Annotated in this window: 56 protein-coding genes (1 of these 56 only partly in view); 20 read left to right on the top strand and 36 right to left on the bottom strand. The window is 69.8% G+C overall.

What is annotated here, in order from left to right; genetic code table 11:
* The 3 genes from ACFU6I_RS25125 to ACFU6I_RS25115 all read right to left on the bottom strand — a co-directional run.
* A protein-coding gene (locus ACFU6I_RS25125; RefSeq protein ID WP_037689368.1) for a DUF3817 domain-containing protein crosses the window boundary here: on the bottom strand, positions 1-238 show its 5' portion. The gene continues 95 nt to the left of window position 1, outside the view; 238 of the gene's 333 nt are visible here — the first part of the coding sequence; it begins with the start codon at positions 236-238; the stop codon falls past the left edge of the window.
* A 64-nt stretch (positions 239-302) separates the two neighbouring features.
* The gene (locus ACFU6I_RS25120) at positions 303-812 is read right to left on the bottom strand and encodes a MarR family transcriptional regulator (protein WP_345510271.1); all 510 of its coding nucleotides are present in this window, start codon (positions 810-812) and stop codon (positions 303-305) included.
* A 10-nt stretch (positions 813-822) separates the two neighbouring features.
* Positions 823-2,304 carry an MFS transporter gene (locus tag ACFU6I_RS25115; RefSeq protein ID WP_384370737.1) on the bottom strand — a complete coding sequence of 494 codons (1,482 nt, stop codon included), beginning with the start codon at positions 2,302-2,304 and terminating at the stop codon, positions 823-825.
* A 74-nt stretch (positions 2,305-2,378) separates the two neighbouring features.
* Here ACFU6I_RS25115 and ACFU6I_RS25110 point away from each other — a divergent pair, with 74 nt between their 5' ends.
* Positions 2,379-3,377: a DUF5937 family protein gene (locus ACFU6I_RS25110; RefSeq protein WP_384370735.1), complete on the top strand. Its 999-nt coding sequence runs from the start codon at positions 2,379-2,381 to the stop codon at positions 3,375-3,377.
* A gap of 55 nt (positions 3,378-3,432) precedes the next feature.
* Here the strand turns inward: ACFU6I_RS25110 and ACFU6I_RS25105 are convergent, their stop codons facing one another.
* Positions 3,433-3,726 (bottom strand): MTH1187 family thiamine-binding protein, encoded by a 294-nt coding sequence (locus ACFU6I_RS25105; RefSeq protein WP_030916057.1) that lies wholly within the window; start codon positions 3,724-3,726, stop codon positions 3,433-3,435.
* Positions 3,723-4,073, bottom strand: a complete 351-nt coding sequence (locus ACFU6I_RS25100) for a DUF3817 domain-containing protein (protein ID WP_327244297.1) — start codon at positions 4,071-4,073, stop codon at positions 3,723-3,725. Before ACFU6I_RS25100 ends, ACFU6I_RS25105 begins: the two co-directional genes overlap by 4 nt.
* A 210-nt stretch (positions 4,074-4,283) precedes the next feature.
* Here ACFU6I_RS25100 and ACFU6I_RS25095 point away from each other — a divergent pair, with 210 nt between their 5' ends.
* The 4 genes from ACFU6I_RS25095 (at position 4,284) to ACFU6I_RS25080 (ending at position 6,945) form a co-directional block, all read left to right on the top strand.
* Entirely contained in the window at positions 4,284-4,916 is a 633-nt protein-coding gene (locus ACFU6I_RS25095) for an AIM24 family protein (protein WP_384370745.1), read from the top strand.
* Entirely contained in the window at positions 4,916-5,566 is a 651-nt protein-coding gene (locus tag ACFU6I_RS25090) for an AIM24 family protein (RefSeq protein ID WP_384370733.1), read from the top strand. The genes ACFU6I_RS25095 and ACFU6I_RS25090 overlap by 1 nt, the downstream gene beginning before the upstream one ends.
* Positions 5,563-6,330, top strand: coding sequence for an AIM24 family protein (locus ACFU6I_RS25085; RefSeq protein WP_384370731.1), 768 nt, complete (start codon positions 5,563-5,565; stop codon positions 6,328-6,330). The genes ACFU6I_RS25090 and ACFU6I_RS25085 overlap by 4 nt, the downstream gene beginning before the upstream one ends.
* Positions 6,331-6,468: 138 nt before the next feature.
* Positions 6,469-6,945, top strand: coding sequence for a MarR family transcriptional regulator (locus ACFU6I_RS25080; protein WP_327244300.1), 477 nt, complete (start codon positions 6,469-6,471; stop codon positions 6,943-6,945).
* Positions 6,946-7,020: 75 nt separating this feature from the next.
* Here the strand turns inward: ACFU6I_RS25080 and ACFU6I_RS25075 are convergent, their stop codons facing one another.
* Positions 7,021-8,511 (bottom strand): sensor histidine kinase, encoded by a 1,491-nt coding sequence (locus ACFU6I_RS25075; RefSeq protein WP_384370729.1) that lies wholly within the window; start codon positions 8,509-8,511, stop codon positions 7,021-7,023.
* Positions 8,508-9,167, bottom strand: a complete 660-nt coding sequence (locus ACFU6I_RS25070) for a response regulator transcription factor (RefSeq protein ID WP_384370727.1) — start codon at positions 9,165-9,167, stop codon at positions 8,508-8,510. Before ACFU6I_RS25070 ends, ACFU6I_RS25075 begins: the two co-directional genes overlap by 4 nt.
* Before the next feature lie 120 nt (positions 9,168-9,287).
* Between ACFU6I_RS25070 and ACFU6I_RS25065 the strand changes: the two genes are divergently transcribed.
* Positions 9,288-9,944 (top strand): PepSY domain-containing protein, encoded by a 657-nt coding sequence (locus tag ACFU6I_RS25065; protein WP_384370725.1) that lies wholly within the window; start codon positions 9,288-9,290, stop codon positions 9,942-9,944.
* Here the strand turns inward: ACFU6I_RS25065 and ACFU6I_RS25060 are convergent.
* The 3 genes from ACFU6I_RS25060 to ACFU6I_RS25050 all read right to left on the bottom strand — a co-directional run bounded on the left by ACFU6I_RS25060 (position 9,898) and on the right by ACFU6I_RS25050 (position 13,555).
* Positions 9,898-11,193, bottom strand: a complete 1,296-nt coding sequence (locus ACFU6I_RS25060) for a serine/threonine-protein kinase (protein ID WP_384370723.1) — start codon at positions 11,191-11,193, stop codon at positions 9,898-9,900. The genes ACFU6I_RS25065 and ACFU6I_RS25060 overlap by 47 nt on opposite strands.
* A gap of 158 nt (positions 11,194-11,351) precedes the next feature.
* Positions 11,352-12,311, bottom strand: a complete 960-nt coding sequence (gene meaB / locus ACFU6I_RS25055; protein WP_266981398.1) for a methylmalonyl Co-A mutase-associated GTPase MeaB — start codon at positions 12,309-12,311, stop codon at positions 11,352-11,354.
* A gap of 41 nt (positions 12,312-12,352) precedes the next feature.
* A complete protein-coding gene (locus tag ACFU6I_RS25050; protein ID WP_345510280.1) occupies positions 12,353-13,555 on the bottom strand; it encodes an acetyl-CoA C-acetyltransferase in 1,203 nt (400 codons plus the stop codon).
* A 135-nt stretch (positions 13,556-13,690) separates the two neighbouring features.
* Between ACFU6I_RS25050 and mce the strand changes: the two genes are divergently transcribed.
* The 5 genes from mce to ACFU6I_RS25025 all read left to right on the top strand — a co-directional run bounded on the left by mce (position 13,691) and on the right by ACFU6I_RS25025 (position 21,121).
* Complete coding sequence (gene mce, locus ACFU6I_RS25045) at positions 13,691-14,119, top strand: methylmalonyl-CoA epimerase (RefSeq protein WP_384370721.1); 429 nt, start codon at positions 13,691-13,693, stop codon at positions 14,117-14,119.
* A gap of 165 nt (positions 14,120-14,284) precedes the next feature.
* Complete coding sequence (gene scy, locus ACFU6I_RS25040) at positions 14,285-18,112, top strand: polarized growth protein Scy (protein ID WP_384370719.1); 3,828 nt, start codon at positions 14,285-14,287, stop codon at positions 18,110-18,112.
* Between the two features lie 185 nt (positions 18,113-18,297).
* A complete protein-coding gene (locus ACFU6I_RS25035; RefSeq protein ID WP_345510284.1) occupies positions 18,298-19,236 on the top strand; it encodes a cellulose-binding protein in 939 nt (312 codons plus the stop codon).
* An 86-nt stretch (positions 19,237-19,322) separates the two neighbouring features.
* On the top strand, positions 19,323-20,336 hold the full coding sequence (locus ACFU6I_RS25030) for an ABC transporter ATP-binding protein (protein ID WP_384370717.1): 1,014 nt from the start codon (positions 19,323-19,325) through the stop codon (positions 20,334-20,336).
* 5 nt (positions 20,337-20,341) lie between these two features.
* Positions 20,342-21,121, top strand: coding sequence for an ABC transporter permease subunit (locus ACFU6I_RS25025; RefSeq protein ID WP_384370715.1), 780 nt, complete (start codon positions 20,342-20,344; stop codon positions 21,119-21,121).
* Here the strand turns inward: ACFU6I_RS25025 and ACFU6I_RS25020 are convergent.
* On the bottom strand, positions 21,102-22,001 hold the full coding sequence (locus ACFU6I_RS25020) for a hypothetical protein (RefSeq protein WP_384370713.1): 900 nt from the start codon (positions 21,999-22,001) through the stop codon (positions 21,102-21,104). The genes ACFU6I_RS25025 and ACFU6I_RS25020 overlap by 20 nt on opposite strands.
* Before the next feature lie 237 nt (positions 22,002-22,238).
* On the opposite strand from ACFU6I_RS25020, the gene ACFU6I_RS25015 reads away from it, so the two are divergent.
* The 3 genes from ACFU6I_RS25015 to ACFU6I_RS25005 all read left to right on the top strand — a co-directional run bounded on the left by ACFU6I_RS25015 (position 22,239) and on the right by ACFU6I_RS25005 (position 25,225).
* Positions 22,239-23,102 carry a hypothetical protein gene (locus ACFU6I_RS25015; protein ID WP_384370711.1) on the top strand — a complete coding sequence of 288 codons (864 nt, stop codon included), beginning with the start codon at positions 22,239-22,241 and terminating at the stop codon, positions 23,100-23,102.
* A gap of 108 nt (positions 23,103-23,210) precedes the next feature.
* The gene (locus ACFU6I_RS25010; protein ID WP_345510288.1) at positions 23,211-24,353 is read left to right on the top strand and encodes an ABC transporter ATP-binding protein; all 1,143 of its coding nucleotides are present in this window, start codon (positions 23,211-23,213) and stop codon (positions 24,351-24,353) included.
* Positions 24,350-25,225 (top strand): ABC transporter permease subunit, encoded by an 876-nt coding sequence (locus ACFU6I_RS25005; protein ID WP_384370709.1) that lies wholly within the window; start codon positions 24,350-24,352, stop codon positions 25,223-25,225. The genes ACFU6I_RS25010 and ACFU6I_RS25005 overlap by 4 nt, the downstream gene beginning before the upstream one ends.
* Before the next feature lie 21 nt (positions 25,226-25,246).
* Here ACFU6I_RS25005 and ACFU6I_RS25000 read toward each other — a convergent pair whose 3' ends face one another.
* The gene (locus tag ACFU6I_RS25000; RefSeq protein WP_384370707.1) at positions 25,247-25,576 is read right to left on the bottom strand and encodes an ATP/GTP-binding protein; all 330 of its coding nucleotides are present in this window, start codon (positions 25,574-25,576) and stop codon (positions 25,247-25,249) included.
* A 198-nt stretch (positions 25,577-25,774) separates the two neighbouring features.
* Here ACFU6I_RS25000 and ACFU6I_RS24995 point away from each other — a divergent pair, with 198 nt between their 5' ends.
* On the top strand, positions 25,775-26,827 hold the full coding sequence (locus tag ACFU6I_RS24995; RefSeq protein ID WP_384370705.1) for an LLM class flavin-dependent oxidoreductase: 1,053 nt from the start codon (positions 25,775-25,777) through the stop codon (positions 26,825-26,827).
* Between the two features lie 77 nt (positions 26,828-26,904).
* On the opposite strand, the gene ACFU6I_RS24990 is transcribed toward ACFU6I_RS24995, so the two are convergent.
* Positions 26,905-27,297, bottom strand: coding sequence for an SCO5389 family protein (locus ACFU6I_RS24990; RefSeq protein ID WP_345510292.1), 393 nt, complete (start codon positions 27,295-27,297; stop codon positions 26,905-26,907).
* A 271-nt stretch (positions 27,298-27,568) separates the two neighbouring features.
* Between ACFU6I_RS24990 and nucS the strand changes: the two genes are divergently transcribed.
* A complete protein-coding gene (nucS, locus tag ACFU6I_RS24985; protein ID WP_030971518.1) occupies positions 27,569-28,240 on the top strand; it encodes an endonuclease NucS in 672 nt (223 codons plus the stop codon).
* A gap of 77 nt (positions 28,241-28,317) precedes the next feature.
* Here the strand turns inward: nucS and ACFU6I_RS24980 are convergent, their stop codons facing one another.
* The 4 genes from ACFU6I_RS24980 to ACFU6I_RS24965 form a co-directional block, all read right to left on the bottom strand.
* Entirely contained in the window at positions 28,318-30,789 is a 2,472-nt protein-coding gene (locus ACFU6I_RS24980; protein WP_384370703.1) for an ATP-binding protein, read from the bottom strand.
* A gap of 212 nt (positions 30,790-31,001) precedes the next feature.
* Positions 31,002-31,325 carry an STAS domain-containing protein gene (locus tag ACFU6I_RS24975; RefSeq protein WP_327244317.1) on the bottom strand — a complete coding sequence of 108 codons (324 nt, stop codon included), beginning with the start codon at positions 31,323-31,325 and terminating at the stop codon, positions 31,002-31,004.
* A 237-nt stretch (positions 31,326-31,562) separates the two neighbouring features.
* Positions 31,563-32,411 (bottom strand): 3-hydroxyacyl-CoA dehydrogenase family protein, encoded by an 849-nt coding sequence (locus ACFU6I_RS24970; RefSeq protein WP_266981425.1) that lies wholly within the window; start codon positions 32,409-32,411, stop codon positions 31,563-31,565.
* A gap of 173 nt (positions 32,412-32,584) precedes the next feature.
* Positions 32,585-33,226: a TetR/AcrR family transcriptional regulator gene (locus tag ACFU6I_RS24965; protein ID WP_384370701.1), complete on the bottom strand. Its 642-nt coding sequence runs from the start codon at positions 33,224-33,226 to the stop codon at positions 32,585-32,587.
* A 465-nt stretch (positions 33,227-33,691) separates the two neighbouring features.
* Between ACFU6I_RS24965 and ACFU6I_RS24960 the strand changes: the two genes are divergently transcribed.
* Complete coding sequence (locus ACFU6I_RS24960) at positions 33,692-34,264, top strand: cob(I)yrinic acid a,c-diamide adenosyltransferase (protein WP_266981430.1); 573 nt, start codon at positions 33,692-33,694, stop codon at positions 34,262-34,264.
* A 57-nt stretch (positions 34,265-34,321) separates the two neighbouring features.
* Here the strand turns inward: ACFU6I_RS24960 and ACFU6I_RS24955 are convergent, their stop codons facing one another.
* Entirely contained in the window at positions 34,322-34,864 is a 543-nt protein-coding gene (locus ACFU6I_RS24955; RefSeq protein WP_384370699.1) for a hypothetical protein, read from the bottom strand.
* Between the two features lie 151 nt (positions 34,865-35,015).
* Here ACFU6I_RS24955 and ACFU6I_RS24950 point away from each other — a divergent pair, with 151 nt between their 5' ends.
* The 3 genes from ACFU6I_RS24950 (at position 35,016) to ACFU6I_RS24940 (ending at position 38,903) form a co-directional block, all read left to right on the top strand.
* Complete coding sequence (locus ACFU6I_RS24950) at positions 35,016-36,212, top strand: sensor histidine kinase (RefSeq protein ID WP_384370697.1); 1,197 nt, start codon at positions 35,016-35,018, stop codon at positions 36,210-36,212.
* Positions 36,209-36,859, top strand: coding sequence for a response regulator (locus ACFU6I_RS24945; RefSeq protein ID WP_384370695.1), 651 nt, complete (start codon positions 36,209-36,211; stop codon positions 36,857-36,859). The genes ACFU6I_RS24950 and ACFU6I_RS24945 overlap by 4 nt, the downstream gene beginning before the upstream one ends.
* A gap of 169 nt (positions 36,860-37,028) precedes the next feature.
* On the top strand, positions 37,029-38,903 hold the full coding sequence (locus ACFU6I_RS24940; protein ID WP_384370693.1) for a glycosyl hydrolase family 18 protein: 1,875 nt from the start codon (positions 37,029-37,031) through the stop codon (positions 38,901-38,903).
* 213 nt (positions 38,904-39,116) lie between these two features.
* On the opposite strand, the gene ACFU6I_RS24935 is transcribed toward ACFU6I_RS24940, so the two are convergent.
* The 18 genes from ACFU6I_RS24935 to ACFU6I_RS24850 form a co-directional block, all read right to left on the bottom strand.
* Entirely contained in the window at positions 39,117-39,563 is a 447-nt protein-coding gene (locus ACFU6I_RS24935) for a DUF2550 domain-containing protein (protein WP_345510299.1), read from the bottom strand.
* Between the two features lie 143 nt (positions 39,564-39,706).
* Entirely contained in the window at positions 39,707-40,081 is a 375-nt protein-coding gene (locus ACFU6I_RS24930) for a F0F1 ATP synthase subunit epsilon (protein ID WP_366689516.1), read from the bottom strand.
* Between the two features lie 110 nt (positions 40,082-40,191).
* Complete coding sequence (atpD, locus tag ACFU6I_RS24925) at positions 40,192-41,634, bottom strand: F0F1 ATP synthase subunit beta (protein ID WP_384370690.1); 1,443 nt, start codon at positions 41,632-41,634, stop codon at positions 40,192-40,194.
* Positions 41,634-42,548: a F0F1 ATP synthase subunit gamma gene (locus ACFU6I_RS24920; RefSeq protein ID WP_384370688.1), complete on the bottom strand. Its 915-nt coding sequence runs from the start codon at positions 42,546-42,548 to the stop codon at positions 41,634-41,636. Before ACFU6I_RS24920 ends, atpD begins: the two co-directional genes overlap by 1 nt.
* Positions 42,549-42,551: 3 nt before the next feature.
* Positions 42,552-44,123 carry a F0F1 ATP synthase subunit alpha gene (gene atpA, locus ACFU6I_RS24915; RefSeq protein WP_345510304.1) on the bottom strand — a complete coding sequence of 524 codons (1,572 nt, stop codon included), beginning with the start codon at positions 44,121-44,123 and terminating at the stop codon, positions 42,552-42,554.
* Positions 44,124-44,256: 133 nt separating this feature from the next.
* Positions 44,257-45,072 (bottom strand): F0F1 ATP synthase subunit delta, encoded by an 816-nt coding sequence (locus tag ACFU6I_RS24910; protein WP_384370686.1) that lies wholly within the window; start codon positions 45,070-45,072, stop codon positions 44,257-44,259.
* Positions 45,069-45,614: a F0F1 ATP synthase subunit B gene (locus ACFU6I_RS24905; RefSeq protein ID WP_384042427.1), complete on the bottom strand. Its 546-nt coding sequence runs from the start codon at positions 45,612-45,614 to the stop codon at positions 45,069-45,071. Before ACFU6I_RS24905 ends, ACFU6I_RS24910 begins: the two co-directional genes overlap by 4 nt.
* A 38-nt stretch (positions 45,615-45,652) precedes the next feature.
* Entirely contained in the window at positions 45,653-45,880 is a 228-nt protein-coding gene (gene atpE, locus ACFU6I_RS24900; RefSeq protein WP_030386954.1) for an ATP synthase F0 subunit C, read from the bottom strand.
* Positions 45,881-45,952: 72 nt separating this feature from the next.
* On the bottom strand, positions 45,953-46,789 hold the full coding sequence (gene atpB, locus ACFU6I_RS24895; protein WP_384370743.1) for a F0F1 ATP synthase subunit A: 837 nt from the start codon (positions 46,787-46,789) through the stop codon (positions 45,953-45,955).
* Positions 46,790-46,999: 210 nt separating this feature from the next.
* On the bottom strand, positions 47,000-47,437 hold the full coding sequence (locus ACFU6I_RS24890) for a hypothetical protein (protein WP_384370684.1): 438 nt from the start codon (positions 47,435-47,437) through the stop codon (positions 47,000-47,002).
* Positions 47,438-47,699: 262 nt separating this feature from the next.
* On the bottom strand, positions 47,700-49,076 hold the full coding sequence (locus tag ACFU6I_RS24885; protein WP_384370682.1) for an MraY family glycosyltransferase: 1,377 nt from the start codon (positions 49,074-49,076) through the stop codon (positions 47,700-47,702).
* Between the two features lie 92 nt (positions 49,077-49,168).
* Positions 49,169-50,434, bottom strand: coding sequence for a serine hydroxymethyltransferase (glyA, locus tag ACFU6I_RS24880; protein WP_384370680.1), 1,266 nt, complete (start codon positions 50,432-50,434; stop codon positions 49,169-49,171).
* 82 nt (positions 50,435-50,516) lie between these two features.
* Positions 50,517-51,158 (bottom strand): protein-tyrosine-phosphatase, encoded by a 642-nt coding sequence (locus ACFU6I_RS24875; protein WP_266981456.1) that lies wholly within the window; start codon positions 51,156-51,158, stop codon positions 50,517-50,519.
* Positions 51,155-51,802 carry an L-threonylcarbamoyladenylate synthase gene (locus ACFU6I_RS24870; protein WP_384370678.1) on the bottom strand — a complete coding sequence of 216 codons (648 nt, stop codon included), beginning with the start codon at positions 51,800-51,802 and terminating at the stop codon, positions 51,155-51,157. The genes ACFU6I_RS24875 and ACFU6I_RS24870 overlap by 4 nt, the downstream gene beginning before the upstream one ends.
* 64 nt (positions 51,803-51,866) lie before the next feature.
* Positions 51,867-52,712 (bottom strand): peptide chain release factor N(5)-glutamine methyltransferase, encoded by an 846-nt coding sequence (gene prmC / locus ACFU6I_RS24865; protein ID WP_327244333.1) that lies wholly within the window; start codon positions 52,710-52,712, stop codon positions 51,867-51,869.
* A gap of 40 nt (positions 52,713-52,752) precedes the next feature.
* Positions 52,753-53,829: a peptide chain release factor 1 gene (gene prfA / locus ACFU6I_RS24860; RefSeq protein ID WP_384370676.1), complete on the bottom strand. Its 1,077-nt coding sequence runs from the start codon at positions 53,827-53,829 to the stop codon at positions 52,753-52,755.
* Between the two features lie 183 nt (positions 53,830-54,012).
* Positions 54,013-54,237, bottom strand: coding sequence for a 50S ribosomal protein L31 (rpmE, locus tag ACFU6I_RS24855; RefSeq protein ID WP_019764351.1), 225 nt, complete (start codon positions 54,235-54,237; stop codon positions 54,013-54,015).
* Between the two features lie 182 nt (positions 54,238-54,419).
* A complete protein-coding gene (locus ACFU6I_RS24850) occupies positions 54,420-55,523 on the bottom strand; it encodes an LCP family protein (protein ID WP_384370674.1) in 1,104 nt (367 codons plus the stop codon).
* Positions 55,524-55,848: the final 325 nt, after the last annotated feature.

Below are 55,848 nucleotides of genomic sequence, written 5' to 3'. Positions count from 1 at the left end.
TGCCGGAGATCAGCACCCAGAGGAGCTTGCCGAGCGGCCACTTCGCCTTGGAGCCCAGGTCGAAGGCGAAGATCAGATAGATGATGTACAGCACACCGTGGATCTGGGAGACGACGAGCGTCAGCCCCGCACCGGTGTCGAAGCCGTACTTGAAGACCATGCAGGTGCAGAGCACCAGCAACATGACGGCGGTGACGTAGGCCATCACCCGGTACCGGGTCAGCACGCTGCGTTTCATGACGTCGAGCGTAACCGGGCGCCGGGGGCGATCTTGCAGCGGGCCCGGGGGGTCGCGCGCGGCTCTACTTCTCCTCGAAGTCCTTGGCCGCGATCCGCAGGGGGCGCAACAGTGCGAAGATCTCCGCGCACTCCTCGGCGTCGTACACCCCGAGCCCGAACTCCATGTCCACCAGGTCCCGGGTGGCCGCCTCGACGACCTCGCGGCCCTTGTCGGTGATCGAGGCGAGAGTGCCGCGGCCGTCGTTCGGATTGGGGCGCTTGTCGACCAGACCGGACCTGACCAGCCGGTCCACGGTGTTCGTGACGGAGGTGGGGTGGACCATCAGCCGCTCGCCGATCTTGGACATCGGCAGCTCACCCTCCTTGGAGAAGGTGAGCAGCACCAGCGCCTCGTACCGCGCGAAAGTCAACCCGTACGGTTTGACGACCGCGTCGACCTCGGCGAGCAGGATCTGCTGCGCACGCATGATCGAGGTGATCGCCCCCATCGAGGGGACAGGCCCCCAGCGCTGCTGCCAGAGTTCGTCGGCGCGGGCGATGGGGTCGAACGGGAGACTGAGCGGCTTCGGCACGGCATCGACCTTACCCACTGGTCATATGCCGGTCAGCCCCGTCTCGAACTTCGGTCCGAGGACCGTGCGCGGGTTCCGTGCTCCTGACCTCGCGGACGAGGACGAGCGTGCACACCGTACCGATCACGGCGGCCCCGGCGACCACCTGATGCACGGGGACGAATTCGGCGGCGAGCCCGGCGAGTGCCATGCCGATGCCCTGGACCGTCATCAGCCCGGCGGTGAGCAGGGTCATGGCCCGGCCCCGCAGCTCCTCCGGGACGGCGTCGACGAACCACTGGTCGAGGCCGATGACGTACGCCGCCCCCACTCCGGCCAGCGCGAGCGCGACGACGCTCGCAACCATGCCGGGACGGAACCCGTACAGCACGAGGGGCAGCAGCCCCGCGGCGGCGACCGGCAGCACGATCCTGGAGCGCAGACGCGGGGCGAGCACGGCGCCCGCGTACAGCTCGGCACCGATGTGACCGACCGGCATCGCGCACATGAGGAGTCCGAGCGCGGCCGGACCGACACCGATCTCGTCCGCGTACGGTGCGGCGAGCGCCTCCGGCGCCACGACGAACATCGCCGGCAGCCAGAAGAGCAGCATCAGCGCGCGGATCCTGCGGTCGGCGAGGACGGTACGGGCTCCGGCGAGCGAGTCCTTGAGCAGGGCGCCGCCTCCGTCGCGACCGCTCCGGGCGGGCCGGTTGCGGGTGCCGAGACGGAGCAGCGCCGCCGAGCAGAGGAAGGTCCCGACGGTGATCGTGATCGCCCCGCGCGCGGAGACCGCGGCGAGCAGCACACCGCCCACCCCGAAGCCGATCAGCAGTGCGCTCTGCGAGACGATCCGCAGCAGGGAGCGGCCCAGTACATAGAGGTCGCCCTCGCCGAGGATGTCGGTGAGCGCGGCCATACGCGTCCCGGTGAAGACGGGCGACACGGAGGCGACGAGACAGCGCAGCGCGAGGAGCCCGCCGACGGGGGTGCCGGGCAGCACCATGACGGCGACACAGCCCGCGCAGATCAGATCGCAGGCGACCAGGACCCGGCGGGCGGGGTAGCGGTCGGCGACCCCGGCGAAGAGCGTGCCGCCGACGAGGTACGGGAGGAAGCCGAGCGCGAAGGTGAGGGCGCTGAGCAGGGGCGAGCCGGTGAGGTCGTAGACGAGGACGGTGAGCGCGAGCTCGCTGACGACGACGCCGAGGAGGGAGAGCAGGTGCGCGGCGAAGACGGCACGGAACTCCCGTACGGCGAAGACGGCGCGGTAGCCGCGGGGTGTGCCGGGGTCCGGGACGGAAGCCGGAGTCCGGAGCGCGGGCGACGGGTTCGGGTCAATGGGGTCGGCGCGCTCCGGGGACCGGGCCGGGGACGGCGCCGCTCCCGTGGGGTCGGCCTTCGCTGTGCGGCATGCGGCCGACGGTGCCTGGGGTGATGGGCCCGTCGGGCCGCTCGGGGGGTCCACCGCATCGCGGGGGCCGCCGGCAGGGGCGGGGCTGTTGCTCGGCATGGACGCAGCGTGGAGGAGCATGGCCCGCGCTCCATAAACTTTCGGCTGACACCGAATCTTCGTGAGGTGCGCCGATGCCGTTCCATCTGCATTTCGACGAGAGCGATCTGCTGCGCTGCAGGTTCGCCCTCTCCCCGCTCTGGGAGACGCAACAGGCGGTACGCACCCTCCTGCGCCCCGGGAACCACGGCTACCACGAGCCCTGGCTGCGACGCATCCGGAGCGCCGCCACCGGGCTCGAGCTCGGGCCGCTCTGGTCGCTGATGCCGACGGGCGGACACAATCCGGACTTTCTCTGCCCGCCGCCGCTCGGGCCCTATGCCTCGTTCGAGGAGGAGATCGCCGGGGTACGCGCCATCGACCCCGGGCTCGTCCGTGAGGATCTGGCGCTGACGCTCGCGTGTGTGCCGGGGGCACTGGACTCCCCCGCGGGACGGGCGATGCTCGACGACCCCGCCCACGCGCAACGGGAGCTGTCCGCGCTTCTGGAACAGGCGTGGCGGGTCCTGGTCGAGCCGGACTGGCCGCGGCTGCGCGCGTTGCTGGAGGCCGACATCGCGTACCACTCGCGCCGGCTCGCCGCGGTCGGCTTCGCGCGGCTGCTCGGCGAGTTGAGTCCCCAGCTGAGCTGGGCGGACTCGACGCTCACGCTCGTCGGGATGCGGGGCCGGCACTCCCGGGTGCTCGGCGGGCAGGGCCTCGTCCTGATGCCGAGCGTCTTCGCCTGGCCGGACGTGGTCAGCGGGTACGAGCCGCCCTACCAGCCCGCGGTGATCTATCCGGCGCGCGGGATCGGTGGCCTGTGGACGGAACCCGCCGACCGTACGCCGCAGACGCTCGCGCGGCTGGTCGGGCGGGCGCGGGCCGATCTCCTGTGCATGCTCGACGAACCGGCGGGGACGAGCGCCCTCGCCCATAGGCTCGGCCTCGCGCCGTCCTCCGTGTCGGAACACCTGTCGGTGCTGCGGGCGGCGGGGCTGCTGACCTCGCGCCGGTACGGGCACCAGGTGCTGTACGAGCGGACGCCGCTCGGGATCGCACTGGCGGTGGAGCCCGAAACACGCCCCGGTTGACGGAGACCCCCCTCGCCGTGCGGCGAGGGGGGTCTCCGGGTGGTGCCGGGGGACGTCAGCCGGCGAGGTACCGCTCGACCGTCTCGACCTTGGAGGTCAGCCCGTCGGTGACACCGGGCCTGATATCGGCCTTCAGTACGAGGGAGACACGTCCGGCACGGGCCTCGACCGCCGCGACGGCGCGCTTGACGACGTCCATGACCTCGTCCCACTCGCCCTCGATGGAGGTGAACATGGCGTCCGTACGGTTGGGCAGCCCCGACTCGCGGACGACCCGGACGGCGTCGGCGACGTACTCGCCGACGTCCTCGCCGACCCCCAGCGGGCTGACGGAGAAGGCGACGATCATGCGCTGACCACGCCTTCCCGGCGGGCGCGGGCGGCGATCACGCCGTCGGCCTCGTAGCGCTTCAGCACCTTGTCGCCGTACAGCCCGCCGAACGGCAGCAGCGCCAGCAGGAAGAAGAACGCGACGCGCTTGAACGGCCACTTGGTCTTGGACCAGACGTCCAGCAGCAGGACGGCGTAGATCACGAAGAGCACGCCGTGCAGGATGCCGAGCGGCATCATCAGGAAGTCGATGTCCGAGACGCGGCTGAGGATCGAGCCAAAGATGATCAGCGCGGGGAAGGAGAGCGCCTCGGGAATCGAGATGAGGCGCAGCCGGTGCAGGGCGGTAGCGGTCTTGATGTCCACAAGGGCACCTTCGGTGGGAGGGTCGTCACAGCTTGTGAATACAGGCACAAGCGTGTCCCATTGTGGCATCGGCACCCACCGGGCCCGGGGGCGGGGTCCGGTGACACTCCGGGGAACGTATCGGCGCATATCAGGGTGGACTCAGGGTCCGGATAGGCCCAGAGACCCTGTCGGGCCCAGGCCTCCTGCCGTTACCGTCAGTGTGTGGCAATGTTCCGACTGCAAGGCAGCAAGACGCTCGCCGTCGATCTGGCCGGCGACGCCGTCAAGGCGAAGAACGGCTCGATGGTGGCGTACGACGGCCGGATGACGTTCAAGAAGATGTCCGGCGGCGGTGAGGGCATCCGCGGCATGGTGACCCGTCGGCTGACCGGCGAGCAGATGACCGTGATGGAGGTGAGCGGGCAGGGCACCTGCTACTTCGCCGACCGCGCGAGCGAGATCAACCTCGTCTCGCTGCGCGGCGAGAAGCTCTACGTGGAGGCGAGCAACCTGCTCTGCACCGATGCCGGGCTGCGCACCGGGACCACCTTCACCGGGCTGCGCGGCGGGGCGACCGGCAACGGCCTGTTCACCACCACCGTCGAGGGCACCGGGCAGGCGGCGATCATGTCGGACGGTTCGGCCGTGGTGCTGCGGGTGACCGCCCAGTACCCGTTGTTCGTCGACCCCGGCGCGTACATCGCCCACCAGGGCAATCTGCAGCAGCACTTCCAGTCCGGGGTCAACTTCCGGACTCTGATGGGCGAGGGCTCGGGAGAGTCGTTCCAGATCAGGTTCGAGGGCGAGGGGCTCGTCTACGTACAGCCGAGCGAGCGGAACACCATCGGGGGCGATGTCTGATGCCGTTCCGTGAGATCAACTCGAAGATGGTCGAGGCGACGGTGGTCCCCGGCCAGAAGATGTTCAGCCAGCGCGGCGCGATGCTCGCGTACCGCGGCGAGGTGTCGTTCACCCCGAACATCCAGGGCGGCCAGGGCGGCGTGATGTCGATGATCGGCCGCCGGATGGCCAATGAGGCGACGCCGCTGATGACCGTCGAAGGCAACGGCACGGTGATGTTCGGCCACGGCGGCCATCACATCCAGGTCATCAACCTGGCCGGCGACACGCTGTACGTGGAGGCCGACCGGCTGCTCGCCTTCGACGGGACGCTGCAACAGGGCACGATGTTCATGGGGTCGCAGGGCGGCGTCATGGGCATGGTGCGCGGCCAGGTGACCGGGCAGGGCCTGTTCACCACGACGCTGAAGGGTCATGGCGCGGTCGCGGTGATGGCTCACGGCGGGGTGATCGAGCTGCCCATCACGCCGGGCCGCGAGGTGCATGTGGACCCGCAGGCCTATGTCGCCCACCACGGCGACGTGCGCAACAAGCTCTCCACCGCGCTCGGCTGGCGCGACATGGTGGGGCGCGGCTCCGGCGAGGCGTTCCAGCTGGAACTGAGCGGCAGTGGCGCGGTGTACGTCCAGGCGTCGGAGGAGAAGCTGTGAGCACGCCCGTGATCTTTGACCCGATGACGCTGCCGTCGGACGACAACGTCAATGCGTACACCTTCTGTGTGGAACTCAAGGGGAGCCAGTGGTTCCTGCAGAAGGGCAAGATGATCGCCTACTACGGGCGGATCGAGTTCAACGGCATCGGCCACGGACGCTTCGAACGGCTGCTCCGGACGAGCTTCCACTCGCCGCTGCACGCGAGCGACTGGGTGGTGGCCGAGGGCAGTGGCAAGATGCTGCTCGCCGACCGGGCCTTCGACGTCAACTCGTACGACCTGGACGACGGGAACCTGACGATCCGGTCCGGCAACCTCCTCGCGTACCAGCCGACCCTGGCACTCAAGCAGTCGATCGTGCCGGGCTTTCTCACGCTGATCGGTACGGGGAAGTTCGTGGCCGCGTCCAACGGTCCGGTGGTCTTCATGGAGCCGCCGCTGCGGGTCGATCCGCAGGCCCTGGTGGGCTGGGCGGACTGCCCCTCGCCGTGCCACCACTACGACCACGGCTACATGACGGGTGTGATGGGCGGTCTCCGGTCGCTGACCGGGATCGGCGGGGCCTCGGGCGAGGAGCATCAGTTCGAGTTCGTCGGCGCGGGTACGGTGCTGCTCCAGTCGACCGAGGTCCTGATGGCGGAGCAGCCGACGGGGGCGACGCCGCAGCAGGCAGGGGTCCCGGGCGGCGGTGCGGGTCAACCCGGCGCCAACCCCCGTCTGCCCGGCCAGCTGGGGGACCTCCAGCGTCGCTTCGGTTTGTGAACGGTAGTCTACGGAGTGTGACATCGAGCGTCCGCGCCCAGCGCCGGAGCCGTTTTCGGAACCGGAACCCCGGGCCGGTGCCGGGCATCACAGCACTCCACTTCGTCCGGCTTTCAACATCTTAGGTAGAATCCACATATGGAGACCGAGACGGCCACCCAGTGGCTGAGCGACGCGGAGCAGTGCGCCTGGCGCACCCACCTGGACGTCAGCAGGCTGCTGATGCACCAGCTGGAGAAGGACCTCCAGCCGTTCGGCCTGACCAACAACGACTACGAGATCCTGGTGAACCTCTCGGAGTCGGAAGACCAGCGCATGCGGATGAGCGACCTGGCCGCGGCCACCTTGCAGTCCAAGAGCAGGCTCTCGCACCAGATCACCCGCATGGAGACGGCGGGGCTGGTCCGCCGGGAGAACTGCGAATCCGACCGGCGCGGTCTGTTCGCAGTGCTCACGGAGGCGGGCGCGGAGACGATGCAGAAGGTCGCGCCGCACCATGTCGCATCGGTGCGCAAGCACTTCATGGACCTTTTGACGCCGGAGGCACTGGCGGACCTGCATGCGGCGCTGACGCCGGTTGCGGAGCACTTGCGGGGGCGGCGGGGCAAGCCGTAGCACGCCCCGGGCGCGTGTGCGGGGCGCGCCGTTGCACGGGGGTGCGGGGTTGCACGGGGGGCGTGGGCTCCGGCCTCAGCCGCCCGACGGGCTTGATTCCCTTCCGGGCAGGCGCAGTGCGAAGCGGGCGCCGCCCTCTGCGGCTCGGGTCGCTCTCAGGGTGCCCCCGTGTCGGCGGGCCACGTCCCTCGCGATGGGGAGTCCCAGACCCGCGCCGCCCTCGTCCCGGGACCGGGCGTCGTCGAGGCGGACGAAGCGTTCGAAGATGCGCTCGCGTTCGGATTCCGGGACGCCCTCCCCGTCGTCGGTGACCGCGACGACCACGCTGCCGTGATCCCTGAAGACGGACACGGCCACCGAGCTCTCCGCGTGACGCTCCGCGTTGTCCAGCAGGTTGCCGATCACACGTGCCAACTGTCCGCGCGATCCGGAGACTTCGAGGTGCCCCGACTCCGGTACGGACATCGCCACCGGGATCCGGTCGCCGGTGCGCTGCGAGACCTCCTCGTGGACCAGAGCGCCCAGGTCCACCGGGGTGTTCCCCGGCCGCTCCCCCGCGTCCAGCCGGGCCAGCAGCAGCAGATCGGCGGCCAGCGCCTGGAGTCGCACGGTGTCGGCGACGGCTCCGCGCAGGTCCAGCAGCTCCGGATGGGCCGCGCCCACTTCCAGCTGCGTGCGCAGCGAGGCGATCGGGCTGCGCAACTCGTGCGAGGCGTCCGCGACGAAGCGGCGCTGCCGGCCGACGGAGGCTTCCAGCGCGGTCAGGGTTTCGTTGGTGGTACGGGCCAGCCGGGCGATCTCGTCGCGCGAACCGGGCTCCGGCACCCGCCGGGACAGGTCCTCGGACGCCGTGATCGCGGCCATTTCAGCCCGGATGCCCTCGACGGGCCGCAGCGCGCGCCTCGTCACCAGCCAGGTCACCGCGGCGACGACGAGAAGCATGACGGGCAGCCCGATCAGCATCGCCGCGCGCACACTGCCCACCGCCTTCTGTTCGGTGGCGAGCGGGGCGCCCGCGTGGACGGTCAGGGTCACGCCGGTGCTCGTGGTCGCGGAGACGGCGGCGAAGCGGTAGTCGGCCGTGTCGCCGTCGACGGTGGCGGTGCCGTTGGTGAAGTCCGGGTCGTCGGTGGACACCTCACCGCGGGCAGGGGTGCGCGCGTCGTCGTCGCGGTTGTCGTCGCCGCCGTGGCGGTCGCCGCTTCCGTCGTCGTCGCTGCCGCTGCCGCTGCCGGAACTTCCCGGCGCCGGCGACGCGTTGGGCGTGACCCGGTCGGTGCCGGTCCCGGAGACCGCCTCCAGGTCCTCGGACGCGGCGACCAGCCGCCCGTCCTCGTCGGTCACCTGGACGGGGTGCTCCTCCTCGTCGGGCAGGTCCAGCCGCCCGTACGGCACATCGAGGGCCAGCTGCCCGGCAACCTCCCGGGCCGCCACCTCCGCCTGCAGGCCCGCCTGGTCGGTCAGGTTGGCACGCAGCACGAGGAGTACGGCGATCCCCGCACCGATCAGCGCGACGGCGACCACGACCGTGGCGCCGGCCGCGGCCCTGGCCCGTACCGACCTCACAGCGCCTCCAGCCGGTAGCCGGCGCCCCGCACCGTACGGATGGACGCCGCGCCGAGCTTGCGCCGCAGTGCGCTGACGTACACCTCGACGATGTTCGGGTCCCCGTCGTACGCGAAGTCCCAGACGTGTTCCAGGATGTCCGCCTTGCTCACCACCTGGCCCACCCGCAGAGCCAGTTGCTCCAGCACAGCGAACTCCTTGGCCGTGAGCGTGACTTCGTCCTCGCCGAGACGAACGCGGCGGGCGGCGGTGTCCATCCGCAGCGCGCCGACGGCGACCACCGGCGAGGCGGAACCGCCGCGGCGCCGCAGCAGTGCCCGGATCCGGGCGACCAGCACCACGTACGAGAACGGCTTGGTCAGATAGTCGTCGGCGCCGGTGTCGAGACCCTCCGCCTCGTCGTACTCCCCGTCCTTCGCCGTCAGCATCAGGATCGGCACCTCGTGACCGGCGGCGCGCAGGGCGGCGCAGACCCGGTAGCCGTTCATCCCGGGCAGCATGATGTCGAGGATCACGAGGTCGTACACCCCCTCGCTCGCACGGTGCAGCCCTTCGAGGCCGTCGTGCACGACATCCACGGCGAAGCCCTCGGCGGTGAGTCCCCCGGCCAGGGACATCGCCAGCCGTCTCTCGTCCTCCACGATCAACAGGCGCATACGCACAGAGTCGCAAACCGAACCTGAAGACGGCTTCAGGTGGCTTCAGCCTGCGTTCAGCATCGACGCCGCAGTGTGGAGGACATCGCACACCGGCCACCCGACAGGGGAGGAACCCACATGAAGCGCAAGATCGTCGTCGCCGCCGTCACCGCGGCCGTGCTCATCGGCGGCGGGACCGCCACGGCCGTCGCCTTCGCGGACGGCCACGGCCGGGACAGCCATGACGACAGCCGCCGCGCCACCAACGGCGTCGGCCTCGACGACAGCAGCCGCAGTGCCACCGCCCACGTCGGTCATGACGACAGCGGCCGCAGTGCCACCGCACGCGTGGGCCTGGACGACGCCGTAGCGGCAGCCGTCAAGGCGGTCCCCGGCACGGTCACCGAGGCCGAGCGGGACGACGAGGACGGCAAGCCCGTCTGGGAGCTCGACGTGTACGGCTCCGACCGGACCTGGCACGACGTGACGGTCGACGCGCGCAGCGCGAAGGTGCTCGGCACGCATGCCTCCGACGACAACGACGACCGCAGCCGGCACGCCCCCCGCTCGGCGCCGGTCCCGCTCGGCGCGGCGGTGGACGCGGCACTGCGCGCGGTGCCGGGCACGGTCACCTCGATCGAGCTGGACGACACCGTCGGCCGGAGCGGCGCGCTGCGCTGGGAGGTCGACATCACGGGCAGGGACGGCAACCGTCACGAGCTGAACGTGGACGCGAAGACCGCCGCGGTCACCGCGGACCGCCCGGACGACGGCCGCCACGGGGACGACGACTGATCCGGGGCTCCTCCCGTCTGCGCCCCCTGTCGCTCAGGGGGCGTATCCCGACAGGACCGTGCCGTCCTTGAAGGTGAGAAACACGAGGTCCCCGACGGCGAGCAGATCCGGCGCGCCCGGTCCGCGCCAGGAGTCCGCCGGTCGCCGCGCCCCCGATGACGAGCAGAGCCAGGGACACCATCAGGGCGCGGCGGCCTCGTCGGGGTCGTTCCGGCCGGGCAAGGCCGGGGCCCTGGGTCTGCACCATGTGCAGACCCGGCGCGAAGTCGGTTCCTCGCGTGGGCAGTTGAGCAACGGGGGTGCGACTGCCCGTGGCCGCCTCGGTCGGCGTGCAGCCGGGCAGCAGCGGTCCGTCGAGGGCGCGGACCCGGGCCAGTTCCCTGCCGTACTCGGCGATGTGCTGCCGCACCGGCTCGGGCCACTGCAGCGCTGCGCCCGGGGCGAGCCGCTCGGCGAGTCCGGCGGCGGTGGGACGGTCGGCGGGGTCGGCGGGGTCGGCGGCCAGACAGTCAGCGAGTACGGCGCGCAGCGCGTCCGGCACGCCGTCGAGATCGGCCTCGACGTACTTGACCCGGTACAGCACGGCGGCGACCGGCCCGTCGCCGAAGGGATCGCGGCCGGTGGCGGCGAAGCAGAGCACGGATGCGAGACAGAAGACATCGGAGGCGAAGGTGACGCGCCCGCTGCCCGCCACGTGTTCCGGGGACATGAAGGAGGGGCTGCCGACCATCCGGCCGGTGGTGGTCAGTGGGGCGGCGCTTCCGTCCCGTGCGATCCCGAAGTCGATGAGCCGCGGACCGTCCTCGGCGAGCATCACGTTGCCGGGCTTCGCATCCCGGTGCACGACCCCGGCCGCATGGACGGCCGCGAGCGCGCGGGCGAGCCCGGTGCCGAGCATCCGTACCTCGCCCTCGTCCATCGCACCGGCCCGGCGGATCGCGGCGGGCAGGGTCGGCCCGGCCACGTATCCGGTGGCCAGCCAGGGCACTTCGGAGTCTGCGTCCCCGTCGAGCAGCGGAGCGAGGAAGGGGCTGGTGACGGAGCGGGCGACCGCGATCTCGCGGCGGAAACGGTGACGGAGGCCGGGGTCCTGAGCCACGTCGCGGCGCACCGTCTTGACGGCGACGGGATCCCCGCCGTCGCCCGGGTCCCCGAGGAAGACCTCCCCCATGCCACCCGCGCCGAGCCGGGCCCGTATCGCGTACGGTCCGATCCGTTCGGGCGAGTCCTCACGCAGCGGCCCCAGCATGTGTCGCGTCCCCCCGGTGTGCATGACACGTCCGGTACGTCATCCTGCCATGCACCGATCACGGGGCGGCGATGCGGACGAATCACCCGAACGGCTGACGAGGGCGAGCGGGCGAGGGACGGCCCGCACGCCGCCCCTCGCCCGTCGGTACCTTCCTGTCAGGACTCGCCCGTGATCCCGGCCACCAGTTCGTCCGCCGCCGCGTACGGGTCCAGGCGGCCCGCCACGATGCGTTCGGCCAGGGCGCCGAGGCGGCGGTCGCCGTGCAGGTCGCCGATGCGTTCACGGAGTCGGGTGACCGCGATCGTCTCGACCTCGCCGGCCGCGCGCGCCGTGCGGCGCTCGGCCAGGACGCCGTGCTCCTCCATCCACGCCCGGTGCTTCTCCAGGGCCTCGACGACCTCGTCGATGCCCTCGCCCCGGGCAGCGACCGTCTTCACGATCGGCGGCCGCCAGTCGCCGGGGCCGCGGGACTCCCCGAGCCCCAGCATGTGGTTGAGCTCGCGCGCGGTGGCGTCCGCGCCGTCCCGGTCGGCCTTGTTGACGACGTACACGTCGCCGATCTCCAGGATTCCGGCCTTCGCCGCCTGGATGCCGTCGCCCATGCCGGGCGCGAGGAGCACCACCGAGGTGTCGGCCTGGGAGGCGATCTCCACCTCCGACTGGCCGACGCCGACCGTCTCCACCAGGATCACGTCGCAGCCCGCCGCGTCCAGCACCCGGATCGCCTGCGGCGCCGACCAGGCGAGGCCGCCCAGATGTCCGCGGGTGGCCATGGAGCGGATGTAGACGCCGGGGTCGGAGGCGTGCTCCGACATCCGGACCCGGTCGCCGAGGAGCGCGCCGCCGGAGAACGGCGACGACGGGTCGACGGCGAGGACGCCGACCCGCTTTCCGGCCCGCCGGTACGCCGAGACGAGCGCCGACGTCGAGGTCGACTTGCCGACACCCGGTGAACCGGTGAGGCCGACGACGTACGCGTTCCCGGCCAGTGGCGCGAGGGCCGCCATCACCTCGCGCAGCTGCGGTGACGCCCCCTCCACCAGGGAGATCAGCCGGGCCACGGCCCGCGGCCGGCCTTCACGGGCCTGCTCGACCAGGGTGGGGACGTCCACCATCACCGCTCCGTTCGGTTCACTCTGTGCGTACGTTACGAGGACTACTTGCCGGGGACGCGGATGATCAGCGCGTCACCCTGACCGCCGCCACCGCAGAGCGCCGCCGCACCCGTGCCGCCGCCGCGCCGCTTCAGCTCCAGCGCCAGGTGCAGCACCACGCGGGCGCCGGACATCCCGATCGGGTGGCCGAGCGCGATGGCGCCGCCGTTGACGTTCACCTTTTCCGGGGAGACGCCGAGGTCCTTCATCGACTGGACGGCGACGGCCGCGAACGCCTCGTTGATCTCGATGAGGTCGAGGTCCTCGACGCTCAGACCGTCCTTCTTCAGCGCGTGCTTGATCGCGTTGGACGGCTGCGACTGGAGCGAGTTGTCCGGGCCCGCCACGTTGCCGTGGGCGCCGATCTCGGCGATCCAGTCCAGGCCCAGCTCCTCGGCCTTGGCCTTGCTCATCACGACGACCGCTGCGGCGCCGTCGGAGATCTGCGAGGAGGTGCCCGCGGTGATCGTGCCGTCCTTGGTGAAGGCGGGCCGGAGCTTGCCGAGGGACTCGACGGTCGTCTCGGCGCGGATGCCCTCGTCCTTGGAGAAGAGGATCGGGTCGCCCTTGCGCTGCGGGATCTCGACCGGGGTGATCTCGGCCTCGAAGAGACCGTTCTTCTGGGCGGCGGCGGCGCGCTGGTGGGACAGGGCGCCGATCTCGTCCTGGTCGGCGCGGCTCAGGCCGAGGCGGGTGTTGTGCTTCTCGGTGGACTCGCCCATCGGGATGTTCTCGTAGGCGTCGGTCAGACCGTCGTACGCCATCGAGTCGAGCATCTCGATCGCGCCGTACTTGTAGCCCTCGCGGGACTTCGGGAGCAGGTGCGGGGCGTTGGTCATGGACTCCTGGCCGCCGGCGACGACGACGTCGAACTCACCCGCACGGATCAACTGGTCGGCCAGGGCGATCGCGTCGAGACCGGAGAGGCAGACCTTGTTGACAGTGAGCGCGGGAACGTTCATCGGGATACCGGCCTTGACCGCGGCCTGGCGTGCCGGGATCTGCCCCGCCCCGGCCTGGAGCACCTGGCCCATGATCACGTACTCGACCTGGTCGCCGCCGATGCCGGCCCGGTCCAGCGCGGCCTTGATGGCGAAGCCGCCGAGATCGGCTCCGGAGAAGCTCTTCAGGGAGCCGAGAAGACGGCCCATGGGCGTACGGGCGCCCGCGACGATCACTGAGGTGGTACCGGTCGTTCCAGACATGAGGCACGGCCCCTTGGATTAGATGTGAACGAGGGTTTACTCGAATGTACTGAGCGGTACCGCGCCCGTCATCCTGCAGCGGGTGTGATCGCGCGCACGTTGCGTAACCATCGGTGGAGCGCTCCACTGTTGTCCATGCTGACGCGAATCGACCACATCGGAATCGCCTGTTTCGACCTCGACAAAACCGTCGAGTTCTACCGCTCGACCTATGGCTTCGAAGTCTTCCACTCCGAGGTCAACGAGGAGCAGGGCGTACGCGAGGCCATGCTCAAGATCAACGAGACCTCGGACGGCGGTGCCTCGTACCTCCAGCTCCTGGAACCCACCCGCGAGGACTCTGCCGTCGGCAAATGGCTGGCCAAGAACGGCGAAGGGGTCCACCACATCGCCTTCGGCACCGCAGACGTCGACGGGGACGCCGCGGACATCCGTTCCAAGGGGGTCAGGGTGCTCTACGACGAGCCCAGGACCGGGTCGATGGGGTCGCGGATCACCTTCCTGCACCCCAAGGACTGCCACGGCGTTCTCACCGAACTGGTCACGTCGCGAGCGGAGCACTGACCTCCGGATACCGGGCCCGGTAGAGTGGGCGGTTCCGGGCCGGGGCCGGGTCGGGGCCGCGCCGCGTCCCCAGCCGTTGATCTGTCACCATTCCCCGGGGGACCGTTCGCCGGCGAGCGGTACTCGTTTGGAGAGTTGCGACCAGGGGACGGATGGGACCGCGCAGTGCGGGGCTACGAACGCCAGGAGAGCCACCGAGCTGAAGACGACCATCTCTCGCGGTTCGAAGCCGAGATGGACCGGCTGAAGACCGACCGGGAGAAGGCCGTCCAGCACGCCGAGGACCTCGGTTACCAGGTCGAGGTCTTGCGCGCCAAGCTGCACGAGGCTCGGCGCAATCTCGCGACCCGTCCCGCCTACGACAGTGCGGACATCGGCTACCAGGCCGAACAGCTGCTCCGTAATGCCCAGATCCAGGCCGAACAGCTGCGCACCGATGCCGAGCGTGAGCTCCGGGACGCCCGGGCGCAGACGCAGCGGATCCTGCAGGAGCACGCCGAGCACCAGGCGCGGCTGCAGGCCGAGCTGCACAACGAGGCCGTGCAGCGACGGCAGCGCCTCGACCAGGAGCTGGCGGAGCGCCGCCAGACCGTCGAGTCGCATGTCAACGAGAACGTCGCCTGGGCCGAGCAGCTCCGGGCCAGGACCGAGTCCCAGGCCCGCAGGCTGCTCGACGAGTCCCGGGCCGAGGCCGAGCAGTCCCTGGCGGGCGCCCGCGCCGAGGCCGCCCGGCTCGCCGACGAGACCCGGCAGCGGCTCGGCTCCGAGGCGGAGTCCGCCCGTTCCGAGGCCGAAGCGATCCTGCTGCGTGCCCGCAAGGACGCCGAGCGGCTGCTGGGCGCCGCCTCCAGCCAGGCGCAGGAGGCCACCAGCCACGCCGAACAGCTGCGTACGTCCACGACCGCGGAGACCGAACAGACCCGGCAGCAGACGGCCGAGCTGAACCGGGCCGCCGAGCAACGCATGCAGGAGGCCGAGACGCAGCTGCGCGAGGCCCGCCTGGAGGCGGAAAAGATCCTCGCCGAGGCGAAGGAGGCCGCGGTCAAGCGGCTGGCCGGCGCCGAGTCGCAGAACGAGCAGCGCACCCGTACGGCCAAGTCGGAGATCGCCCGGCTGGTCGGCGAGGCCACGAAGGACGCCGAGGCGCTGAAGGCGGAAGCCGAGCAGGCGCTCGCCGACGCCCGCGCCGAGGCGGACCGGATCAAGTCCGAGGCGACCGAGAAGGCCCGCACGGCGGCCGCCGAGGACACCGCGGCCCAGCTCGCCAAGGCGGCCAGGACCGCCGAGGAGGTGCTGACCAAGGCGTCCGAGGACGCACGGTCGACCACGAAGGCGGCGAGCGACGAGGCCGACCGGATCCGCCGCGAGGCCGAGGCCGAGGCGGACCGGCTGCGCGGCGAGGCCGCCGAACAGGCCGACCAGCTCAAGGGCGCGGCCAAGGACGACACCGAGGAGTACCGGGCCAGGACCGTCGAGCTGCAGGAGGAGGCGCGCAGGCTGCGCGGCGAGGCCGAGCAGCTGCGCTCCGAGGCGGTCGCCGAGGGCGAGCGGATCAGGGGCGAGGCCCGCCGCGAGGCCGTCCAGCAGATCGAGGAAGGCGCGAAGACCGCCGAGGAGCTGCTGTCCAAGGCGAAGGCGGACGCCGAGGAACTGCGGACCGCCGCGGGCACGGAGAGCGACCGGGTCCGTTCCGAGGCCATCGAGCGCGCCACGGCCCTGCGCAGCCAGGCCGAGGAGGCGCTGGAGCGGGCCCGTGCCGAGGCCGACCGGCTGCGTACGGAGTCCGAGGAGCAGGCGGAGTCCACCACGGCCGCGGCCGAGGAGACGGCGGCCGCACTCCGGGAGGAGACCGAGCGTGCGGTCGCCGCCCGCCAGGCCGAGGCCGCCGACGAGCTGAACCGGCTGCGGACCGAGGCCGCGGACCGGGTCACCGCCGCCGAGCAGGCGCTGACGGACGCGCGCGGCGAGGCGGAGCGCATCCGCCGCGAGACCAACGAGGAGAACGAGCGACTGCGCGCGGAGGCCGCCGAGCGGCTGCGCGCCCTGCAGACACAGGCGGAGACCGAGGCCGAGCGGCTGCGCGACGAGGCCGCTGCGGATGCCTCGCAGTCGCGTGCCGAGGGCGAGTCCGTCGCCGTACGGCTGCGCAGCGAGGCGGCCGCCGAGGCGGAGCGGCTCAAGTCCGAGGCCCAGGACAGTGCCGACCGGGTACGGGCCGAGGCCGCGGCCGCCGCCGAACGCGTGGGCACCGAGGCCGCCGAGGCGCTGGCCGCCGCGCAGGAGGAGGCGAACCGGCGCCGCCGCGAGGCGGAGGAGACCCTCGACGCGGCGCGCACCGAGGCGAACCAGGAGCGCGAGCGCGCCCGCGAGCAGAGCGAGGAGCTGCTCGCCTCCGCCCGCAAGCGGGTCGAGGAGGCTCAGGCCGAGGCGCACCGCCTGGTCGAGGAGGCGGACGCGCGGGCGACCGAGTTGGTCTCCGCGGCCGAGCAGACCGCCCAGCAGGTACGGGACTCGGTCTCCGGGCTCCAGGAGCAGGCCGAGGCGGAGATCGCCGGGCTGCGTTCCACCGCCGAGCACGTGGCGGAGCGGACGAAGGCCGAGGCGCAGGAGGAGGCGGACCGGGTCCGCGCCGATGCGTACGCGGAGCGGGAGCGGGCGAGCGAGGACGCGAGCCGGATCCGCCGGGAGGCGCAGGAGGAGGCCGAGGCCGCCAAGGCGATGGCCGAACGGACCGTCAGCGACGCGATCACCGAGTCGGATCGGCTGCGCTCGGACACCGCGGAGTACAGCCAGCGGATGCGCACCGAGGCTTCGGATGCGCTGGCCTCGGCCGAGCAGGATGCCTCCCGCAGCCGTGCGGAGGCCCGCGAGGACGCCAACCGGATGCGTTCGGACGCCGCGACTCAGGCCGACCGGCTCGTCGGCGAGGCGACGGGCGAGAGCGAGCGGATCCGTACCGAGGCGACGGAACAGGCGACGACCCTCGTCAGCGACGCCACGGCCCGGGCCGACCAGCTCCTCGGTGAGGCGACCGACGAGGCGGAGCGGCTGCGCGCGGAGGCGGCGGCCACTGTCGGCTCGGCGCAGGAGCACGCGGCGCGCACCCGTGAGGAGTCGGAGCGGGTACGCACCGATGCGGAGGCGGCGGCCGAGCAACTGCGCGGCGAGGCCCGCGCGGAGGCGGACCGGTTGCTCGACGAGGCGCGCGAGGCGGCGGCGAAGCGCCGCGCGGACGCCGCCGAACAGGCGGACCAGCTCATGAACAAGGCCCAGGAGGAGGCGCTGCGCGCCGCCACCGAGGCCGAGGAGCAGGCCGACACGATGGTCGGCGCGGCCCGCAAGGAGGCCGTGCGGATCACGTCCGAGGCGACCGTCGAGGGCAACACCCTGGTGGAGCGGGCGCGTACGGACGCGGACGAGCTGTTGGTCGGTGCGCGCCGGGACGCCACGGCCATTCGGGAGCGGACGGAGGAGCTCCGGACGCGTCTGGAGAGCGAGATCGAGCAGCTGCACGACCGTGCCCGGCGGGAGACCTCCGAGCAGATGAAGACGGCGGGCGAGCGCGTCGACAAGCTGATGAAGGCGGCGACCGAACAGCGCGAGGAGGCCGCGGCGAAGGCGAAGGAGCTGCTGGCGGACGCGAATTCGGAGGCGAGCAAGGTCCGGATCGCCGCGGTCAAGCGGGCGGAGTCGCTGCTGAAGGAGGCCGAGCAGAAGAAGGCCACCATGGTCCGCGAGGCCGAGAAGCTGCGGGCCGACGCCGAACAGGAGGCGAAGCGGACGGTCGACGAGGGACGGCGCGAGCTCGACATCCTGGTGCGCCGGCGCGAGGACATCAACACGGAGATCTCCCGCGTCCAGGACGTACTGGAGGCGTTGGAGTCCTTCGAGGCACCGACGGGCGGTGGAAAGGGTGCGGGTGGCGGGTCCACCGGCGTCAAAGCCGGAGCCTCGGCAGGCACTCGATCGGGTGGCAAGTCGTCCGATGGGTAGTCGACCGACCGTGTCACGTGCTTCGACAAGAACGTTCAACCCTCCGAGTGGCAAGGGTTCCGGGGGTCAGCCACTCAAAAGGGGTGTCATTCTCCAGATCAAACGGGCATCCACTCGATGACACGCCGCCCGGGCCCCTAGGATTCCCTCTATCACCTCACCGGTCTTACTTCGACAGGAACCCCATGAGTGACCCTTCCTCCCCCTTCGGCTTCGAGCTCGTGCGGCGTGGTTACGACCGCGGTCAGGTGGACGACCGCATTACCAAGCTGGTCGCCGACCGTGATAGTGCTCTGACCCGCATCACGTCTCTGGAAAAGCGCATCGAGGAGCTCCACCTCGAAACGCAGAACGCTCAGGCCCAGGTGAACGACGCAGAGCCGTCGTATGCGGGTCTCGGTGCGCGTGTGGAGAAGATTCTCCGGCTCGCCGAGGAGGAGGCGAAGGACCTGCGCGAGGAGGCCCGTCGCGCCGCTGAGCAGCACCGCGAGCTCGCCGAGTCGGCCGCCCAGCAGGTGCGCAACGACGCCGAGTCGTTCGCCGCCGAGCGCAAGGCGAAGGCCGAGGACGAGGGCGTCCGCATCGTCGAGAAGTCCAAGGGTGAGGCCAACGCGCTGCGTACCGAGGCCCAGAAGGACGCGGCGCAGAAGCGCGAGGAGGCCGACGCCCTCTTCGAGGAGACCCGCGCCAAGGCCGCCCAGGCCGCCGCGGACTTCGAGACCAACCTGGCCAAGCGCCGCGACCAGTCGGAGCGCGACCTCGCGTCCCGTCAGGCCAAGGCCGAGAAGCGCCTCGCCGAGATCGAGCACCGCGCCGAGCAGCTCCGCCTGGAGGCCGAGAAGCTCCGTACGGACGCCGAGCGCCGGGCGCGTCAGACCGTGGAGACCGCGCAGCGCCAGTCCGAGGACATCGTGGCCGACGCGAACGCCAAGGCCGACCGGATCCGCAGCGAATCGGAGCGCGAGCTGGCGGCGCTCACCAACCGCCGCGACTCCATCAACGCGCAGCTGACCAACGTCCGCGAGATGCTGGCGACGCTGACCGGTGCCGCGGTGGCCGCCGCGGGTTCGCCGGTGGACGACGAGCCCGTCACCCGTGGTGTCCCGGCTCAGCAGACCCGCTGACGCCTCGGTACCTCAGCTGTACCCTTTGCGCGCCCGGTTCCGCCCTTGTGGTGGCGCCGGGCGCGTGGCCGTTCTAGCGTGAGCGCATGATCGAGCTTGATGGCCTCACCAAGCGCTTCGGTAACAAGGTTGCTGTCGACCACCTTTCATTCCAGGTCAGGCCCGGAATGGTGACGGGTTTTCTGGGCCCGAACGGGGCGGGCAAGTCCACCACGATGCGGATGATGCTCGATCTCGACAACCCGACCAGCGGATCGGTGCGGATCGACGGCAAGCACTACCGTGAGCTGTCGGAGCCCCTGAAACACATCGGTGCGCTGCTCGACGCCAAGTCGATGCACGGAGGACGCAGCGCGTACAACAATCTGCTCTGTCTCGCGCAGAGCAACCGCATCCCGGAGAGCCGCGTCCCGGAAGTCCTCGACACCGTCGGCCTGACCGCGGTGGCGAAGAAGAAGTCCAAGTCGTTCTCCCTCGGAATGGGCCAACGGCTCGGAATCGCGGCCGCGCTGCTCGGTGATCCCGAGATCCTGATGTTCGACGAACCCGTCAATGGCCTGGACCCCGAGGGAATTCACTGGATCCGCAATCTGATGAAGACGCTCGCGGCGGAAGGCCGGACGATCTTCGTCTCCTCGCATCTGATGAGCGAAATGGCGCTCACCGCAGAACACTTGATCGTCATCGGCCAGGGCCGCCTGCTCGCCGACACCTCGATGGCCGATTTCATCCACCAGAACTCGCGCAGTTACGTGCGGATGCGCTCCCCGCAGCAGGAACGGCTGCGGGACGTGCTGCACGAGGCGGGCATCGTCGCGGTCGAATCGGGGAGCGGCGTGCTGGAGATCGATGGCTCCACCAGCGAACAGCTCGGCGAGCTGGCCGCGCAGCACCAGATCGTGCTGCACGAGCTGAGCTCCCAGCGGGCCTCGCTGGAGGAGGCGTTCATGCAGATGACGGCGGACTCCGTGGAGTACCACGCCCATGCGGACCACGCCGGGTGGCCGCCACCGCCCGCGGGCCCTCAGTGGGGCGAGCAGTGGAACCAGCAGCACGACAGTTTCACGTCCGACACCTCCGGCCCCGGAAAGGGGGCGTGACGACGATGGCATCGGTACCCGCGGTCCTGACCTCCGAGTGGACCAAGATCCGTACGGTCTCCTCCACCACCTGGACCCTGATCTCCGCGTTCGCCGTCACCGCGGCGATGAGCGCGGCGCTCTGCGCACTGATGAACTCCCAGTTCGACGAACTCCCCGCGGCGGAGCAGGCCACCTTCGACCCGACCCTCCTCAGTTTCTCCGGGATGGTCCTGGGCCAGCTCGCGATGGTGGTCTTCGGTGTCCTGGTGGTCAGCACGGAGTACAGCTCCGGCATGATCCGTACCTCGCTGGCGGCCGTGCCGCAGCGCGGTTCGTTCCTCTTCAGCAAGATCCTGGTCGCCGGCGTGCTGTCGCTGGTGGTCGGGCTGGCCACCAGCTTCGCCACGTTCTTCCTCGGCCAGGCACTCCTCGGCGACCATCGCACGGACATCGGTGCGGAGAATGTCCTGCGCGCGGTCTTCGGCGGCGGCATCTACATGGGGCTGATCGCGATCTTCTCCATGGGTGTGGCGACGATGCTGCGCAGCTCGATGCTGTCGCTCGGCATCCTGATGCCGTTCTTCTTCCTCGTCTCGCAGATCCTGTCGGCGGTCCCGGGCGCCAAGAACGTGGCCCGCTACTTTCCCGACCAGGCGGGCTCCAAGATCATGCAGGTGGTTCCGGCCGCCATGAACAGCGAACCGGCGCCGTACGGGCCGTGGGGCGGGCTCGGCATTCTGGCCGCGTGGGTGGTGGCCGCGCTGATCGGTGGGTACCTCGTGCTCAAGAAGCGGGACGCGTAGCCGGCAGGTCCGACTCGGACCCGGTCAGTATCGAGTCGGAGTCCTCCCAGCCCTCCCACTGCCAGACGTCCCGCTCGGGGTCCGCCTTGAGCGGGACGAACCGGCCGAGCTCGAAGTCGCCCCGGGCCGCATCCAGGTCGAACCACCGCTCGTCAGCCACCTCGGTGCCGAGGCCCACCGCCCGTGCCGTCAGCCTCACCATGAGTTTGGCGTCCTCCGACGCGGACAGATCCTTGCCCTGAATACTGGCAAGAGGCAGCTGCCCCACGGTGGCGTCCACAGGGATCCATACGGTGAAGGGCGCCCCTCGCTCCACGGCGAGCCACGAACGCTCGTCGGCACGCTGCCCCTTCTCGTCCAGGACCTCGAGCCACTTCTTGTAGATGACACGGCTGCCGTCGAAGGGCGACGTCTCCAGGTAGCGCAGATGCACCCGGGCTCTGAGATCGACGACCGAGAGGTTGTCGAAGCAGTTGTAGAAGCGCACCGCGATGACGGCATGGTCCGCCGCTGCGCCCGCGGGTACGGGAAAGTCGGCGGTACGGGTCGGCGAGACGCTCGCACGCTGCCGCCAGACGAACGGGCGCAGCGCGAACAACTTGATCAGGACGATGCCGAGCACCACGGCGGGTGCCAGCGCGCCCGTCAATGAGGCCACGGTCGCCAGCAGCTGGTGGGCGAGGCTGTCCTGCTCGGGGCTGAGGCTGTCCGTGCCCACGCAGGCCCGCAGTGCCCCCAGGGTCAGGTTCAGCAGCCCCTCTCCGTCGCGGAAGCGGTCGCCGACGCTGCGGGAGGAGTGCTCGGTCAGGGTCCAGACGGCCGCGATGAATACGGCGAGACAGACCAGTGCGCTCAGCGCCATCAGCATCAGCACGTGCACGGAACGGCCCGCGACCCACCAGCGGACGGACGTCCGGTGACGCGGATGCGATCTCTCGCTCCGCCGTCGCGCGGGTATCCACATCGGTTCGCCCCCATTCAGAACCTCGTGCGAAGGGCTCCTTGCCCGCATTCGGCTCCGGCGAATCCCGCGCGCGGGGTGGCCCCGGTGCTCGCCGCGGGTAGACCGGGTGTGGAAGGCTCTGCCCGTGCCCGTGACCTAACGAAGGACGTCCCCATGAAGGACCGAAGCCTCGCCGCGCTGGGCCTGGACGACGTTCCGGCGAAGGAACCGCTGACCTATCCCGGCCGCCCGACCACCGAGCCCTCGTTGCTCGACGGCAACGAACTGCTTCAGCTGGGCGTCCGTCCGATGCGGCTCGGCGACTGGTACGTCGAGGAGAAGCGGCAGCTCGACGAGGAACTGCGGCAACGCGGCCAGGTCGTGACCGGCAGTCGGCATCCGGTCGTCGCGGTCGGCTCCAACGCGTCCCCCGGCCAGGTCAGCCACAAACTCACCCGGCTCGGCATCCCCGTCACCGTACCGATGGTGCCGGTACGGGTGGAGGGCATCGGCGTCGGTTGCTCCGGGCACATCAGTCCGGCCGGCTATGTCGCGGGCACGCCGTACGTGGACCGGGGCGCGAGCACGGTCCTCGTCGTCGCCTGGCTGGACGCCGAGCAGCTGGAAGCAGTCGATGCCACCGAGTTCCCCGACTACCGGCGGGCGATACTGCCCGGCGACGAATTCCCGATGACCATGCCGTCCGGGGAACGGCTCGGCGGCGCGTACATCTACTTCAGCTCGCACGGTGTACTGGCCGGCCCGGACGGCACGCCGCGTCCCGGCGGCGGCGACCAGTCCGAGCTCCTCGCCGCCCTGCTCGCCGCTTCGCCGCGTCTCGGTGAACTGCTCGGCCCCGACCCGTCGTCCTGGGTCAAGAAGGCGGGCATCGATCCCGGCCTGCGCGAGGAGGGCACCCGGATCTTCGGCGAGGAGGGATGGGTGCTCCCGCAGACCGACTTCCTGCCGTACGTCGACGCTTCCGCCGACCTGCGGCTTTACGACGACCTGCCGCCTCTCGGCGACTCGCTCCCCTGAACGGCTTGGCCGGAACCGTCAAGGCCTGGATATCCTCCTAACTCTTACGGGGGGCGTGCGGCCTGACGGCCTGGGCCCCGACGACAGATAAGTCGATGGGGCTGGAGCATGATCGAGGCAGTCGGCCTGACCAAGCGCTACGGCGCGAAGACGGCCGTGTACAACCTTTCCTTCCAGGTGCGGCCCGGCGCCGTCACCGGATTCCTCGGTCCCAACGGGTCGGGCAAGTCCACCACGATGCGCATGATGCTCGGCCTGGACCGGCCGACGTCCGGCCATGTGACGATCGGCGGGCATCCCTTCCGCAGCCTGCCGAACGCGCCGCGCCAGGTGGGTGCGCTGCTGGACGCCAAGGCGGTGCACGGAGGCCGCAGCGCCCGTAACCACCTGCTCTCGCTGGCGCAGCTCTCGGGTATCCCGGCCGCCCGGGTCGACGAGGTGCTCGGTGTCGTGGGCCTCCAGGACGTCGCCAGGAAGCGGTCCAAGGGCTTCTCGCTCGGCATGGGGCAGCGGCTCGGGATCGCGGCGGCGCTGCTGGGCGACCCGCAGGTGCTGCTCTTCGACGAGCCGGTCAACGGCCTCGACCCGGAGGGCATCCTCTGGGTCCGCAATCTGATGCGTTTGCTGGCGTCCGAGGGCCGTACGGTCTTCGTTTCCAGCCATCTGATGAGCGAGATGGCGCTCACCGCCGATCATCTGATCGTGATCGGGCGCGGTCAGCTGCTCTCCGATATGAGCGTCAAGGACTTCATCTCCGCCAACTCGGCCGATTTCGCACGGGTACGGGTCCCGGATACGCAGCCCGAACAGCGGGAGAAGCTGACCGCCGCGCTCACCGAGGCGGGCGGCCAGGTCATGTCGGAGCCGGGCGGGGCCCTGCGGGTCACCGGGCTGCCGCTGCCGCGGATCAGCGACCTGGCGCACGGGGCGGATGTGCGGCTGTGGGAGCTCTCACCGCACCAGGCCTCGCTGGAGGAGGCGTACATGCGGATGACGCAGGGCGCCGTGGACTACCGCTCCACGGTGGACCAGAAGGCCGGGCTGCAGCAGCCCGTGCCGGGCGGCGGATACGCCCCGCCGCTGCCGACCGTCCCGGAGGTGCCGCAGCAGGGCTGGTACGCCCCGCCGCCGCCCGGGCAGAACCCGTACGCGGCACCTCCCGTGGCCGCCCCGGCCGTGCCCGCGCCCGCCGCGCCCGCAGCCGGCCCCGCAGACCTGACCAAGCGCGACACCAGCGAGGACGCCCGATGACAACGCCGCCGACCCCGCAGGCGCCGTACCAGCAGCAGGCGCAGCAGCACCCGCAGCAGAACTGGGCGCCGGCGCCCACCGATCTGTACACCTCGCCCATCCCGCAGCGCCGCGCCACCCTCGCCGACGCGCTCGCCTCCGAGTGGACCAAGATCCGCTCCGTGCGCTCCACGATGTGGACGCTCGGCATCATGATCGTGCTGCTGCTCGGCATCGGACTGCTGTCGGCCGTCGCCGTCAGCGCGTCCGACTCCGAGATCGGCTCCACCAAGGTGCTCAGCTTCGGCTTCTTCGGGGTGCTCCTCGGTTCGATCTGTGTGATCACACTCGGCGTGATGACCATCGCCACCGAGTACGGCACCGGCATGATCCGTACGACGCTGACGGCCTGCCCCAGCCGCGCCCGGGTGCTGAGCGCGAAGGCGATCGTCTTCTTCCTGCTCACCTTCACCATCACGACCGTGATGACCACGCTCGTCGCCGTGCTGCAGACGACCATCCTGGACGGCGGTACCGCGAGCGGGGACGACTGGCTGCGGGCCACGGTCGGTGTCGGTCTCTACATCGCGACCCTGGGACTGCTGTCGCTCGCGGTCGGCGCCCTCATCCGGCACTCCGCCGGCGCGATCACGATCATGATCGCGGTGGTACTGCTGCCGCTGGTGCTGGCCATGTTCATGTTTTCGCAGTCGCTCGCCGATGTGCAGAAGGCCCTCTTCGAGTACTCGATCCCCAGCCAGCTCGGGGGGCTGTACGACGCCTCGGTCTCCACGTCGGGGCCGTCCGGCTGGGAGCCGCTGTGGATCATGATCGGCGTCACGGCCGTGACCATGATCGGTGCCTTCGCGTCACTGGAGAGCCGCGACGTCTGACCGGTTCCCGTCCTGCGGAGCTCAATAGCGCGGCGCGTTCCTGGACCGCTGCACCCTCGTGGTGCGGCGGTCCTTCGCGTTCCAGCACGCCTTGTGCCAGTGCCTGCGGTCGTCGACCCCGCCGTACTCGGGCCAGGCGACGAGGTGCGGTACGCCGGACGGGATCTCCTGGTCGCAGCCGGGGCAGCGATACCGCTTTCCCGCCGCGCTCGCACCGCTGACCGGGCGCACCGACCACTGTTCGCCCTGCCATTCCTCGGCGCGCCCGCCCCCGCCGTAGCGCTCCCCCGACACGCTCGCGCTGTCGGGAGGACTCTCGCCGCCTCGGGGACGGTTACGGCGCGGGGACACGTGACACCTCACGGGGCAGGCTGGGCAGTTCCCGTCAAGCGTAGGGCCATTCGGGCGGGGCAGGCGTCCGGTATCGCCCGGAACAGGACGGGTTACCGGAAAATCGCAACAACTTCGCCCTGGACCGTGCCTTTGGCACGTGTCAGGCGTTGTTGCCGGTAGGGGAGAGCCGCGTCGGCCACAAGGAGGTAATCGGCGATGCGCGTGGGAACGTTCGTACTGGCAGCCCAGTTTCCGGGGCAGGGGCCGGGAGAAGCGCTGCATCGCGCGATCCGGTCCACCGAGGTCGCGGAGCAGTCCGGGCTCGATTCGGTCTGGCTGGCAGAACATCATTTCGTGCCGTACGGGGTCTGCCCGTCCGCCGTCACGCTGGCCGCGCTGCTGCTCGGCCGCACCCACAGGATCCGGGTCGGTACGGCGGTCAGCGTGCTGCCGAACCAGCATCCGGTGGCCCTCGGCGAACAGGCCGCGCTGCTCCATCTCACCAGCGGGGGCAGGTTCTCCCTCGGCGTGGGACGGGGCGGCCCCTGGGTGGACCTGGAGGTGTTCGGAGGGGGCCTGGAGGCGTACGAGAAGGGCTTCCCGGAGTCGCTGGACCTGCTGCTCGACTGGCTGCGCGAACCACGCGTGGCGGGCAAAGGGGAGCGTTTCGGCTTCCGTGAGGTCGCGGTGGTCCCCCGGGCCGACGAGCTGCTCGACGAGAACGACGGGAACGGCGCGCAAGGGCCGGGCGGCCCCGAGGTGATCGTCGCGTGCACGTCGCCGAAGAGCGTGAAACTCGCCGCCGAGAACGGCCTGCCGATGCTCCTCGGAATGCACTGCGGCGACGCGGAGAAGGCCGAGATGGTCGCCCTGTGGCGCTCCACCGCGCTCGCCGCGGGCCGGTCGCCCGAGAGTGTCCGGGAGGCGGGCCATGTCTCCGCGGGCGTCGCCCAGATCGCGGACCGGTCCGAGGAGGCCGTGGAGACACTCGTGAAGGCGATGCCGGGGTGGCTGCGACAGGGACTGGACGCCCATGTGACGGTCGACGGCAGGCACCGTGTGATGCGCGACCCGGTCGCCTATACGGAGTTGCTCTGCGGCCTTCATCCGGTGGGCCCGCCCGGGCTCGCCGCCGACCGGCTCGCCGCAACCGCCGAGCGGACAGGCATCACCAGGTTCGCGCTCCTGGTGGAGGGTTCGGGAGATCTGGCGGCCACGGAGGAGAACGTAGCGCGGCTGGGCACCGAGGTACTGCCACTACTGACATGAACACCCGTAGGTGTACGGGGAACTGCCGCCCCGGAGCCAGTTGCACCTCCCGCGGCCCGGAGCGGCAGCAGAAGCGTTCAGCAGTCCCGTAGTTCGGGCGACTGGTTGAGCAACTGGCCCCTCACCGAAGTGAATCGGGCCAGCCGCTCGTCGACCGAGGCGTCCAGCGGGAACACCGCGACGCGGTGGCAGTTCTGGAATGCCAGACGCACCCCGAAGTGCCGCTGCAGCGCACCGCGTATCGCATCACTCGCGAGCGCACGCAGCAGCTGACCACGTGCCTGCTCGTCCGGCGGGGGCGTCCGGTTGTCGGCGAACTCGCCGCCGTCGACCTTCAGCTGGGCCACCAGAGAGCTGATCATCTCCCATGCGTAGGGCAGGGAGGTCCGGACGCAGTCGACGAAGTCGGCTTCGTCGACCTCGCCTCGCTCGGCCTGTTCCAACAGCGCCGGTGAGACGTCGAGCGACATGGGTTCTCCTCTCGCGACCCCGACGGACGGCCGGGGTCTTACGGGCAGGGAAGGAGGACGGCGACGCAGCGTACACACACGGCGACCTCCTGCTTCCACGGTAAGGGCGCAGTCCGGGCCGCACCAGGAGATTGGGAACACAACCGGCCAATAACGAAGGTGCGCAAAGAGGGGCAAGCCCGAGGTCCTGAAGCGCTGTGGTGGGCGATGGCAGTGGGGCGGCGGAGGGAGAATCGCGCCGGGCACCCGTCGTCGAGTAGCGTTGCGGACCATGCGTCTCGTCATCGCCCGCTGCTCCGTGGACTACGCGGGCCGGCTCACGGCCCACCTGCCCTCCGCTCCCCGTCTCATCCTGGTGAAGGCGGACGGGAGCGTCTCCATCCATGCCGACGACAGGGCGTACAAACCCCTCAACTGGATGTCACCGCCCTGCACGCTGAAGGAGGGCGCCGACGACACCGAGGGCGTCTGGACCGTGGTGAACAAAGCGGGCGAAAAACTGATTATCACGATGGAGGAGATCCTCCACGACTCCTCGCACGAACTGGGCGTCGATCCGGGCCTCATCAAGGACGGCGTGGAAGCGCACCTGCAGGAACTCCTCGCCGACCGGATCGAGATCCTCGGCGAGGGCTACACCCTGATCCGCCGCGAATACCCCACGGCCATCGGCCCGGTCGACATCCTGTGCCGGGACGCGGACGGGAAGACCGTGGCCGTGGAGCTGAAGCGCCGCGGTGACATCGACGGCGTGGAGCAGCTGACCCGCTACCTGGAGCTGCTCAACCGCGATCCCCACCTCGCCCCGGTGAAGGGCATCTTTGCGGCGCAGGAGATCAAGCCGCAGGCACGGGTACTGGCGACGGACCGCGGAATCGGCTGCGTGGTGCTCGACTACGACGCCATGCGCGGCATCGAGGACGACAAGCTCCGCCTGTTCTGACCACGGTCACCGCACCACGGAAGGCCCCGGACCCGCGCTGTGCGGTCCGGGGCCTTCCACGTCTGCGGGACGTGCGCTCAGGCCACGACCGGTTCCGCGGGGGTGCCGGAGGCGCTGGCCGTCGTGGACGGGCCGCTCGCCGAGTCGGAGGTGTCCGGGGAGGTCGGCTCCGTCGGGGTGTCGGTCGGGGTGGGGGTGTCGGTCGGCTCCGTCGGGGTGTCGGTCGGAGTGGCCGTCCTGGTCGGCGTCTTCGTGGGGGTCCTGGTCGGCGACTTGGTGGGCGTGCCCGGGGAACTGGAACTCCCGCTCGTCGGCCGGCCCGAACTCGGACTGTCGCTCGGCCCGCTCGACTCCGAGGACGGTGCACCGCTGCCGCTCGGGGTGACCTGACTGCCGGACGGTCCCGGCGTCGAGGGCGAGCCGCTCGACGAGGCTCCGCCCGGTGTCGAATCGTCCGCCGGCTCGTCGGCAGGGATCCCGTTCTCGCTGTCGTCCTCGCCCGCCGACTCCTCGGTCGAGACACTTCCGCCGTCCCGGGCGTCGCTGCTGGACGTCATGCCGAGCGTCACCACGGTGCCGAGCACCGCGGCCAGCAGGACGCCCGCGCCCGCCGCGACCAGATTGCGCCGGGCGCCGCCCAGCACCGCCTTGCGGCCGTCGAATCCATCGGTGCCGGATGCCGGAACGACCCGGGATATCAGCGCGGTGTCGTCCTCGGACATCCGCGGCAGCACCATCGGCCCGGCCGCGGGTATGCCGCCGGGCGGCGACACGGACGCGTCGTACCGCGCGGCCGGTATCTCCTCGCCTGCCGGTGTGCGGCCGCCGGGCAACATGCCGGCGCGGTCCGCGACCAGGGCGAGTGCCCGGCGTCCGGCCACAGCCCCGGGCTTGTCGGCGAGCGCGCCGCGCATGCCGATCGAGGTCTCCAGTTCGGCCCTGGCCCGGTCCGGATTCCCGTTGCAGAGCGCGAGGACGCCCAACTCGTGGTGGAAGTAGGCCTCCTCCGCGACCTCACCGGCAATCCTGGCGGCCTCCTGCCCCAGCCGCAGGGTCTTCTCCCAGCCGCTCCAGTGCAGCCCGGCCGCGAAGGCGGGGGCGGCGCTGCGGGCCAGCAGCACGGCGGCGCTGGCCTGTCCGGCCCCGTCACCGGGGACCAGCCGGGTCATGACCGAGACGATCGCGTCGGCCTCGGCGACGGCACGGGCGGCCGAGACCGACGGGTGTCCGGCCCACCAGGCGTAGTGCTGGGCGGCGGTGCGGGCCCGGTCGTCCGCGTCCTCGCCGTATCCGGCGGCCTCCAGCTGGGCGACGACTCCGGGGGCCAGCCGGTAGCGGGAACCGGCCGGGGAGAGCAGTCCGCAGCCGGCCAGCTCACCGAGCGCGGCATCGGCGTGGGTGTCCCCCACGAGCGCCGGCAGATGCGCCTGGTGCGGGACCTCGCCACCGAGTGCGACCGCGAAGTGAAGAGTGTCGCGTGCCGGACCGCTCAGCCGGGAGGCGAGCAGCGCGGCGGGTGCCGCGCCCTCACCGAGGCTGGGCAGCGGTACGTCCTGGCCGTCGGCGCCCTTCGCGAAGACGTCGTCGACGGGCCGGCCCTCGGCGTAGCCCTGCTCGTCGTAGGCGGTCGGGTCGGCGCGCAGCATGTCGCGCTGGCGCAGCAGGGCGCCCGCCTGGACGAAGCGCAGCGGCAGCCCCTCGGATTCGAACCAGAGGTCACCCGCCCAGTTCGCCTCGTCGTCGGTGAGCGACCGCTCGACGACCTGTTCCAGCAGCGCGACGGAGGCGCCGCGGCCCAGTCCTGCGAGGAAGACCTCTTCCAGGTGCGCGTCGGCGGTGGGCGCCGGGACGTCGGGGGTGGTGGCGATCAGGAAGGCGCACTCGGGCGTCGCGTCGAGCAGCTCGTCCAGCGCGGCCCCGCCGAACTCCAGGTCGTCGAGGAAGACGACAGCGCCGATGGACCGGATCTGTTCGAGAAGCTGGGCGCGGTCGAGGCGGAGCAGCGGTGCGTCGTAGACCGCCTCGAAGAGCCCGTACAGCAGGTCCGTGACGCTGCGCTTGAGGCCGGAGAGCCGGACGACTCCGTCCGGTGCGAGGTCCGCGCAGTCGGCGGCGACGGCGTCCAGCAGCGACGTGCGGCCGGATCCGGCCGGCCCCGTGAGCCGTACCGAACGGCCGCGCGCCAGCAGACGCACCAGCCGCTCGCGCTCCTCCTGGCGCTCCAGGAGCGGCAGTTGGGGGGCGGGCGGACCCGGTGGTACGGGCGGTGTGGCGGCACGCTCGCGGTCGGTGCGCTCGGCGGCGGTGCGGCGGACCGGCACAGGGGGCTGCTCCCCCGGCGGGCAGAGCTCGACCTCGCTGCCGTCGACCGGGTTGACGGTGAGCAGGAAGTCGCCGGTGACGACCTGCACGACACGCGCCTGCTGTGTCGCCTGCTGACCGAAATCGCTGGTCAGCGGCGCGCGGGGCGGCGTTCGCCGACTGCTTTCCTCGCCGTGGCCGTCATTGTCATGGCCGAAATCTTCCGGCCCCCGATGTATCGGGTCCATCACCAAAGTCCCCCAGACGCGTCGCGCGGTTGCCCCTCCCGGCCTCGCACGCACCGCTGTCGCTTCTGGTCCGGTGTCCGCCCCAAGGGTTCCGTCATTCGGGGGACGGCCGAACCCTAGACCTTCGCACAGTATCTACAAACCATCGGGGTGCCACGCAGCCCAGGACGTCATGGTCTCGTGAGGATTGTGCGTGTTCGGATGGACGCCCTTTACACCCGCGGCAGGGAGTCTGCGGCGATTCCGCCCTCGATGGCCAGAATGCGGTGCAGCCGGGTCGCCACCAGCAGGCGCTGCATCTGCGGCGGCACGCCGCGGAGCACCAGCCGCCGGCCGGCCCGCCCGGCCCTGCGGTGTGCGCCCATGATGACGCCCAGCCCGGTGGCGTCCCAGGAGTCCAGCTCGGTCAGGTCGAGCACCAGGTCGCCGGCTCCGTCGTCGAGGGCGGAGTGCAGGACCGTACGGGCGTCCGCCGCGCTCCGGACGTCGAGGCGGCCCCCGACGACCAGCTCGGTGTGGTCGCCCCTGATGTGCATATGCGCTCCCCGGGAATACTCCATGGACGGTCCGTCTGTCTGTTCCTGCCCCTGCTCCGTCTCTGCCACAACTGACTGTGCCGGCCACAGGGAAGTTGCCGTCTGTAAGCGAACCGATACCGAATTCACTCCGTGGAGTGACATCGGCTCGCTGAAGGTCCACCGCAGCCGGGAGACTCCCCCGGCTCCCCCGGGCCTGATCGACGGCAGATCAGGCACCTGCGGGCGCAAAGACAATCAGTAGGTGTAGAAGCCCTGCCCGCTCTTGCGGCCGATGTCACCTGCATCGACCATCCGGCGCATCAGCTCCGGCGCCGCGAACTTCTCGTCCTGCGACTCGGTGTAGATGTTGGACGTGGCGTGCAGCAGGATGTCGACGCCGGTCAGGTCCGCCGTCGCAAGGGGACCCATGGCGTGGCCGAAGCCCAGCTTGCAGGCGATGTCGATGTCCTCGGCCGAGGCAACACCCGACTCGTACAGCTTGGCGGCCTCGACGACGAGCGCCGAGATCAGCCGGGTGGTGACGAAGCCGGCGACATCACGGTTGACCACGATGCAGGTCTTGCCGACGGACTCGGCGAACTCACGCGCGGTGGCGAGGGCTTCGTCGCTGGTCTTGTAGCCGCGTACGAGCTCGCAGAGCTGCATCATCGGGACCGGCGAGAAGAAGTGCACCCCGACGACGCGCTCCGGGCGCTCCGTGACAGCCGCGATCTTGGTGATCGGGATCGCGGAGGTGTTGGAGGCGAGGACGGCGTCGTCCCGCACGATCTTGTCGAGGGCCCGGAAGATCTCGTGCTTGACCTCGAGCTTCTCGAAGACGGCTTCGACGACGACGTCGGCGTCGGCGACCGCGTCGAGATCGGTGGTCGTGGTGATGCGGGCCAGCGCGGCGTCGGCGTCGGCCGCCTCCAGCTTCCCCTTGGAGACGAACTTGTCGTACGAGGCCTTGATGCCGTCGCGACCACGGGTCAGGGCCGCGTCGGTGACATCGCGCAGCACGACGTCCCAGCCCGCCTGGGCGGAGACCTGCGCGATACCGGACCCCATGAGTCCGGCCCCGATGACGGCGAGCTTCCTGGCCACGTTCGCACCCCTTTGCGTTCGGCCCCGACGGCCGTCGTCCGCGACGACGGTCCGGACGGATTCTTAACGGTTGTTCACATGCTCTCCGGCGGAGATTAGTACCCGTGAGGCGCGCTGGGGCGGTGAAGAGATGCGCGTCACGTCTCACATGACGGACATCACACCGGGACGCATCATTCAGCAGCGCGTCGCGCGTAGTTGAGGACCTTGTCCCCGAGCACGTCCTCCATCTCGTCGAGGAGGACGAGGGCTTCGCGGGACACCTCGGCGGGCTTGCGGCCGGCGACCATCTCGCGCCCGATGTGGCCGAGCAGGGTGGAGTGGACCCAGGAGAGCTGACCGGCCACCAGCAGGGGCAGCGGGTCGCCGGGGCCTGCGCCGGCCTCCTCGCGCAGGGTCGTCTCCAGATGGACGAGCGCATCCTGCTGGATGTACCAGTGGCGTGCCTTGAGGCTGTCGGCCTCGTGGACGACCCGCATGAAGCGCTCGTACCCCTCGATCAGGCCGACCGTCGACGAGACGCTTTCGACCTGGATGCGCAGCTCGCGCAGGACGGCGTCGGCGGCGGACTCGCCCCGGTGGCGGCCGCGCACGTACCGCGAGAGGAGGCCGACGACATCGCTGCCGCGGTCGAGGAACAGGTCCTCCTTGGTCGGGAAGTAGTTGTAGACCGTGTTCACGGAGACCTCGGCGGCCTGCGCGATCTCGGCGACGCTGACCGCGTCGAAGCCGCGCTCCAGGAAGAGGGCGGTGGCCACGTCCGAGAGGTGCTGCCTGGTCTGCCGCTTCTTCCGCTCCCTGAGCCCCTCTGCCATACCGCCATCCTAGCTTTTCTGACGTCACTCACATTTTGGTGTCACCGCAAAGTTTCAGGGACCCTGTTTTTCTGGTGTCATGCCGGCCCTCACCGCAACCGGGCCTGCCGGACCCTCACGCCGGATGCGGCCCCGTCGAAGCGGCCCGCTCCATCGGCCTCCGCGTCGAGGGCGGCGAGATCCGCGGCCGCCTCGGGCCCCACGGCTGGTCTTCGGCCCTGTGCTCACCGGGCTGCCGCTCTCCGCGGCCGGCCCGCACCGGTCGGTGCCGATACGCGGACCGGTCCTCCAACTCGCCCTCTTCGGCGCCTCGTTCTGCGGCTTCGGCATTCGGTGAGAGGCAGTACGCGCTGGTGGAGCCGGCGCTGCGACCGGAAACTCGAATGATGCGACAACGCAGCCGGGTGCCGTGCCGGACGCCGCGAGCCGGTGAACCTTTCCGGTCGCAGCACTAGGCTCGGCAGCATGGTCAATCTGACACGCATCTACACCCGTACCGGCGACCAGGGCACGACCGCCCTCGGCGACATGAGCCGCACCGCCAAGACCGATCTGCGGATCTCGGCGTACGCCGACACCAACGAGGCCAATGCCGTCATCGGTACGGCGATCGCACTCGGGCAGCTGCCGGAGGAGGTCGTGAAGGTCCTCGTCCGTGTGCAGAACGACCTGTTCGACGTGGGTGCGGATCTGTCGACGCCGGTCGTCGAGGAACCGAAGTACCCCCCGCTGCGGGTCGAGCAGCACTACGTCGACCGGCTGGAGGCGGACTGCGACCACTTCCTGGAGCAGTTGGAGAAGCTGCGGTCCTTCATCCTGCCGGGCGGTACGCCGGGGGCGGCGCTGCTGCACCAGGCGTGCACGGTGGTCCGGCGGGCCGAGCGGTCCACCTGGGCGGCGCTGGAGGTGCACGGCGAGGTGATGAACGCGCTGACCGCGACGTACCTCAACCGCCTCTCCGACCTTCTGTTCATCCTCGCGAGGACGGCGAACAAGGAAGTCGGCGACGTGCTGTGGGTACCGGGCGGGGAGCGGTAGACCGGGGTTGGTCCCGTCCGGCGTTCGAGGACGACGTCGGCCGGACGGGACCCGTGGCTACCGCTCCGCCTTCGCCCGCTTCGGGAACACCGTGTAGCTCGCGGCGATGATCAGGTTGATCCCGATCACGAAGAGCATCGTCTGCTGCCACGACCGCAGCGACCCCACGTCCCCGTCCCCGCCCACGTACAGGATCGCCCCTTCCAGCAGCGCCAGCGCGGTCACCGACGCGACCACCCATCGCGCCGCCACCCGCCACTCGTGGACCGCTCTCGGCATCCCGTACTTCGGCGGTTTCACCGGCGGCGGGCCACCTGCGAACCGGTGGGCGACGCGCGCGTCGACCCAGGTGATGGTCGAGTGCCCGAGTCCTACGGTGAAGCCGATGTACACCGCGGCCAGTCCGTGCTTCCAGTCCGGCTCGGCGCCGTTCTTCAGGTCGATGGCCGCCACCACCAGCAGTACGAGCTCCAGCAGCGGCTCGCACAGCAGCAGTACGGCCCCGAGCCTCGGCTTCCTCGCCAGGTACCGCAGCGCGAGTCCCGCGGCCAGCAGCACCCAGAAGGCGATCTCGCAGAGCACGATCAGCGTGACGATCACGGCACTTCTCCTCCCGGTCCCCTTCATCCTGCCTGCTCCACCTGCGCACTTCGTCGTCGCCGGTGACGAACCGCGACTGCATCCTTCGATGTAGTCGCGTATCACCCCGGGTACGGAGGCCCGGGGCGCGACAGCCGTGTTGGATGGGGAGGTGCCCCTTCCTGCCCGCCCGCACCGCCACGACGTACTCATCGCGGTCATCGGGCTGTTCAGCGGTGCATGCCTGGCGGCCGTCGGTCTGGCCATGCAGACCGGCCGGCTCCTCGACTCCCTGTGGGCCACCCTGCCGCCGCTCGCGGTGATGTCGTCGCTGGAGCTGCTGCGCAGATCGGCGCCCCGAACGGCGCTGGTCATCGGCACGCTCGCACTGGCGGCCGATCAGTTCACGCCGGGGAACCTGGCGACCGTGCTGATGTTCACGGACCTCGTGTACGCGGCGGTGGTGTACGGGTCCCCGGCCGCCGCCCGGCGTATCCCGGTGACCACGTTCCTCATCACGGTCGCGGTCACGATCGGGTTCCTGGCCTGGTTCCGCAACCCCGAGGCGCTGCTCATCGGCATCGTCTCCGGCCTCGTCTCGTTCGGGCCCGCGATCACCGGGGTCAGCGTGAGGAACCACCGGGACGCCGCGGATACCGCACGACTGCGCGCCGAACAGACGGCGCTGCTGGCCGAGATGGACCGGGCGCAGGCGGTGACCGCCGAACGTGCCCGGATGGCCCGTGAACTGCACGACATGGTCGCCAACCATCTCTCCGCGATCGCCATCCACTCCACCGCGGCGCTCTCCATCGACGAGCCCTCGACCTCCCGGGACGCGCTCGGCGTCATCCGGCAGAACAGCGTCGAGGGACTGGCCGAGATGCAACGGCTGATCGGGCTGCTCCGTACCGGGAGCAAGAGGGCCGAACCGAGCGTCGCGCCGACCCTGGCCGCCCTGGACGCACTGATCGAGCAGACCCGTACGGTCGCCGCGTCGAGCGGACTGACCTGCACCCTTGAGGACACGCGCAGCGAGCAGGGAGCGCTGCCGACGCCGGTCGAGCTGGCCGCGTACCGGATCGTCCAGGAGTCCCTGACGAACGCGCTCAAGCATGCCGCGCCGGGCCCGGTGGGGGTGCGGCTCGGGCGGGCCGGACGGCTGCTGACGGTGGAGGTCACGAGCGTGCTCGGGGACCGCCCGGGGCCGCGCGCACCGGGGGCGGGGGCAGGCCTCGTCGGGATGCAGGAGCGGGTCGCGCTGCTGGGCGGCGAGATCGCGGCGGGACCCGTCACCACCGGGGACGGGCCGAAGATCTGGCGGGTGCGGGCCGAACTGCCCGTCGGGGAAAGGACGGTGAGGGGATGACGATCCGGGTACTGGTGGCGGAGGACCAGTCGGCCGTGCGGGCGGGGCTGGTACTGATTCTGCGCAGCGCGCCCGATGTCGAAGTGGTCGGGGAGGCACCGGACGGCGAGGCGGCGGTGCGGCTGGCCCGTGAACTGCGCCCGGATCTGGTGCTGATGGACGTGTCGATGCCCCGGCTGGACGGGGTGTCGGCGACGCGGCAGGTGGTGGCGGAGGGGCTGGCCGATGTGCTGGTGCTGACGACGTTCGATCTGGACGAGTACGTCTTCGGCGCTCTGCGTGCGGGCGCTGCGGGTTTTCTGCTGAAGAACACCGAGGCGCATGAACTGCTCCAGGCGGTACGTACGGTGGCGCGCGGCGAGGGCATGATCGCCCCGGCCGTGACGCGTCGTCTGATCGCGGAGTTCGCCGGGACCGCCCCGGCGCGAGCGGTCGGCGCACCCGATCCCGCGGTCCTCGACGCGCTGACGCGACGCGAGCGCGAGGTACTGGAATGTCTGGGCGAGGGGCTGTCGAACGCCGAGATCGCGGTGCGGCTCTCGATGGCGGAGGCGACGGTGAAGACGCACGTCAGCCGCTTGCTGGGGAAGCTGGATCTGCGCAGCCGGGTCCAGGCCGCGGTGCTGGCACAGGAGTTGGGCATCTGAGGCCGAACAGCGATCCATGGTCCAGACCTCTTGACGATTGGTCCAGACCTTCCTAATCTCACCGAGCACACTGCGATGAGCACGCCATGACAAGGCGGGCTCAGGGCGGCGCAGGGTTTGCAGTCCACGGACCACCCCCGTTTGTCCGGACCTCACCCGAGGAGCACCGTTGAGCACCGAAACCCCCCTACGCCGAACCGGATTCAGATTCGGTCCGGCCACCACCACCCGCACGAGAGTGATGGCAGGCCTCACCGCGCTGCTGCTCCCCCTCGCCGCGATGGTCGGACTGGCCGCCCCGGCCCAGGCCGCCACCTCCGCGACTGCCACGTACCTCAAGAAGTCCGACTGGGGCACCGGCTTCGAGGGGCAGTGGACGGTGAAGAACACCGGCACCACCGCGCTCAGTTCCTGGACCATCGAGTGGGACTTCCCGTCCGGCACGTCGGTCACATCCGCCTGGGACGCCACCGTCACCAACTCCGGAACCCACTGGACCGCCAAGAACGTCGGCTGGAACGGTTCGGTCGCCCCCGGAGCCAGCGTCAGCTTCGGCTTCAACGGCGCCGGTCCCGGCGCCCCCACCGGCTGCAAGCTGAACGGTGCCTCCTGCGACGGCGGCAGCGTCCCCGGCGACAACGCGCCCTCCGCTCCGGGCACCCCCACGGCGAGCTCGATCACCGACACCTCGGTGAAGCTGAGCTGGACCGCCGCCACCGACGACAACGGCATCAAGAACTACGACGTGCTGCGTGACGGCGCCGTGGTCGCCACGGTCACCGGCACGACGTACACCAACACCGGCCTCACCGCGGGCACCGACTACTCGTACACCGTCCGGGCCCGTGACACGGCCGACCAGACCGGTCCGGCCAGCGGTGCGGTCAAGGTCCACACCACCGGCGGCGGCACCCCCGACCCGGGCACCGGCGGCAAGGTCAACCTCGGTTACTTCACCGACTGGGGCGTCTACGGCCGGAACTACCACGTCAAGAACCTGGACACGTCCGGTTCCGCGGCGAAGATCACGCACATCAACTACGCCTTCGGCAACGTGACGGGCGGCAAGTGCGCGATCGGCGACGCCTACGCCGACTACGACATGGCGTACACCGCCGACAAGTCCGTCGACGGAGTCGCCGACACCTGGGACCAGCCGCTGCGCGGCAGCTTCAACCAGCTGCGCAAGCTCAAGGCGAAGTACCCGAACATCAAGGTCCTGTGGTCCTTCGGCGGCTGGACCTGGTCCGGCGGCTTCGGCGAGGCGGCGAAGAACCCGGCCGCGTTCGCCCAGTCCTGCTACGACCTGGTGGAGGACCCCCGTTGGGCCGATGTCTTCGACGGCATCGACATCGACTGGGAGTACCCCAACGCCTGCGGTCTGACCTGTGACACCAGCGGTCCTGCCGCGCTGAAGAACATCACCACCGCACTGCGCTCGAAGTTCGGCAGCAACAACCTGGTGACGGCCGCCATCACCGCCGACGGCTCCAGCGGCGGCAAGATCGACGCCGCCGACTACGCCGGCGCCGCCACGTCCCTGAACTGGTACAACGTGATGACGTACGACTTCTTCGGCGCATGGGCGGACAAGGGTCCGACGGCCCCGCACTCCCCGCTCACGTCGTACAGCGGCATCCCGCAGGCCGGCTTCAACGCGTCCGACGCGATCGCCAAACTGAAGGCCCAGGGCGTCCCCGCCTCGAAGCTGCTGCTCGGCATCGGCTTCTACGGCCGCGGCTGGACCGGCGTCACCCAGGACGCGCCCGGCGGCACCGCCACCGGTGCGGCCACCGGTACGTACGAGGCGGGCATCGAGGACTACAAGGTCCTCAAGACCAGCTGCCCCGCCACCGGCACGATCGCCGGCACGGCGTACGCGCACTGCGGCACCAACTGGTGGAGCTACGACACCCCGGCCACCATCGCGTCCAAGATGACCTGGGCGAAGAGCCAGGGCCTGGGAGGCGCGTTCTTCTGGGAGTTCAGCGGCGACACCAGCAACGGTGAGCTCGTGACCGCGATCAACAACGGTCTGAAGTAACCCCCACGGTCCCCTTCGGGATCGGCGCACGACCCCGGAAAGCAGCCGGGGAGACAGGTCCGCCCCCTGTCTCCCCGGTTTTCGCCGTGCTGTGGTGCTCCCCGTATGGGTGTGGTGTCGGTGCCGCGTGTGCCGTCACGGGCCTCAGCCGACGCTCACCCTGCCCCGGACATCGTCCGGGAGGACCGGGCCCCTCTTCGAGCAAGGCCCTTCTCAGGCAACATTGACCCGCTGGCCGGGCGGAGCCGCCTCCAGCCAGGCGAGGAAGCCGGTCAGGGCGTCCTCGCTCATCGCCAGCTCCAGGCGCGTCTCCCGGTGGAGACAGCCGAGCACGACGGCGTCGGAGAGCAGCGCGAGCTCCTCCTCGCCCTCGGGCAGCCGCCGGTCGAGCACCTCGATCGCGGAACGCTCAAGGACCCGGCGGGGCCGGGGAGCGTACGAGAAGACACGGAACCAGTCGATACGGTCGCCGCTGTAGCGCGCGACGCCGTACACCCAGCCCTTGCCCGAGAGATCGGGCTCGGCCGACACGTTCCACCGCACGCTGCAGTCGAAGGTCCCGCCGGAGCGCTGGATCAGCCGCCGGCGCAGACCGAAGACGAAGAGACCCACCGCAACCAGTACGACGACCAGGCCGCACACCCACAAAGCGAGGACCATCTCCACCGACCTCCTCGCATCGTCGAGTAACGGATACCACCCGGACTGCACCTGCAACTGCACCTGCATCGCCTCAGCCGCGGCACGGTCTGGAGAGTTCCAGCTCGGGCCGCGGCTGAGGGTAAAGACATTCGGCGGGGTGCCTAACGCACCGCCACCGCGCGAATTCGAACATCGGCGCGACGCTCGGCGGCGCCGTCCGCGTCCGACTTCGCACGCTCGAGCGCACGCTCGGCGCGCTCGACATCGATCTCGTCCGCCAGCTCGGCGATCTCCGCCAGCAGCGAAAGCTTGTCGTCCGCGAACGAGAGGAAACCGCCGTGCACAGCCGCGACTACGGTTGCGCCCTCGCTCGTACGGATCGTCACCGGGCCCGACTCCAGCACACCGAGAAGCGGCTGGTGACCGGGCATGACGCCGATGTCGCCGGACGTGGTACGCGCGACGACCAGGGTGGCCTCGCCGGACCAGACACTGCGGTCCGCGGCGACCAGCTCGACGTGCAGCTCAGCAGCCAAGAGTGGCTCCTCGGGTCACCACCCGGCCGTTGGAGCCGGGTGTTGGGTCAATTCTACGGGGCGTGGTGAGGGGGACGGGACGCACCCGCCCCCCTCGGTGAGCCATGGGCTCAGGAGACGCCGAGCTCCTTGGCGTTGGCCTTGAGGTCCTCAATGCCACCGCACATGAAGAACGCCTGCTCCGGGAAGTGGTCGTACTCACCGTCGGCGATCGCGTTGAACGCGGCGATCGACTCGTCGAGCGGAACGTCCGAACCGTCCACGCCGGTGAACTGCTTGGCGACGTGGGTGTTCTGGGAGAGGAAGCGCTCGATACGACGGGCACGGTGGACAACGAGCTTGTCCTCCTCGCCCAGCTCGTCGATACCGAGAATCGCGATGATGTCCTGGAGGTCCTTGTACTTCTGCAGGATCCCCTTGACGCGCATGGCGGCGTCGTAGTGGTCCTGCGCGATGTAGCGCGGGTCCAGGATCCGGGACGTGGAGTCCAGCGGGTCCACGGCCGGGTAGATGCCCTTCTCGGAGATCGGACGGGAGAGAACCGTCGTCGCGTCGAGGTGGGCGAAGGTGGTGGCCGGGGCCGGGTCGGTCAGGTCGTCCGCGGGGACGTAGATCGCCTGCATCGAGGTGATCGAGTGACCGCGCGTCGACGTGATGCGCTCCTGCAGCAGACCCATCTCGTCGGCCAGGTTCGGCTGGTAACCCACCGCGGACGGCATACGGCCGAGCAGGGTGGACACCTCGGAGCCGGCCTGGGTGTACCGGAAGATGTTGTCGATGAAGAAGAGCACGTCCTGCTTCTGCACATCGCGGAAGTACTCCGCCATGGTCAGACCGGCAAGCGCGACACGGAGACGGGTGCCCGGGGGCTCGTCCATCTGACCGAAGACAAGCGCTGTCTTGTCGATGACGCCCGAGTCGGCCATTTCCTCGATGAGGTCGTTGCCCTCACGGGTGCGCTCGCCGACACCGGCGAACACCGACACACCGTCGTGGTTGTTGGCCACGCGGTAGATCATTTCCTGGATCAGAACGGTCTTGCCGACACCGGCACCACCGAACAGACCGATCTTTCCACCCTTGACGTACGGGGTGAGAAGGTCGATGACCTTGACGCCGGTCTCGAACATCTCGGTCTTCGACTCGAGCTGGTCGAAGTTGGGCGCCTTGCGGTGGATCGGCCAGCGCTCGGTGACCTCGGCCTCGGCCTCGGGCTTGTTCAGGATCTCACCGAGGGTGTTGAACACCTTGCCCTTGGTGATCTCGCCGACCGGCACCGTGATGCCGGTACCCGTGTCGGTCACCGGGGCCTGGCGGACCAGACCGTCGGTGGGCTGCATCGAGATCGCACGGATGACGCCCTCGCCGAGGTGCTGGGCGACCTCGAGCGTCAGCTTCTTGAGCTTGCCGTTCTCGGCCGGGTCGGCCACCTGGACGGTCAGCGCGTTGTAGATGTCCGGCATTGCGTCGACGGGGAACTCCACGTCGACGACCGGGCCGATGACCCGGGCGACGCGGCCCGTGGCAACGGCCGTCTCAACTGTCGTCGTCATTACTTGTCACTCCCCGCGGTCGCGTCGGCCAGCGCACTGGCACCACCGACGATCTCGCTGATTTCCTGGGTGATTTCGGCCTGTCGGGCCGCGTTGGCAAGCCGGGAGAGGCTCTTGATGAGCTCACCGGCGTTGTCGGTGGCCGACTTCATCGCGCGGCGGCGGGCAGCGTGCTCGGAAGCAGCGGCCTGCAGCAGTGCGTTGTAGATCCGGCTCTCGACGTACCGCGGGAGCAGGGCGTCGAGGACGTCCTCCGCCGACGGCTCGAAGTCGAACAGCGGCAGGAGCTCGCCCTTGCCGTCCTCGTCCTTCGCGGTGTCGAGGCTGAGCGGCAGCATCCGGTTCTCCACCGGGTTCTGCGTCATCATCGAGACGAACTCGGTGAAGACGATGTGCAGCTCGTCCACGCCGCCCTCGGCGGTCTCCTGGGTGACCGCTTCGATCAGCGGGGCCGCAGCCCGCTTCGCATCCGCGTACGTCGGGCTGTCGGTGAAGCCGGTCCACGACTCCGCGATCTTGCGCTCACGGAAGCCGTAGTAGGCGACACCCTTGCGGCCGATCACATACGTGACGACCTCCTTGCCCTCACCCCGCAGGCGCTCGGTCAGTCGCTCCGCCGCCTTGATGGCGTTGGAGGAGTAACCGCCGGCCAGACCGCGGTCGCTCGTGATGAGCAGGACCGCGGCCCGGGCCGGTGCGTCGGCCTCGGTGGTCAGCGGGTGCTTGGTGGTGGAGCCGGTCGCCACCGCGGTCACCGCACGGGTGAGCTCGGTCGCGTACGGCGTCGACGCCGCCACCTGGCGCTGCGCCTTGACGATGCGCGAAGCGGCGATCATCTCCATCGCCTTGGTGATCTTCTTCGTGGCGGTGACGGAGCGAATGCGGCGCTTGTAAACGCGAAGCTGAGCGCCCATCGATCAGCCCTCGCCCAGAAGCTTGCCGTCCGAGGTCTCGAACTGCTGCTTGAAGGCGGCCACCGCGTCGGCGACCGACTGCAGCGTGTCGTCGGACATCTTGGCGCCCTCGGCAATGCTGGTCAGGAGGTCCTTGCGCTCACGGCGCAGGTACTCCAGCAGCTCGCTCTCGAAGCGACGGATGTCCTCGACCGGGACGTCGTCCATCTTGCCGGTGGTGCCGGCCCAGATGGAGACGACCTGCTCCTCGACCGGGAACGGGGAGTACTGCGGCTGCTTCAGCAGCTCGACCATGCGCTTACCGCGCTCCAGCGACGCCTTCGAGGCCGCGTCCAGGTCGGAACCGAAGGCGGCGAACGCCTCCAGCTCGCGGTACTGGGCGAGGTCGACACGGAGACGGCCGGAGACCTGGCGCATCGCCTTGTGCTGGGCGGAGCCACCGACGCGGGAGACCGAGATACCGACGTTCAGGGCCGGACGCTGACCGGCGTTGAACAGGTCGGACTCCAGGAAGCACTGGCCGTCGGTGATGGAGATGACGTTGGTCGGGATGAACGCCGACACGTCGTTCGCCTTGGTCTCGACGATCGGGAGGCCCGTCATCGAACCGGCGCCCATCTCGTCGGAGAGCTTGGCGCAGCGCTCCAGCAGACGCGAGTGGAGGTAGAAGACGTCGCCCGGGTAGGCCTCGCGGCCCGGCGGACGGCGCAGCAGAAGCGACACGGCGCGGTAGGCGTCGGCCTGCTTCGAGAGGTCGTCGAAGATGATCAGGACGTGCTTGCCCTGGTACATCCAGTGCTGACCGATGGCCGAACCGGTGTACGGCGCAAGGTACTTGAAGCCGGCCGGGTCGGACGCCGGGGCGGCGACGATGGTCGTGTACTCGAGCGCGCCGGCCTCTTCCAGGGCACCGCGCACGGAGGCGATGGTGGAGCCCTTCTGGCCGATGGCGACGTAGATGCAGCGCACCTGCTTGTTCACGTCGCCCGAGCGCCAGTTGTCGCGCTGGTTGATGATCGTGTCGACGGCCAGAGCGGTCTTACCGGTCTGACGGTCACCAATGATCAGCTGCCGCTGGCCGCGGCCGATCGGCACCATGGCGTCGACGGCCTTGTAGCCGGTCTGCATCGGCTCGTGCACCGACTTACGGACCATGACGCCAGGGGCCTGCAGCTCGAGGGCGCGGCGGCTGTCGGTCGCGATCTCGCCGAGACCGTCGATCGGGTTGCCGAGCGGGTCGACGACGCGGCCGAGGTAACCCTCGCCGACGCCGACGGAGAGCACCTCACCGGTGCGCTGCACCGGCTGGCCCTCCTCGATTCCGCTGAACTCGCCGAGAACGATCGCACCGATCTCGCGCTCCTCGAGGTTGAGGGCGAGACCGAGGGTTCCGTCCTCGAACTTCAGCAGCTCGTTCGCCATGGCCGAGGGAAGACCCTCGACCTTCGCGATGCCGTCGCCGGCAACGCTGACCGTACCGACCTCCTCGCGCGAGGCCGCGTCCGGCTTGTACGACTGGACAAAGTTCTCCAGCGCGTCCCGGATCTCCTCCGGCCGGATCGTGAGCTCCGCCATCTGGGTTCCCTGCTCTCCTTGTTGGGCCCGAAGTTTCTTAAGGGGGTCTGGGGGCCGACCCCCAGGAATCTTCTGCAATTTCTGCACGGCCCAACCGGGCCGCTGGTCTTGCTTGTTCTGTTGCTGCGCTGTGTCAGCCGGCCATGCGGCGGGACACCTCGTCGAGGCGCTCCGCGACGCTGCCGTTGATGATCTCGTCACCGACCCGCACCGCGATCCCGCCGAGGACCGCCGGGTCCACATCGAGATTCAGGTGCATCGGCCGACCGTAGATCGTCGCCAGTGCGGCGCCGAGGCGCTGCTTCTGCTGATCGCTCAGCGGCACTGCCGACGTGACCACGGCGACCATGCGGTCCCGGCGCTCCGCGGCAAGCTTGGAGAGGGACTCGAGTCCCGCTTCCAGGCTACGTCCCCGGGGCTGGGTCACAAGCCGCACGACGAGGCGCTCGGTGGTGGGCCGTGCCTTGCCGCCGAGCAGGCTGCGCAGCAGCTCAGCCTTGGCAGCGGCGGACGCGGACCGGTTGGTGAGCGCGGCGCGCAGCTCCTTGTCGGAGGCGACGATCCGGGCGAACCGGAAGATCTCGTCCTCGACGTCGTCGAGGTCCCCGCTGCGCTGGGCGGCGGTGAGATCCGCGGTGCTCGCCAGTTCCTCGACCGAGTCGACCAGGTCACGCGACTGCGACCAGCGCGAGCGGACCATGCCGGAGATCAGGTCGACGGTCTCGCCGCCCACCTGACCGCGCAGCAGTCGTCCGGCCAGCTCCGCCTTGGCCTCGGCGCCCTGCGACGGGTCGACCAGGACCCGTCGCAGTGAGACCTCGCGGTGGAGCAGCGCCGTGACGGCGGCCAGCTCCTCGGCGAGCTTCGCCGCGTCCACCGACGTGTTGTCGGTCAGCGCGTCGAGACGCTCACGTGCGGCAGCCAGTGCCTCGCGGCTCGCGCCGTTCATCGGACAGCCTCGGCCTTCGCCTCGAGCTCGTCGAGGAAACGGTCGATGGTGCGGCTCTGCCGGGCGTGGTCCTCGAGGGACTCGCCGACGAGCTTGCCGGCCAGGTCGGTGGCGAGCTTGCCCACGTCCTGGCGCAGCGCGGAAGCCGCGGCCTTGCGGTCGGCCTCGATCTGGGCATGGCCGGCGGCGATGATCTCCTCGCGCTGCCGCTGGCCTTCCGCCCGCATCTCCTGCAGGATCACGGTGCCCTGCTCCTGAGCCTCCTGGCGCAGGCGCGCGGCCTCGTGGCGGGCCTCGGCGAGCTGAGCCTTGTACTGCTCAAGAACGCTCTGGGCCTCGGTCTGGGCCGCATCGGCCTTCTCGATACCGCCTTCGATGGCCTCACGGCGCTCTTCCAGAACCTTGTTGATGTTCGGGAGGAGCTTCTTGGCGAGGAAGCCGAAGACGATGACGAAGGCGATCAGACCGATGACGAGCTCAGGGAGCGGCGGAACGAGCGGATTCTCGGGCTTTTCGGCCGCCAGCTGAACCAGGGGGTTCACATCAGTGCCTTTCGTCGGAACGGACTAGTCGCAGTTCGTCAGCTGTAGACGAACGGCATGACCAGACCGATCAGGGCGAGCGCCTCACAGAAGGCGAAGCCGAGAATCTGGTTGGCGCGGATCAGGCCGGCAGCCTCGGGCTGACGAGCGAGAGCCTGCGTGCCGTTACCGAAGATGATGCCGACGCCGACGCCGGGACCGATGGCGGCCAGGCCGTATCCGACGGAGCTGAGGGAACCGGTGACGGCGGCAAGGGTCTGGGACATGCCAGTTCTTCCTTCTCTTTCACGGACCGGTGGGGGTTGGCCACCGGACGACTGGGGGGAGGGGAGGCGCGATCAGTGGTGCTCGGCGACAGCGCCCTGAATGAAGCTGCACGCCAGGAGCACGAAGACGTACGCCTGAACAGCCTGGATGAACAGCTCGAAGAGGGTCATCACGATGACCATCACGAAGGAGACACCCGCGTAGGCGATACCGATGCCGTTCAGCAGGTACCAGCTGGCGATGGTGAAGAGGAGCAGCAGCGTGTGACCGGCGAACATGTTCGCGAAGAGTCGGACCGCGTGCGTGAAGGGCCGGACGAGGACGTTCGAGAAGAACTCGATGACCATGACCAGCGGCAGCACCGGGCCGAGCGACTTGTCGTAGCCCGTCAGGTTCTTGAAGCCGCCGACGAAACCGTGGCGCTTGAAGGTGATGCTCATCCAGAGGACGTAGACGATCGCCGCCAGGCCCGCCGGGTACGCGATGATCGACGTCACCGGGAACTGGGCGAGCGGGATGATCGACCAGAGGTTCATCATCCAGACGAAGAAGAAGATCGACACCATCAGCGGGACGTACTTCTCGCCCTCGCGCTTGCCGAGCGTCTCGTAGACGATGCCGCGGCGGACGAAGTCGTAACCGGCCTCGGCGACCATCTGCAGCTTGCCCGGGACGACCTTCGGCTTGCGGAAGGCGGCCCAGAAGAAGCCGACGATGATGACCGTACCGAGGAGCGCCAGCAGCATCGTCTTGTTGAAGTAGACGTTGCTGTCCGCGTCACCGAAGATCGGCTCGAACAGGAAAGAGTGCAAGCCGGGACCCGGGAAACCACAACCGGAGAAGATGTGGCAATCGGTCTCGAAGGCGAGCACCTGTGTCGGGTCAGCACTCACCGCGGGCTCCTTCAGCGTGGCGCATAGGTACGGCAACCTCGTTGTGTCGGCGCGGCGCGCAGCCGCGGTTCGGCACTGGACTGGTGTTACGGATGTGTGAGCGGCAGTCAGGCATTGAGCCTCGCGATCGAGCAGGCGTCAGCTCACATGCCCGCGCCCGCAGTGCCGCAGTTGGAACCGGACGATAGCAGGGTCTCGAACCTGCACTTATTCCGCCCCTACCCTTCACGCCTTCGGGCCCGTGTTCGTGGGCTTGTCGCCCTGGTCGGACTCGGGCTCGACGTAAAGGATCTTGGCCTTCATATGCGCACGCGCCTGCGCGCCGATCCACACGAGAGTCAGCGCGACCAGAGTGATCGCGAAAGCTTTCGGGTTGAACATCGTCGTGTTCTTGAATGCGGCGACAAAGATGAACAGCAGGAGAAGCTGAGCCGTATACAGCATCAGCCCCATCGCCTGGAACAGGTGAGGCAGGGACCTGGCGGTCCGTTGCAGAACCACGAGGCCGATCCCCATGAAGAGGACCACCACGACGGTCGCAACGAGCGCCCCGAGGGCTCCCTTGCCACCGGCGACGCCAGCGCTGACGGCAACGGCAACAGCGCCGGCGACAGCGGTGGGTACGGCGGCTTGAAGGAGAGTCCGGACGTCGTTGGACGGCATGGCGGCAGCTCCGCTTGCAGGGGATGGGCAGTGTGTCGTCATGGACGAGCGTAGGCCCGGTCCGAGTCGATGCCTCGGGCCAATGGACCGACTCACTAGGGTCCTTCGGCTGTGTCACCGGGCTTAGTGAACGGTATCACAAACTATTTGATGAGGTCTTTACCAAGAAAGTGTGCTTGCTGTCACACGTGAGAGCTAATCCGCGCGTGTGAGCAAGGCAACTCACTTCCCTGTCCGGTATTGCCCCTCGGTGTCCGAATCGTCAGCGGGCGGAATCAGCCTTACGACTGTCCGAGGAACGCGAACGGGGTCCGATCGCGGTCGCTCCGTTGACGCCGGAGACACCGACGACGACGCGTGCCGGCTCCCGCGGCTCGTGCTCGTCCAGCTGCCCCATCTGCGGTTCCTGGGGCTCCCGCTCTGCCTCGTACGCGGCTGAGGACCTCTTGCCCCGCCGGTCCCAGCGGCGGTAGCGGGGCGGCACGAAGCGCTCCGCCCAGCGCGGGGCGCGCGGTGTGAAGCGGGGCATCAGCAGCAGGACCAGTCCCACCGCGCTCAGCCCCATGACCACCAGCACGATCCACAGCGACGCCGAGTGCACCGAGTAGCCGACCGCACCGAAGGCGATCAGGGCCGACCAGAAATACATGATCAGCACGGCCCTGCTGTGAGAATGGCCGATCTCCAGCAGCCGGTGGTGCAGATGGCCGCGGTCCGCGGCGAACGGCGACTGGCCCTTCCAGGTGCGCCGGACGATGGCCAGCACCAGGTCCGCGGCCGGGATCGCGATGATCGTCAGCGGCAGCAGCAGCGGAATGAAGACCGGCAGCATCGCGTGCGTGGCCTCTCGCTCACTGCCCGCGAAGAGCTTCATCGCGTCCGGGTCGACCTGGCCCGTGACGGAAATCGCACCGGCGGCCAGCACGAGACCGATCAGCATCGAGCCGGAGTCACCCATGAAGATCCGGGCGGGATGCATGTTGTGCGGCAGGAAGCCGAGGCACATGCCCATCAGGATCGCCGTGAAGAGCGTCGCGGGGGCGGCCGCCTCGATCATGTGCCCGTACCAGAGCCGGTACGTGTAGAGGAAGAACGCGGCGGAGGCGATGCACACCATGCCGGCCGCCAGACCGTCCAGGCCGTCGACGAAGTTCACCGCGTTGATCGTGATGACGACCAGCGCGACGGTGAGCAGCGTCCCTTGCCACTGGGTGAGCGCGACCGTGCCGATACCGGGGATCGGCAGCCACAGGATCGTCAGACCCTGGATGACCATGACCGCGGCGGCGATCATCTGCCCGCCGAGCTTGATCAGCGCATCGATCTCGAACTTGTCGTCGAGGACGCCGATCAGCCAGATCAGCGCGGCACCGGAGAGCAGTGCCCGCGGTTCGCTGGAGAGCTGGAACACACTGTCCAGGTTGTACAGATGGGCCGCGACGATCAGGCCGGCGCACAGCCCGCCGAACATGGCGATGCCACCGAGCCTCGGTGTCGGTTCTCGGTGGACGTCACGCGCACGGATCGCGGGCATCGCCCCGACCGCGATGGCGAACTTTCGCACCGGGCCGGTGAGCAGATAGGTCACCGCGGCCGTGACACAGAGTGTCAGCAAGTAATCACGCACGGGCTGCCCCACAGATATCGCCGGCCATCTCAGCCCACACCTTAACTACGTCGGCCCCATGGTTGAGGACACGGAAGTACGGGTGATGGTTGCATGGACCGCGTCTACCCCGGATAGGGAGGATATTTCCCGGCCAGTTCCCTCACCTCGGCGCGGACGTCGCCTTCCGCACGTACCGCGGCCCCGAAGAGCACCGCGAGCCGCGCCATGTCGGTGTCGTTCATGCCCTGGGTGGTGACCGCGGCCGTGCCGAGCCGGATGCCCCGGGCGTCCCCGTAGGGCAGCGCGCAGGTGTCCAGGACCATGCCCGCCGCCGCGAGCCGTTCGCGGGCTGTGCGGCCGTCGACGCCCAGGGGCGCCGGGTCCGCGACGATCAGATGGGTGTCCGTGCCGCCGGTGGTCACCTCGAACCCCTCGGCCTCCAGGCCGGCCGCCAGCACCCGGGCGTGTGTCACCACCTGATGGGCGTACGTGGTGAACGCCGGAGTCGCCGCCTCGCCGAACGCGACCGCCTTCGCCGCGACCGTGTGCATCTGCGCGCCGCCCTGGGTGAACGGGAAGACCGCCCGGTCGATCCGCTCGGCCAGCTCCGCCCCGCACAGGATCATGCCGCCGCGCGGCCCGCGCAGCACCTTGTGCGTGGTGGCGCACACCACGTCGGCGTACGGCACGGGATTGGGCGCCGCTCCCCCGGCGATCAGGCCCATCGGGTGCGCGGCGTCGGCGATCAGATACGCGCCGACCTCGTCGGCGATCTCGCGGAACGCCTCGTAGTCGGGATGGCGGGGGTACGAGATCGAACCGCTGACGATCGCCTTGGGCCGGTGCGCCCGGGCCAGGGTGCGCACCTGCTCGTAGTCGATCAGGCCGCTCTCCGAGTCGACCCCGTACCCGACGAACTCGAACCATCGGCCGGAGAAGTTGGCGGGCGAGCCATGGGTGAGATGTCCGCCGTACGGGAGTCCCATCGCGAGGACCGTGTCACCGGGGCGCAGCAGGGCCGCATACGCCGCCAGGACGGCCGAGGAGCCGGAGTGCGACTGAACGTTCGCGTGCTCGGCTCCGAAGAGCGTGGTGGCCCGCTGGACGGCGATGAGTTCGGCGGCGTCGGCCAGCTCGCAGCCGCCGTGATGGCGGGCGCCGGGGTAGCCCTCGGCGTACTTGTTGGCGAGCGGCGAGCCGAGGGCGGCGAGGACCGCGGGCGAGGTGAAGTTCTCGGCGGCGATCAGCTGCAGCGTGCTCGACTGCCGGTGCAGCTCCCCCAGCAGCACGTCGGCGATTTCCGGGTCTCCCCGGAGCAGGGCGCCGAAGTCCTGCGGCAGGGCGGTGACGGGGGCGGAGGACGGTGCGGCGGGAGTGGTGACCGACATCTGACGGCTCCGGGCCTGGGGAGGGTTGGCGTCGGATCCAATGTAGGCCGGTACGGGTGCGCCCGCCCACTGCCCGGGCGCGTCAGTGCGGGGCCGGTACGCCCGTCAGCGCGGTGACCACCGGGTCGAGCGCCTGGTTGATCTCGTCGCCGATGGAACGGAAGAACGTGATCGGGGCACCGTACGGGTCGTAGACCTCGTCCGCCTCGGCAGTGGGAGCCAGCAGCCAGCCGCGCAGCGCGGCGGCCGCACGGACCAGCGCACGGGCGCGTTCGACGACGCCCTCGTCGCGCGCGTCGGGCAGCGTCGCGGGGTCTATGGCCCGGACCAGCCGGGTGAATTCCTTGAGCGTGAACGTCCTCAGGCCGGCCGAGTGACCCATCGAGATCACCTGGGCGCGGTGGTCCCTGGTGGCGGTCAGGACGAGGTCGGCGCGGATCACGTGCTCGTCGAGGAGCTCGCGGCCGACGAAGCCGGTGGCATCGGCGCCGAAGTCGGCGAGGACGATCTCGGCGTTGGCCTCCATGGGGGCACCTTCGTGCCCCCAGGTGCCCGCGCTCTCCACGATCAGGCCGCCGCTGAGCGGGTCGCCGAGCCGGTCCACCAGGGCATGGCGGGTCAGCCGCTCGGTGATCGGCGAGCGGCAGACGTTGCCGGTGCTGACGTGGAGGATGCGGAAAGTGTCGGTCCGCCCCGCTATGCCACGCCCCTCAGGGGCGGTCAACTGGCCACCTCGAGGTCTGGTACCACCTTGCGGAGTTCCTCCACGGAGAGGGCTCCGGCCCGCAGCAGGACCGGGACCTTGCCGGTGACGTCGACGATGGAGGACGGCACGATGCCGGGCGTCGGGCCGCCGTCGAGGTAGACGGAGACGGAGTCGCCGAGCATCTCCTGGGCGGCGTCGCAGTCCTCGGGAGCCGGGTGTCCGGTGAGGTTGGCGCTGGAGACGGCCATCGGGCCGACCTCGGTGAGCAGTTCGATGGCGACCGGGTGCAGCGGCATCCGGATGGCGACGGTGCCGCGGGTGTCGCCGAGGTCCCACTGGAGCGAGGGCTGGTGCTTGGCGACGAGCGTGAGGGCTCCCGGCCAGAAGGCGTCGACGAGCTCCCAGGCCTGCTCGGAGAAGTCCGTGACGAGGCCGTGCAGGGTGTTCGGGGAGCCGATCAGGACAGGGGTCGGCATGTTGCGTCCGCGGCCCTTGGCGTCGAGCAGGTCGGCGACGCCCTCGGTACTGAAGGCGTCGGCACCGATCCCGTACACGGTGTCGGTGGGCAGCACGACCAGTTCTCCGCGGCGGACGGCGGACGCGGCTTCACGCAGACCCGTCGTACGGTCGGTCGCGTCGTTGCAGTCGTATCGCCGTGCCATCAGCCGGCCTCCTCAAGCATGTACGGGTATGACGGGTACGGGTCGTGCGGGTACGGGGCGCCGGTCACGGCATGGCCTTGCGGGCCGTCGCGAACCGGGGCCGTCTGTTCAGATCGGGGTGGTCGGCCGCGTCGGCCCAGCCCCGCTCCTCGGTGAAGATCCACGGCACCTGGCCGCCCTGGGTGTCGGCGTGCTCGATGACGACGAGGCCACCGGGGCGCAGCAGGCGGTGCGCGGTGCGTTCGATGCCGCGGATGGTGTCGAGGCCGTCCTCGCCGGAGAAGAGCGCCATCTCCGGATCGTGGTCACGGGCCTCGGGTGCCACGTACTCCCACTCGGTGAGCGGGATGTACGGCGGGTTGGAGATGACCAGGTCGACCTGGCCGTCGAGCTCGGGAAGGGCCGTCAGAGCGTCTCCGCGGTGCACGGTGACCCGTGACCCCTCGGCGTTCTTCCGCGTCCATCTGAGGGCGTCCTCGGACAGCTCCACGGCGTGCACGCGCGAGCGCGGCACCTCCTGGGCCATGGCGAGGGCGATGGCGCCCGATCCCGCGCACAGGTCGACGATCAGCGGCTCGACGACATCCATCGCGCGAACGGCGTCTATCGCCCAGCCGACGACCGACTCGGTCTCCGGGCGGGGCACGAAGACACCGGGGCCGACCTGGAGCTCCAGGTAGCGGAAGAAGGCGCGGCCGGTGATGTGCTGGAGCGGTTCACGGGCCTCGCGGCGGGCGACGGCCTCCCAGTACCGGGCGTCGAAGTCCTCGTCCGGCACCTGGTGCAGCTCGCCCCGCTTGACGCCGTGCACGAACGCGGCGAGTTCCTCCGCGTCGAATCGCGGCGAGGGTACACCGGCGTCGGCCAGCCGCTGGGTGGCCTGGGCCACCTCGGCGAGCAGCAGGTTCATCGCGGTTCTCCGTACGGGTTTACGGGCGGGGCTGGCGTTCTTATGCGGCGGCGAGCTTGGCGGCGGAGTCGGCGTCGACACAGGCCTGGATCACGGCGTCCAGCTCCCCGTCGAGCACCTGGTCCAAGTTGTACGCCTTGAAGCCGACGCGGTGGTCCGAGATCCGGTTTTCCGGGAAGTTGTACGTACGGATCTTCTCGGAACGGTCGACGGTACGCACCTGGCTCCGCCGGACGTCCGAGGCTTCCTGCTCGGCCGCTTCCTGGGCCGCGGCAAGCAGTCGCGAACGCAGGATACGCATCGCCTGCTCCTTGTTCTGGAGCTGGCTCTTCTCGTTCTGGCAGGAGGCGACGACACCGGTCGGCAGGTGCGTGATGCGGACGGCGGAGTCCGTGGTGTTGACGGACTGGCCGCCGGGGCCCGAGGAGCGGTAGACGTCGATACGGAGATCGTTGGCGTGGATCTCGACATCGACCTCCTCCGCCTCGGGCGTGACGAGCACACCGGCGGCGGAGGTGTGGATGCGGCCCTGCGACTCGGTGGACGGCACGCGCTGCACGCGGTGCACCCCGCCCTCGTACTTCAGCCGGGCCCACACGCCCTGGCCGGGCTCGATGGCACCGTTGCCGCCCTTGGTCTTCACGGCGACCTGGACGTCCTTGTAGCCGCCGAGCTCGGACTCGGTGGAGTCGATGATCTCGGTCTTCCAGCCGATGCGCTCGGCGTACCGCAGATACATGCGCAGCAGATCGCCGGCGAAGAGGGCGGACTCGTCGCCGCCCGCGCCCGCCTTGATCTCCAGGAGCACGTCCTTGTCGTCACTCGGGTCGCGGGGGACCAGGAGGAGGCGGAGCTTCTCGGTGAGTTCCTCGCGCTGCCTCTCCAGGTCCTTGACCTCGGCGGCGAACTCGGGGTCGTCCGCGGCGAGCTCGCGGGCGGTCTCGATGTCGTCACCGGTCTGCTTCCAGGAGCGGTACGCACCGACGATCGGGGTCAGCTCGGCGTAGCGCTTGTTGAGCTTGCGCGCGTTGGCCTGGTCGGCGTGGACCGCGGGATCCGCGAGCTTCTTCTCAAGATCGGCCTGTTCGCCGATCAGTTCCTCGACCGCCTCGAACATCGGGGGCTCCTGGGGGGTGGGGTATCCCCTGCTCATCAAGAGCTTGGGGAAGTTACTCGATATGCCTGCTGCACGGCGTCGTGCTGTCCGGGCGGGGTGCGGGGGACCCGTACACCCGGCCGGAAAAAAACGCCGGCCTTGGCGCCCCCGGAAGAGGGCGCCAAGAACCGGCGCATGAGCTCGCTACTTGCTGGCGGAGCCTGCAGCCTTGCCGAAGCGGGCCTCGAAGCGGGCCACACGGCCACCGGTGTCGAGGATCTTCTGCTTGCCCGTGTAGAACGGGTGGCACTCGGAGCAGACGTCGGCGCGGATGGTGCCGCCGTCGATGGTGCTCCGGGTGGTGAACGACGCGCCACAGGTGCAGCTGACCTGCGTCTCGACGTACTCGGGGTGGATGTCGCGCTTCAAGGGTGTCTCCTAGGTTCGGGAGGGCGCCGGGTCGCACGCGCGGATTTGCGCATCCGTGAACCGGGGCCGACGTACCAGTCTGCCAGGACCGGCCGTATCTCCCAAAACCGGGGGCGGGTCGCAACTATTCCCGACCGTTCGGGAACACATCGTGACTGTCCTGTTACTGATGTGACGGAGGTCTACTGGACGACCTTGCCGGCCTCGCCCTTGTCGCCCGCCGACTTCTCGGTGGCGGAGGCCGGGATCGGCCTGTCGTGCTTGAGGGCGGTCCACACCTGCTGCGCGGACTCCTCCAGCGGTATGACGCGGTTCGGGTCGGCCGGGTCGTACTGCACGGGCATCGTCACCATGGTGACGTTCTTCGAGCCGAGCCCCTTGAGACCGGTGGCGAAGCCGGTGAGCTTCTTGACCGAACCCAGGTCGGAGTCGGTGGTGACGGCCTTCGTCGCCGTGTCCGCGAGATCGAACAGGGTCTTGGGGTTCGAGAACACCCCGACGCTCTTCGCCTGTTCCATCAGCGCCTTGATGAACGCCTGCTGGAGCTGGATGCGGCCGAGGTCGCTGCCGTCGCCGACGCTCTTGCGGGTGCGGACCAGTCCGAGCGACTGCTCGCCGTCGAGGGTGTGGGTGCCGGGCTGCAGATGCAGATGGCTCTTGGAGTCGTCGATCGCCTGCGTGGTGGTGATCCTGACGCCGCCGAGCTGGTCGATGAGCTTCTTGAAACCGGTGAAGTCGACCTCGACGTAGTGGTCCATGCGGATGCCGGACATCGACTCGACGGTCTTGACCGCGCAGGCCGGGCCGCCGACCTCGTACGCCGTGTTGAACATCGCGCGCCGCTCGCCCGCGACCGTCTCACCGGTGGTGTCGCTCGTGCAGTCGGGGCGGGTGACGAGGGTGTCGCGCGGGATGGAGACGACGCTCGCGGTCTTGTGGCCCTTGTTGACGTGCACGACCATCGCGGTGTCCGAGCGGGCGGAACCCTCGTCCACGCCATAGGCGGAGTTCGCGCCGGAGCGGGAGTCGGAGCCGAGAACGAGGATGTCCTGCGAGCCGTTGTCGACGTCGACGGGGCGGTTCTTGCCGAGCGCGGCGTTGATGTCGACGGCCTTGAGATTGTCGTTGAGCTTGACGTACGCGTATCCCAGCCCGGCACCGCCGACGACGACCACACCGGCCGCGGTCCAGGCGGCCATGACCGTGGCCCTGCGGCGGCGGGACGGCTTCCTCCGGCGCTTGCCGGTGGCGCGTATCCGGGTGCTGCTGCCGCTCTGCCCGCTCATCCGTCTCCCTCGATCCTCGCTTGCTCCCGGCTACCCCCTGCTGTGGTGTTCGGGCACTGGTTGTGTCGCCTTGTCGCCACTTCGTACGACGTCGTGACTCGTTGAAGGGTTGCACAGCGACCCGTGATGCCCATGTGAGGACGGACCCCGCGCGCAGCCCCGGTGAACAGCCGGTGATCCCGCGCCCACCTGCGGTTTCTTGCCCCTTACAGCCAAATCGGGCGCGGGAGCGAACCGGTCGCCGGTGTGGCGAAGGTCTCGGATCGGGTGGTTCGAGGAAAAGACCGGAAAAAAGGGCCGACCCCGTCACCGAAGTGACGGGGTC

Source organism: Streptomyces sp. NPDC057486 (assembly GCF_042802415.1).
Taxonomy (GTDB): Bacteria; Actinomycetota; Actinomycetes; order Streptomycetales; family Streptomycetaceae; genus Streptomyces; species Streptomyces yanii.
This window is presented reverse-complemented; position numbering and strand designations above follow the sequence as displayed.

Excerpts from the sequence above, each read along its gene's own strand:
- ACFU6I_RS24990 (WP_345510292.1), bottom strand. The coding sequence starts at position 27,297 with ATGTCGCTCGACGTCTCACCGGCGCTGTTGGAACAGGCCGAGCGAGGC.
- ACFU6I_RS24960 (WP_266981430.1), top strand. The coding sequence starts at position 33,692 with ATGGTCAATCTGACACGCATCTACACCCGTACCGGCGACCAGGGCACG.
- ACFU6I_RS25070 (WP_384370727.1), bottom strand. The coding sequence starts at position 9,167 with ATGCGCCTGTTGATCGTGGAGGACGAGAGACGGCTGGCGATGTCCCTG.
- ACFU6I_RS25105 (WP_030916057.1), bottom strand. The coding sequence starts at position 3,726 with ATGATCGTCGCCTTCTCCGTCAGCCCGCTGGGGGTCGGCGAGGACGTC.
- ACFU6I_RS24975 (WP_327244317.1), bottom strand. The coding sequence starts at position 31,325 with ATGCACATCAGGGGCGACCACACCGAGCTGGTCGTCGGGGGCCGCCTC.
- ACFU6I_RS25110 (WP_384370735.1), top strand. The coding sequence starts at position 2,379 with ATGCCGTTCCATCTGCATTTCGACGAGAGCGATCTGCTGCGCTGCAGG.
- ACFU6I_RS24920 (WP_384370688.1), bottom strand. The coding sequence starts at position 42,548 with ATGGGCGCTCAGCTTCGCGTTTACAAGCGCCGCATTCGCTCCGTCACC.
- ACFU6I_RS25065 (WP_384370725.1), top strand. The coding sequence starts at position 9,288 with ATGAAGCGCAAGATCGTCGTCGCCGCCGTCACCGCGGCCGTGCTCATC.
- nucS (WP_030971518.1), top strand. The coding sequence starts at position 27,569 with ATGCGTCTCGTCATCGCCCGCTGCTCCGTGGACTACGCGGGCCGGCTC.
- ACFU6I_RS25015 (WP_384370711.1), top strand. The coding sequence starts at position 22,239 with ATGAAGGACCGAAGCCTCGCCGCGCTGGGCCTGGACGACGTTCCGGCG.
- ACFU6I_RS25090 (WP_384370733.1), top strand. The coding sequence starts at position 4,916 with ATGCCGTTCCGTGAGATCAACTCGAAGATGGTCGAGGCGACGGTGGTC.
- ACFU6I_RS25005 (WP_384370709.1), top strand. The coding sequence starts at position 24,350 with ATGACAACGCCGCCGACCCCGCAGGCGCCGTACCAGCAGCAGGCGCAG.
- ACFU6I_RS25030 (WP_384370717.1), top strand. The coding sequence starts at position 19,323 with ATGATCGAGCTTGATGGCCTCACCAAGCGCTTCGGTAACAAGGTTGCT.
- atpE (WP_030386954.1), bottom strand. The coding sequence starts at position 45,880 with ATGTCCCAGACCCTTGCCGCCGTCACCGGTTCCCTCAGCTCCGTCGGA.
- meaB (WP_266981398.1), bottom strand. The coding sequence starts at position 12,311 with ATGGTGGACGTCCCCACCCTGGTCGAGCAGGCCCGTGAAGGCCGGCCG.
- ACFU6I_RS25095 (WP_384370745.1), top strand. The coding sequence starts at position 4,284 with ATGTTCCGACTGCAAGGCAGCAAGACGCTCGCCGTCGATCTGGCCGGC.
- ACFU6I_RS24910 (WP_384370686.1), bottom strand. The coding sequence starts at position 45,072 with ATGAACGGCGCGAGCCGCGAGGCACTGGCTGCCGCACGTGAGCGTCTC.
- ACFU6I_RS24870 (WP_384370678.1), bottom strand. The coding sequence starts at position 51,802 with ATGGCACGGCGATACGACTGCAACGACGCGACCGACCGTACGACGGGT.
- ACFU6I_RS24980 (WP_384370703.1), bottom strand. The coding sequence starts at position 30,789 with ATGGACCCGATACATCGGGGGCCGGAAGATTTCGGCCATGACAATGAC.
- ACFU6I_RS25035 (WP_345510284.1), top strand. The coding sequence starts at position 18,298 with ATGAGTGACCCTTCCTCCCCCTTCGGCTTCGAGCTCGTGCGGCGTGGT.
- ACFU6I_RS24965 (WP_384370701.1), bottom strand. The coding sequence starts at position 33,226 with ATGGCAGAGGGGCTCAGGGAGCGGAAGAAGCGGCAGACCAGGCAGCAC.
- ACFU6I_RS24995 (WP_384370705.1), top strand. The coding sequence starts at position 25,775 with ATGCGCGTGGGAACGTTCGTACTGGCAGCCCAGTTTCCGGGGCAGGGG.
- ACFU6I_RS25080 (WP_327244300.1), top strand. The coding sequence starts at position 6,469 with ATGGAGACCGAGACGGCCACCCAGTGGCTGAGCGACGCGGAGCAGTGC.
- ACFU6I_RS24890 (WP_384370684.1), bottom strand. The coding sequence starts at position 47,437 with ATGCCGTCCAACGACGTCCGGACTCTCCTTCAAGCCGCCGTACCCACC.
- ACFU6I_RS24945 (WP_384370695.1), top strand. The coding sequence starts at position 36,209 with ATGACGATCCGGGTACTGGTGGCGGAGGACCAGTCGGCCGTGCGGGCG.
- prfA (WP_384370676.1), bottom strand. The coding sequence starts at position 53,829 with ATGTTCGAGGCGGTCGAGGAACTGATCGGCGAACAGGCCGATCTTGAG.
- prmC (WP_327244333.1), bottom strand. The coding sequence starts at position 52,712 with ATGAACCTGCTGCTCGCCGAGGTGGCCCAGGCCACCCAGCGGCTGGCC.
- atpD (WP_384370690.1), bottom strand. The coding sequence starts at position 41,634 with ATGACGACGACAGTTGAGACGGCCGTTGCCACGGGCCGCGTCGCCCGG.
- ACFU6I_RS25025 (WP_384370715.1), top strand. The coding sequence starts at position 20,342 with ATGGCATCGGTACCCGCGGTCCTGACCTCCGAGTGGACCAAGATCCGT.
- ACFU6I_RS25060 (WP_384370723.1), bottom strand. The coding sequence starts at position 11,193 with ATGCTGGGGCCGCTGCGTGAGGACTCGCCCGAACGGATCGGACCGTAC.
- glyA (WP_384370680.1), bottom strand. The coding sequence starts at position 50,434 with ATGTCGGTCACCACTCCCGCCGCACCGTCCTCCGCCCCCGTCACCGCC.
- ACFU6I_RS24850 (WP_384370674.1), bottom strand. The coding sequence starts at position 55,523 with ATGAGCGGGCAGAGCGGCAGCAGCACCCGGATACGCGCCACCGGCAAG.
- ACFU6I_RS25010 (WP_345510288.1), top strand. The coding sequence starts at position 23,211 with ATGATCGAGGCAGTCGGCCTGACCAAGCGCTACGGCGCGAAGACGGCC.
- ACFU6I_RS24935 (WP_345510299.1), bottom strand. The coding sequence starts at position 39,563 with ATGGTCCTCGCTTTGTGGGTGTGCGGCCTGGTCGTCGTACTGGTTGCG.
- ACFU6I_RS25050 (WP_345510280.1), bottom strand. The coding sequence starts at position 13,555 with ATGTCTGGAACGACCGGTACCACCTCAGTGATCGTCGCGGGCGCCCGT.
- atpA (WP_345510304.1), bottom strand. The coding sequence starts at position 44,123 with ATGGCGGAGCTCACGATCCGGCCGGAGGAGATCCGGGACGCGCTGGAG.
- ACFU6I_RS25115 (WP_384370737.1), bottom strand. The coding sequence starts at position 2,304 with ATGCCGAGCAACAGCCCCGCCCCTGCCGGCGGCCCCCGCGATGCGGTG.
- mce (WP_384370721.1), top strand. The coding sequence starts at position 13,691 with ATGCTGACGCGAATCGACCACATCGGAATCGCCTGTTTCGACCTCGAC.